Annotated in this window: 58 protein-coding genes, 1 other RNA gene and 1 pseudogene (2 of these 60 only partly in view); 28 read left to right on the top strand and 32 right to left on the bottom strand. The window is 62.8% G+C overall.

Annotation, left to right across the window (positions count from 1 at the left end; genetic code table 11):
• Nucleotides 1-1,080: the 3' portion of an FAD-dependent oxidoreductase gene (locus BLU88_RS07540; RefSeq protein WP_092011989.1), read on the top strand. The gene continues 105 nt to the left of window position 1, outside the view; only the last 1,080 of its 1,185 coding nucleotides appear in the window; its start codon lies off the left edge, out of view; it ends in the stop codon at nucleotides 1,078-1,080.
• A gap of 79 nt (nucleotides 1,081-1,159) precedes the next feature.
• On the opposite strand, the gene BLU88_RS07535 is transcribed toward BLU88_RS07540, so the two are convergent.
• The 5 genes from BLU88_RS07535 to BLU88_RS07515 all read right to left on the bottom strand — a co-directional run bounded on the left by BLU88_RS07535 (nucleotide 1,160) and on the right by BLU88_RS07515 (nucleotide 6,363).
• The gene (locus BLU88_RS07535) at nucleotides 1,160-1,600 is read right to left on the bottom strand and encodes a hypothetical protein (protein ID WP_231939669.1); all 441 of its coding nucleotides are present in this window, start codon (nucleotides 1,598-1,600) and stop codon (nucleotides 1,160-1,162) included.
• On the bottom strand, nucleotides 1,597-2,700 hold the full coding sequence (locus tag BLU88_RS07530; RefSeq protein ID WP_092011983.1) for an adenosine deaminase: 1,104 nt from the start codon (nucleotides 2,698-2,700) through the stop codon (nucleotides 1,597-1,599). The genes BLU88_RS07535 and BLU88_RS07530 overlap by 4 nt, the downstream gene beginning before the upstream one ends.
• A 35-nt stretch (nucleotides 2,701-2,735) precedes the next feature.
• Nucleotides 2,736-3,902 (bottom strand): BMP family ABC transporter substrate-binding protein, encoded by a 1,167-nt coding sequence (locus BLU88_RS07525; protein WP_092011980.1) that lies wholly within the window; start codon nucleotides 3,900-3,902, stop codon nucleotides 2,736-2,738.
• Between the two features lie 38 nt (nucleotides 3,903-3,940).
• Complete coding sequence (locus BLU88_RS07520; RefSeq protein ID WP_092017297.1) at nucleotides 3,941-5,113, bottom strand: amidohydrolase; 1,173 nt, start codon at nucleotides 5,111-5,113, stop codon at nucleotides 3,941-3,943.
• Between the two features lie 140 nt (nucleotides 5,114-5,253).
• Entirely contained in the window at nucleotides 5,254-6,363 is a 1,110-nt protein-coding gene (locus BLU88_RS07515) for a mannose-1-phosphate guanylyltransferase (RefSeq protein WP_092011977.1), read from the bottom strand.
• A 345-nt stretch (nucleotides 6,364-6,708) separates the two neighbouring features.
• On the opposite strand from BLU88_RS07515, the gene sdhC reads away from it, so the two are divergent.
• From sdhC to BLU88_RS18115, 7 genes are all read left to right on the top strand, one after another.
• Entirely contained in the window at nucleotides 6,709-7,086 is a 378-nt protein-coding gene (gene sdhC, locus BLU88_RS07510; RefSeq protein WP_092011973.1) for a succinate dehydrogenase, cytochrome b556 subunit, read from the top strand.
• Between the two features lies 1 nt (nucleotide 7,087).
• Nucleotides 7,088-7,537, top strand: coding sequence for a succinate dehydrogenase hydrophobic membrane anchor subunit (locus BLU88_RS07505; protein ID WP_092011970.1), 450 nt, complete (start codon nucleotides 7,088-7,090; stop codon nucleotides 7,535-7,537).
• 9 nt (nucleotides 7,538-7,546) lie between these two features.
• Entirely contained in the window at nucleotides 7,547-7,969 is a 423-nt protein-coding gene (locus BLU88_RS18615; protein WP_231939668.1) for an FAD-binding protein, read from the top strand.
• Nucleotides 7,876-9,306 carry an FAD-binding protein gene (locus BLU88_RS07500; RefSeq protein ID WP_231939719.1) on the top strand — a complete coding sequence of 477 codons (1,431 nt, stop codon included), beginning with the start codon at nucleotides 7,876-7,878 and terminating at the stop codon, nucleotides 9,304-9,306. Before BLU88_RS18615 ends, BLU88_RS07500 begins: the two co-directional genes overlap by 94 nt.
• Nucleotides 9,306-10,094, top strand: a complete 789-nt coding sequence (locus BLU88_RS07495; RefSeq protein WP_092011967.1) for a succinate dehydrogenase iron-sulfur subunit — start codon at nucleotides 9,306-9,308, stop codon at nucleotides 10,092-10,094. Before BLU88_RS07500 ends, BLU88_RS07495 begins: the two co-directional genes overlap by 1 nt.
• A gap of 314 nt (nucleotides 10,095-10,408) precedes the next feature.
• The gene (locus BLU88_RS07490; protein ID WP_092011964.1) at nucleotides 10,409-11,635 is read left to right on the top strand and encodes a D-alanyl-D-alanine carboxypeptidase family protein; all 1,227 of its coding nucleotides are present in this window, start codon (nucleotides 10,409-10,411) and stop codon (nucleotides 11,633-11,635) included.
• A gap of 353 nt (nucleotides 11,636-11,988) precedes the next feature.
• On the top strand, nucleotides 11,989-12,159 hold the full coding sequence (locus BLU88_RS18115) for a hypothetical protein (RefSeq protein ID WP_157689028.1): 171 nt from the start codon (nucleotides 11,989-11,991) through the stop codon (nucleotides 12,157-12,159).
• Nucleotides 12,160-12,390: 231 nt separating this feature from the next.
• Here BLU88_RS18115 and nrdF read toward each other — a convergent pair whose 3' ends face one another.
• From nrdF to nrdH, 4 genes are all read right to left on the bottom strand, one after another.
• Nucleotides 12,391-13,362: a class 1b ribonucleoside-diphosphate reductase subunit beta gene (gene nrdF, locus BLU88_RS07485; RefSeq protein ID WP_062862062.1), complete on the bottom strand. Its 972-nt coding sequence runs from the start codon at nucleotides 13,360-13,362 to the stop codon at nucleotides 12,391-12,393.
• 145 nt (nucleotides 13,363-13,507) lie between these two features.
• Nucleotides 13,508-15,634, bottom strand: a complete 2,127-nt coding sequence (gene nrdE / locus BLU88_RS07480) for a class 1b ribonucleoside-diphosphate reductase subunit alpha (RefSeq protein ID WP_092017293.1) — start codon at nucleotides 15,632-15,634, stop codon at nucleotides 13,508-13,510.
• 5 nt (nucleotides 15,635-15,639) lie between these two features.
• Entirely contained in the window at nucleotides 15,640-16,053 is a 414-nt protein-coding gene (gene nrdI / locus BLU88_RS07475; RefSeq protein WP_092017295.1) for a class Ib ribonucleoside-diphosphate reductase assembly flavoprotein NrdI, read from the bottom strand.
• A 2-nt stretch (nucleotides 16,054-16,055) separates the two neighbouring features.
• Nucleotides 16,056-16,301 carry a glutaredoxin-like protein NrdH gene (nrdH, locus tag BLU88_RS07470; RefSeq protein ID WP_025778731.1) on the bottom strand — a complete coding sequence of 82 codons (246 nt, stop codon included), beginning with the start codon at nucleotides 16,299-16,301 and terminating at the stop codon, nucleotides 16,056-16,058.
• A gap of 682 nt (nucleotides 16,302-16,983) precedes the next feature.
• Between nrdH and BLU88_RS07465 the strand changes: the two are divergent.
• The 7 genes and pseudogenes from BLU88_RS07465 (at nucleotide 16,984) to BLU88_RS07435 (ending at nucleotide 23,440) form a co-directional block, all read left to right on the top strand.
• Nucleotides 16,984-17,978 (top strand): annotated as a pseudogene (locus tag BLU88_RS07465) (AAA family ATPase).
• A gap of 12 nt (nucleotides 17,979-17,990) precedes the next feature.
• The gene (locus BLU88_RS07460) at nucleotides 17,991-18,875 is read left to right on the top strand and encodes a DUF58 domain-containing protein (protein ID WP_092011959.1); all 885 of its coding nucleotides are present in this window, start codon (nucleotides 17,991-17,993) and stop codon (nucleotides 18,873-18,875) included.
• Nucleotides 18,862-19,314 (top strand): hypothetical protein, encoded by a 453-nt coding sequence (locus BLU88_RS07455; RefSeq protein ID WP_092011956.1) that lies wholly within the window; start codon nucleotides 18,862-18,864, stop codon nucleotides 19,312-19,314. Before BLU88_RS07460 ends, BLU88_RS07455 begins: the two co-directional genes overlap by 14 nt.
• The gene (locus tag BLU88_RS07450; protein ID WP_092011953.1) at nucleotides 19,305-20,279 is read left to right on the top strand and encodes a vWA domain-containing protein; all 975 of its coding nucleotides are present in this window, start codon (nucleotides 19,305-19,307) and stop codon (nucleotides 20,277-20,279) included. The genes BLU88_RS07455 and BLU88_RS07450 overlap by 10 nt, the downstream gene beginning before the upstream one ends.
• Complete coding sequence (locus BLU88_RS07445) at nucleotides 20,276-21,448, top strand: vWA domain-containing protein (RefSeq protein WP_092011950.1); 1,173 nt, start codon at nucleotides 20,276-20,278, stop codon at nucleotides 21,446-21,448. The genes BLU88_RS07450 and BLU88_RS07445 overlap by 4 nt, the downstream gene beginning before the upstream one ends.
• Complete coding sequence (locus BLU88_RS07440) at nucleotides 21,445-22,227, top strand: tetratricopeptide repeat protein (RefSeq protein ID WP_092011947.1); 783 nt, start codon at nucleotides 21,445-21,447, stop codon at nucleotides 22,225-22,227. Before BLU88_RS07445 ends, BLU88_RS07440 begins: the two co-directional genes overlap by 4 nt.
• Before the next feature lie 70 nt (nucleotides 22,228-22,297).
• Nucleotides 22,298-23,440, top strand: a complete 1,143-nt coding sequence (locus tag BLU88_RS07435) for a histidinol-phosphate transaminase (RefSeq protein ID WP_092011944.1) — start codon at nucleotides 22,298-22,300, stop codon at nucleotides 23,438-23,440.
• 54 nt (nucleotides 23,441-23,494) lie between these two features.
• On the opposite strand, the gene BLU88_RS07430 is transcribed toward BLU88_RS07435, so the two are convergent.
• A complete protein-coding gene (locus tag BLU88_RS07430) occupies nucleotides 23,495-24,916 on the bottom strand; it encodes a PucR family transcriptional regulator (RefSeq protein ID WP_092011941.1) in 1,422 nt (473 codons plus the stop codon).
• 145 nt (nucleotides 24,917-25,061) lie between these two features.
• Here BLU88_RS07430 and speB point away from each other — a divergent pair, with 145 nt between their 5' ends.
• From speB to BLU88_RS07400, 6 genes are all read left to right on the top strand, one after another.
• Complete coding sequence (gene speB, locus BLU88_RS07425) at nucleotides 25,062-26,072, top strand: agmatinase (protein WP_092011938.1); 1,011 nt, start codon at nucleotides 25,062-25,064, stop codon at nucleotides 26,070-26,072.
• The gene (locus tag BLU88_RS07420; protein WP_092011935.1) at nucleotides 26,073-27,725 is read left to right on the top strand and encodes a thiamine pyrophosphate-binding protein; all 1,653 of its coding nucleotides are present in this window, start codon (nucleotides 26,073-26,075) and stop codon (nucleotides 27,723-27,725) included.
• Between the two features lie 24 nt (nucleotides 27,726-27,749).
• Nucleotides 27,750-29,309, top strand: a complete 1,560-nt coding sequence (locus BLU88_RS07415; protein ID WP_092011932.1) for a sodium:solute symporter — start codon at nucleotides 27,750-27,752, stop codon at nucleotides 29,307-29,309.
• 93 nt (nucleotides 29,310-29,402) lie between these two features.
• Entirely contained in the window at nucleotides 29,403-29,972 is a 570-nt protein-coding gene (locus BLU88_RS07410) for a helix-turn-helix domain-containing protein (protein WP_092011929.1), read from the top strand.
• An 8-nt stretch (nucleotides 29,973-29,980) separates the two neighbouring features.
• A complete protein-coding gene (locus tag BLU88_RS07405) occupies nucleotides 29,981-30,847 on the top strand; it encodes an IS3 family transposase (RefSeq protein ID WP_231939718.1) in 867 nt (288 codons plus the stop codon).
• A 341-nt stretch (nucleotides 30,848-31,188) separates the two neighbouring features.
• Nucleotides 31,189-32,865, top strand: coding sequence for a thiamine pyrophosphate-binding protein (locus BLU88_RS07400; protein WP_092011923.1), 1,677 nt, complete (start codon nucleotides 31,189-31,191; stop codon nucleotides 32,863-32,865).
• Here BLU88_RS07400 and BLU88_RS07395 read toward each other — a convergent pair.
• The 4 genes from BLU88_RS07395 to BLU88_RS07380 form a co-directional block, all read right to left on the bottom strand.
• Nucleotides 32,846-33,892: a DUF418 domain-containing protein gene (locus BLU88_RS07395; protein WP_167356879.1), complete on the bottom strand. Its 1,047-nt coding sequence runs from the start codon at nucleotides 33,890-33,892 to the stop codon at nucleotides 32,846-32,848. The two genes, BLU88_RS07400 and BLU88_RS07395, sit on opposite strands and share 20 nt — an antisense overlap.
• 203 nt (nucleotides 33,893-34,095) lie before the next feature.
• A complete protein-coding gene (locus BLU88_RS07390; protein WP_092011920.1) occupies nucleotides 34,096-34,734 on the bottom strand; it encodes a response regulator in 639 nt (212 codons plus the stop codon).
• Nucleotides 34,731-35,939: a sensor histidine kinase gene (locus BLU88_RS07385; RefSeq protein ID WP_092011917.1), complete on the bottom strand. Its 1,209-nt coding sequence runs from the start codon at nucleotides 35,937-35,939 to the stop codon at nucleotides 34,731-34,733. The genes BLU88_RS07390 and BLU88_RS07385 overlap by 4 nt, the downstream gene beginning before the upstream one ends.
• Before the next feature lie 31 nt (nucleotides 35,940-35,970).
• On the bottom strand, nucleotides 35,971-36,540 hold the full coding sequence (locus tag BLU88_RS07380; protein WP_092011914.1) for a hypothetical protein: 570 nt from the start codon (nucleotides 36,538-36,540) through the stop codon (nucleotides 35,971-35,973).
• A 787-nt stretch (nucleotides 36,541-37,327) separates the two neighbouring features.
• Here BLU88_RS07380 and BLU88_RS07370 point away from each other — a divergent pair.
• Complete coding sequence (locus BLU88_RS07370; RefSeq protein WP_092011908.1) at nucleotides 37,328-37,555, top strand: hypothetical protein; 228 nt, start codon at nucleotides 37,328-37,330, stop codon at nucleotides 37,553-37,555.
• Between the two features lie 2 nt (nucleotides 37,556-37,557).
• On the top strand, nucleotides 37,558-37,812 hold the full coding sequence (locus tag BLU88_RS07365) for a hypothetical protein (RefSeq protein ID WP_092011905.1): 255 nt from the start codon (nucleotides 37,558-37,560) through the stop codon (nucleotides 37,810-37,812).
• Nucleotides 37,813-38,214: 402 nt separating this feature from the next.
• Here the strand turns inward: BLU88_RS07365 and BLU88_RS07355 are convergent, their stop codons facing one another.
• From BLU88_RS07355 to BLU88_RS07275, 18 genes are all read right to left on the bottom strand, one after another.
• A complete protein-coding gene (locus tag BLU88_RS07355; RefSeq protein ID WP_231939717.1) occupies nucleotides 38,215-38,529 on the bottom strand; it encodes a type II toxin-antitoxin system PemK/MazF family toxin in 315 nt (104 codons plus the stop codon).
• 5 nt (nucleotides 38,530-38,534) lie between these two features.
• Nucleotides 38,535-38,855, bottom strand: a complete 321-nt coding sequence (locus BLU88_RS07350; protein WP_092011896.1) for a hypothetical protein — start codon at nucleotides 38,853-38,855, stop codon at nucleotides 38,535-38,537.
• Nucleotides 38,856-39,448: 593 nt separating this feature from the next.
• Complete coding sequence (locus BLU88_RS07345) at nucleotides 39,449-39,832, bottom strand: hypothetical protein (protein WP_092011893.1); 384 nt, start codon at nucleotides 39,830-39,832, stop codon at nucleotides 39,449-39,451.
• 269 nt (nucleotides 39,833-40,101) lie between these two features.
• Nucleotides 40,102-40,371 (bottom strand): hypothetical protein, encoded by a 270-nt coding sequence (locus BLU88_RS07340; RefSeq protein WP_092011890.1) that lies wholly within the window; start codon nucleotides 40,369-40,371, stop codon nucleotides 40,102-40,104.
• A 181-nt stretch (nucleotides 40,372-40,552) separates the two neighbouring features.
• Complete coding sequence (locus tag BLU88_RS07335) at nucleotides 40,553-41,413, bottom strand: hypothetical protein (protein ID WP_092011887.1); 861 nt, start codon at nucleotides 41,411-41,413, stop codon at nucleotides 40,553-40,555.
• Nucleotides 41,414-41,415: 2 nt separating this feature from the next.
• On the bottom strand, nucleotides 41,416-41,547 hold the full coding sequence (locus BLU88_RS18930) for a hypothetical protein (RefSeq protein WP_269457676.1): 132 nt from the start codon (nucleotides 41,545-41,547) through the stop codon (nucleotides 41,416-41,418).
• A gap of 680 nt (nucleotides 41,548-42,227) precedes the next feature.
• Nucleotides 42,228-42,437 (bottom strand): WhiB family transcriptional regulator, encoded by a 210-nt coding sequence (locus BLU88_RS19135; RefSeq protein WP_407922852.1) that lies wholly within the window; start codon nucleotides 42,435-42,437, stop codon nucleotides 42,228-42,230.
• 579 nt (nucleotides 42,438-43,016) lie between these two features.
• Entirely contained in the window at nucleotides 43,017-44,240 is a 1,224-nt protein-coding gene (locus BLU88_RS07325) for an AAA family ATPase (RefSeq protein ID WP_157689022.1), read from the bottom strand.
• A 62-nt stretch (nucleotides 44,241-44,302) separates the two neighbouring features.
• Entirely contained in the window at nucleotides 44,303-44,428 is a 126-nt protein-coding gene (locus BLU88_RS18925; RefSeq protein WP_269457675.1) for a hypothetical protein, read from the bottom strand.
• A gap of 348 nt (nucleotides 44,429-44,776) precedes the next feature.
• Nucleotides 44,777-44,986, bottom strand: a complete 210-nt coding sequence (locus BLU88_RS07315) for a helix-turn-helix domain-containing protein (RefSeq protein ID WP_092011875.1) — start codon at nucleotides 44,984-44,986, stop codon at nucleotides 44,777-44,779.
• A 582-nt stretch (nucleotides 44,987-45,568) separates the two neighbouring features.
• A complete protein-coding gene (locus BLU88_RS07310) occupies nucleotides 45,569-46,792 on the bottom strand; it encodes a tyrosine-type recombinase/integrase (protein ID WP_092011872.1) in 1,224 nt (407 codons plus the stop codon).
• 130 nt (nucleotides 46,793-46,922) lie between these two features.
• Nucleotides 46,923-47,300, bottom strand: a transfer-messenger RNA (tmRNA) gene (ssrA, locus tag BLU88_RS07305).
• Nucleotides 47,301-47,522: 222 nt separating this feature from the next.
• On the bottom strand, nucleotides 47,523-47,993 hold the full coding sequence (gene smpB / locus BLU88_RS07300; RefSeq protein ID WP_092011869.1) for an SsrA-binding protein SmpB: 471 nt from the start codon (nucleotides 47,991-47,993) through the stop codon (nucleotides 47,523-47,525).
• A gap of 163 nt (nucleotides 47,994-48,156) precedes the next feature.
• On the bottom strand, nucleotides 48,157-49,383 hold the full coding sequence (locus BLU88_RS07295) for a M23 family metallopeptidase (protein ID WP_092011866.1): 1,227 nt from the start codon (nucleotides 49,381-49,383) through the stop codon (nucleotides 48,157-48,159).
• A gap of 1 nt (nucleotide 49,384) precedes the next feature.
• Nucleotides 49,385-50,299: a permease-like cell division protein FtsX gene (gene ftsX, locus BLU88_RS07290; protein WP_092011863.1), complete on the bottom strand. Its 915-nt coding sequence runs from the start codon at nucleotides 50,297-50,299 to the stop codon at nucleotides 49,385-49,387.
• Nucleotides 50,296-50,985, bottom strand: a complete 690-nt coding sequence (gene ftsE / locus BLU88_RS07285) for a cell division ATP-binding protein FtsE (RefSeq protein ID WP_025780920.1) — start codon at nucleotides 50,983-50,985, stop codon at nucleotides 50,296-50,298. Before ftsE ends, ftsX begins: the two co-directional genes overlap by 4 nt.
• A gap of 194 nt (nucleotides 50,986-51,179) precedes the next feature.
• Nucleotides 51,180-52,310: a peptide chain release factor 2 gene (gene prfB, locus BLU88_RS07280; protein WP_092011860.1), complete on the bottom strand. Its 1,131-nt coding sequence runs from the start codon at nucleotides 52,308-52,310 to the stop codon at nucleotides 51,180-51,182.
• Between the two features lie 12 nt (nucleotides 52,311-52,322).
• Nucleotides 52,323-52,748, bottom strand: a complete 426-nt coding sequence (locus tag BLU88_RS07275) for a ferredoxin reductase domain-containing protein (RefSeq protein WP_157689020.1) — start codon at nucleotides 52,746-52,748, stop codon at nucleotides 52,323-52,325.
• A gap of 746 nt (nucleotides 52,749-53,494) precedes the next feature.
• On the opposite strand from BLU88_RS07275, the gene BLU88_RS07270 reads away from it, so the two are divergent.
• The 5 genes from BLU88_RS07270 to BLU88_RS07250 form a co-directional block, all read left to right on the top strand.
• On the top strand, nucleotides 53,495-54,718 hold the full coding sequence (locus BLU88_RS07270) for a CpaF family protein (protein WP_092011854.1): 1,224 nt from the start codon (nucleotides 53,495-53,497) through the stop codon (nucleotides 54,716-54,718).
• A complete protein-coding gene (locus tag BLU88_RS07265) occupies nucleotides 54,715-55,692 on the top strand; it encodes a type II secretion system F family protein (RefSeq protein WP_092011851.1) in 978 nt (325 codons plus the stop codon). Before BLU88_RS07270 ends, BLU88_RS07265 begins: the two co-directional genes overlap by 4 nt.
• A complete protein-coding gene (locus BLU88_RS07260; protein WP_092011848.1) occupies nucleotides 55,689-56,627 on the top strand; it encodes a type II secretion system F family protein in 939 nt (312 codons plus the stop codon). Before BLU88_RS07265 ends, BLU88_RS07260 begins: the two co-directional genes overlap by 4 nt.
• 101 nt (nucleotides 56,628-56,728) lie before the next feature.
• Nucleotides 56,729-57,007 (top strand): hypothetical protein, encoded by a 279-nt coding sequence (locus tag BLU88_RS07255; RefSeq protein ID WP_092011845.1) that lies wholly within the window; start codon nucleotides 56,729-56,731, stop codon nucleotides 57,005-57,007.
• Between the two features lie 43 nt (nucleotides 57,008-57,050).
• Nucleotides 57,051-57,208 carry the 5' end (the start) of a TadE/TadG family type IV pilus assembly protein gene (locus tag BLU88_RS07250; RefSeq protein ID WP_092017289.1) on the top strand. It continues 256 nt past the right edge of the window, so the window shows 158 of its 414 coding nt (coding positions 1-158); its start codon is at nucleotides 57,051-57,053; its stop codon lies beyond the right edge, outside the window.

Here is a 57,208-nt window from a genome sequence, read left to right as displayed (position 1 = left end):
AGAGCCGGAGGTTCGGGACTGTCGATCTTCGCCAACGGTCTCGCCGCGCTGGAGACCCTGGGGCTGAGCGAGGCGTTCGCTGCCGTCACCGACGCCGGCGTCGATGTATTCGCGGCAGGTCAGCGTCGCGCCGACGGGCGCTGGATCGCTCAGGTGCCCAATGAATCGGTCGGTGCGCTGCGCATTGTCGACCGTGCCGATCTCCACCGCATCCTCCTCGACGCTCTGGCCCCGGCGACGGTGCGCACCGGCTCCGAGGTGGCCGTGACCAGCACCGGTGGGAAGCTGAGAGTCGAAGCCGGGTCGGCCGGGTCCGCGGGGTCTGAGTCCTTCGACCTCATCATCGGCGCCGACGGTCTGCACAGCCGGACCCGCACCGTCGTCGACGGGGAGACGGTCGCCCCGCGGTACTCCGGGTATTCCGCGTGGCGGGGCATCACCTCGGTGCCGGTGGATCTGTCCGGTGAAGCCGGGGAATCGGTCAGGCACGGGCGCCGCTTCGGCATCGCCCCGTTGGCCGACGGCCGCGTCTACTGGTTCGCGGTGGCGAATATGCCGCAGAACGCGGTCTTCACCGATGAGAAGGCCACCGTCGAGCAGATGTTCTCCGGCTGGCACTCCCCCATCGCCGATCTCATCGCAGCCACCCCCGCCGAGGAGGTCCGCCGCACTGCGATCTCCGACCTCTCCCGCCGATTGGCCAGGTTCCATCGTGGCCGTGTCGTGCTCATCGGGGATGCCGCGCATGCGATGACACCGAACCTCGGCCAGGGCGGAGGTCAGGCGCTCGAAGACGCTGCGACCCTCACTGTCCTGCTCACGCCGGTGCTCGCGCACCGCGAGGCAGGAAACGCTGCCGAATCGTCAGCCGCGCTCGAGTCGGCCCTGCGGCGCCATGATGCGCTGCGTCGGCCGCGGACGCAGTCGATCGCGCAGAAGTCCCGCCTCATGGGTCAGGTGTTCCAGCTCGAATCGCCGCTGTTGGCGGGGCTGCGCAATGCTGTCTTCTCCGCCGTCCCGTCGAGACTCATCGCCGCACAGGCCGCGAGCGTCCAGAAATGGTCACCTCCGACAGTGTGAGGATGCGACGCCTGCCCCTGCTGGCACGTCAGTGCGAGGCCAGCTCGCCAGCGAGCAGCCTACTCAGCGGTCCGCCAGCCTAGTCGGTCAGGGCGCGGTTGTAGGCGTCGACGACGGGCGGGAGGAAGAAGCCCATGATCACGGCGATGGCGGTGACGAGGCAGGCCAGGCCCAGCAGCAGGGAACCGCCGATGACGCTGAATGCGAAGACGATGACGAGCAGCTCGAAGGCGATCGCCGCCGGACGCGCCCACCGATGAATACGCCAGGCTCCACGGGCCGCGGCGCCGACACCGGCCGCGAAGATGAGGAACATGACGGCCAGACCGATCAGCGAGGCCGCCAACGGACCCGCGGAGATCGCCGTGATGACGAACGACACCGCCGCCCCGACCAGGGCCAGCGCCTGAACGCCGAGGACGCTTGCGGGCAGCAGCATCGCCCGTGGGGTCGGAACTCCGTGCCCCTCGGGCTCCGGTGAAGCACCGGGTGCTGCCGCCCGGTCATTGCCTGAGCTCAAATGGTCACCCGGGCGAATCCGGGGATGAGGATCTCATCGAGCATGCGCTCGCGCACATCCAGCGGCAGAAAGGCGGCGGTCACGGCGTTGACCGTCGCCCATTCGAGATCGGTCTGATTCCAACCGGCCTCGTCGACGAGCAGACGCATCTCCCGCGACACGGATGTGCCGGACATGAGCCGGTTGTCCGGGTTGATGGTGACCGCGAATCCGAGGTCCTTGAGCCCCGTGATCGGATGGCTGGCGATGGTGCCGCCGATGTCGGTCTGCAGGTTGGAGCTCGGGCACAGTTCGAGCGGGATCTGCTGGTCGAGGACCCAGGCGGCGAGACTGCCGAGCTGGCCCTGACCGTCGACGATGTCCATATCCTCGACGATGCGCGCACCATGGCCCAGACGCTGAGCGTGGCAGATGGTGACTGCTTCGTGGATGGATTCCTTGCCGGCGGCCTCACCGGCATGGATCGTCACCGGCACGTATGCCTGGTGCAGGGCGTTGAAGGCGGAGAGATGCGCTGACGGCGGGAAGCCGTTCTCGGGTCCGGCGATGTCGAAGCCGACGACACCGGAATCCGCGCCCTTCTCACGATGACGGATGGCCAGTTCGGCGATCGCCAGCGCATTGTCGGCCTGCCGCATGGCCGTGATGAGCTGTCCGACGCGGATGTACTTGCCGTCGGCTGCAGCCTCGGAGACACCGGCCTCCAAACCGTCCTGGACGGCTTCGACGACGGCGTCGAGCTCGAGCCCGCCTTCGAGATGCTGTTCGGGAGCCCACCGGGCCTCGGCGTAGAACACTCCGTCGGCCACCTGATCGAGGACCCATTCCTTGGCCACACGGCGCAGATTGTCCTCGCTCTGCATGACCGCCACGGTGTGCGAGAACGTCTCGAGGTAGCGGACGAGGTCACCGGAGTTCGCGGATTCGGAGAACCACCGTCCCAGCGCCTCGGCGTCGGTGGCGGGCAGGGTGTGACCGATCGAGTCGGCCAACTCGATCATCGTCGACGGGCGCAGACCGCCGTCGAGGTGATCGTGGAGGGAGACTTTGGGCAGCTGCAGGATGGGGTCGTCCGATGCGACGCCGGCGGGTACATTCATCACCGTCTCAGCTTATCCGATGCGACGCGCGCCCCTCATCCTTTCTCCGGGTCGATCTCCCCGCTCTTGATCCGTTCCCGGAGGTCCGTGATTCCGCGCCCGGCGTCGGAGACGCGGGAGAGGAATCCGTCCTCGGCGACGATGCGCACACCTCCGTTGTCGAGAGTGCCCCAGTAGCGGCGGTCGGCGACGCGGAAGCCGCCGATCTCCTCGGGCCCGGTCTTCGGCGCGGGGGCCGCCTCGTCGGGGTTCTTGCTCTGCGGCCAATCGGGGAACATCGTGCGCAGGCCGCGGCGCACGTTCGGCTCCACGGTGGCCACGATCGTTTTGGAGAATCCGCCCGCGGTGCCGTACCAGACGACCTTCGGCAGGCTCGGTCCCTCCCCGTCAACTTCCGGGCCCTGCGTGGCCGTGGTCAGGTCGATCCGCTTCTCATCCGCCGAGGCGACCACCCCCATTGCCGCCGCCGACCCGAATGGGACGAGCACGTCGACGTCGGAGGCGAAGGATCGTTCGAAGTAGTCCTTCCCCGCATCGCGAGTATCGTCGATCGCCCGGGGCGAACCGCTCGCCGAGGCGGCCCCTCCCGTGGAGGGCCGGTACGACTCCGCCTTCGGCAGGTCCTCGTCCTTCTCCTTGTTGTACAGATCGACGCCCGCGTCGAAGGCGGCCAGGATGCGGTCGGACTGCGGGAATCCGTGCGAGACGACGGCGCCGACCTTCCCGGTCTCTGAGGCCGTGGCCGCGGTGTAGCCGGCGATGAAGGCCGGCGGCACGAGGTCGAAGTCCATGCTGAGAACGTTCTTCGGCAGGTCGTCGGTGCCGCTGGCGACCCCGAGGAACAGGTCACCGGGGTGGGCCGCGGCGAAGTCCGCGAGTTCGTCCGCTCCGCCGGGCCCGATGACCGTGGTCAGTGCACAGTCGTGTCGGTGCATCCGATCCAAAGCCGCCGAGGTGGCCGACCCACCCGAAACCCGCTGGCTCGAGGTGCCCGAGAAGACCCCGGCTCCACGGGCGAGTTCCGCCTCCTCGAGGGTGAGTGCACCGGCGGAATGGTCGTCGAAGCCGGCTGGTGCGGAGATGAGACACCCCAGCCGTTCCTCTTCGAGTGCTTCGGGGGCCGTGACGGAGCAGCCGGTCAGCACCAGGGTGCCCACCGCGGCGAAGGCGGCGAGGGAGATGCTGCGGGCGCTCGGACTCATGGCATCCAGATTATCGGCCCGGCACTGCCGTCGGGTAATCAGCGATTGCGGTCGAGGACCTTGAGCGCGGTGGCCGTGAACACTCGGGCGGCGATCTCCACAGCGCGTTCGTCGATGAGCAGATCACCCTGGTGGATGTCGTAGGTGATGCCGCCGGGCGTGCGGGTGCCCAGTCTGATGAGTGCACCCGGGCAGTGGGTGAGATACCACGCGAAGTCCTCACCGCCCATCGACTGCGGTGTCAGCTGGACGGAGTTCTCGCCGAGTTCGCCGCGCACGGCCGATTCGATAAGTGTCACCTGGTCTTCGGTGTTGACCACCGGTGGGACGCCTCGGCGGTGTTCGAGGTCGACCTCGACTCCGTAGGGTCCGGCGATGCGATCGACGAGCTCGGGCAGCACCTCGGCAACCTGGTTCCAACCGTCGACGTCGAGGCAGCGCAGGGTCCCGCGCAGAATGCCCTCGCTGGGGACGACGTTCGCGGCGTGGCCGGCGCTGATCTCGCCCCACACCAGAGAGATCGCGTGCCTCGGATCGATCAGCCGGCCCAGGGTCGAGGGCAGGTCGGTGGCGAGTTTGCCCAGCGCATAGACGAGATCTTCGGTCAAGTGCGGACGGGAGGTGTGCCCGCCATGGCCGGAGAGGCGGATGATGACGGTGTCGCCGGCTGCGGTGATGGCGCCGATGCGCGAACCGACCTTGCCGATGTCGACGTTGGGGTCGCAGTGGACGGCGTAGACCTCGGGCACGTCGTCGAGGACGCCTTGCGAGATCACGCGCAGCGCTCCGCCCGGGGTGACCTCCTCACCGGGTTGGAAGATCAGACGCACGCGTCCGCCGAGCCCGCCGGGACGTGATTCGTGGATCTTCTGCAGGGCGATGCCTGCACCGATGAGGGCGGTCAGATGGACGTCGTGGCCGCAGGCATGGGCGACGCCGGGAACGGTGGAGCGGAATTCCTCATCGATGAGGTCATCGACGGGCAGGGCGTCGATATCGGCCCGCAGTCCCACGGCCACCGGTCCTTCGCCGACCTCGCAGACGACCCCGGTTCCGTCGAGTCGCCGCGGCTCGAGACCGGCGGCTTCGAGCCGGGCGACGATCTTCTCGGTGGTCTCGAACTCCTGGAAGGACAGTTCCGGGTGGGCATGGATGTCGCGGCGGAAATCGATGAGCTCTGCACCGATCTCTGCGATTGTCGAGCTGATCACGTCGGGTCCTTCAGTGCGGGGAGGGCGGGGATGGGCGATGTCGAACATTGGAAGCAATGCTAGGCACTCGATGTCATAAATGTGCCCATTGCGACCAATTTCGACATACTTCGCGCCGTGCTTCCCTGCCTCGCCGAGGCTCAGAGAAGTTCGTCGAGTCCGCGCTCACCGGCGACGGACACTGCCTTCTTCACATCCTGAGCATGCGAGCGGGAGGTGATGAGCAGGACGTCATCGGTGTCGACGACGACGAGGTCCTCGAGTCCGACGATCGCAACAGTCCGCGGACCTTCGGAGAACACGACTCCCGAGGCATCGACTTCGAGCAGATCAGTGTTCCCGCCGATCGAGATGACTCCCCGGGGCTCCCCCGGCACCGGCTGCCGCAGTCGGGCCACCGAATCGAAGTCGCCGACGTCGTCCCAGCCGAAGTCGCCGGGGATGACGATGACTCGCCCGGCCGCGGCCGCGGGTTCTGCCACCACATAGTCGATGGCGCGCTTCTCCAGTCCGGGCCATACCGCACGCACGACGTCGTCGTGGTCGGGGGTGTCCCAGGCCTCGGCGATCCGGGCCAGTCCGGAGTAGAGGTCGGGGTCCTCCTCGGCGAGGATGTCGAGCAGGGAGGAGGCCTTTGCGATGAACATGCCCGCGTTCCAGCGGTAGTGTCCGGAGTTCACGTACTGACGGGCCGTGCTCGCCTCCGGCTTCTCCGCGAAGGCCAGTGCCCGCCTGGCAGTGGGCGCCCGGTCGAGACCGAGCAGATCACCGGTCTCGATATAGCCGTAGGCGGTGGCGGGATTGCGGGGCATGATGCCGATCGTGACGATGTCCCCGGTCTCTGCGGCCGCGACGGCCTGGTCGATGACGAGACGGAATTCGTCGACGTTCGTGATCGAATGGTCGGCGGAGAACGATCCGACGATGGCGTCGGGATCCTCGCGGGCGATGATCATGGCGGCGAGTCCGATGGCGGCGGCGGAATCCTTCGGGGAGGGTTCGGTGATGATCTGGCCGTGGGCGATATGCGGAAGCTGCTCGGCGACCTGATCGAAGTGACTCTCACCGGTGACCACCCAGACTCTGTCTTCGCCGACGATGGGCGCGACCCGGTCCCAGGTGGCCTGGATGAGGCTGCGGCCGAGGCCGAGGACATCGTGGAGGAACTTCGGCGTCGCCCGACGCGACAGCGGCCACAGTCGCGTTCCGGATCCGCCGGCGGGGATGATGGCGTGGAAGTGCGTGTTCACGATTTCAGTGTCTCAGAGTTCGGTCACACCTTCCCCGAGGTTGCCCGCCGTGTCGGATGAGCTGTACCCCAGGCTTACGGTGGGGAGATCCCCACCTCGAGTCCGCCTCGGTGATGGTCTGCCTGAGTTCCCGTGCCGTCCAGGTCAGACCGGGAGCAGAACAATTTAGAGCACACGCCTGTGATGTAAATGAAATTCCGTGAGACGGTGAATCCCAGTTTTGAGGGAATTGCCAGGGTTGCGCTGTGATCCGGGACGCCCAGCCGTGTCTCGACTGGCACGGAAGCGGTCTTCGGCGTAGTTTCTAGACGTACACACCCGAATATTCAAGATGGAGGATGCTCCGTGGCCAAAGCGTCTACGGGCACTCTGTACCGAGGAAACGAAGGAATGTGGTCCTGGGTCGCGCATCGCGTCACAGGCGTCGGAATCTTCTTCTTCCTTCTGGTCCACGTGCTCGATACTGCCCTCGTCCGCGTCTCGCCCGAGGCCTACAACGCAGTGATCGGAACCTATAAGACACCAGTCATGGCGTTCGGTGAGATCGCGCTCGTCGCCGCTATCGCATTCCATGCGTTCAACGGTCTGCGCGTCATTCTCGTCGATTTCTCGAAGAGTGGCCCGAAAAACCAGAAGAAGCTGTTCTGGGGAGTCATGATCGTGTGGCTCATCATCATGATCGCCTTCATTCCCCGCCAGCTGATGCACACCTTCGGAGGCTGACATGAGCACAACATCCATTCCGGCTCCGCGGACCGGCTACTCCCGGCACAAGTCGACGCGCTCGAAGTTCGAGATGTTCGCATGGCTGTTCATGCGCATTTCGGGTGTCGTCCTCGTCATCCTCATCTTCGGCCACCTGTTCGTGAACCTGTGGGCCGGCGACGGCGTCCAGGCCATCGACTTCGGCTTCGTCGCAGGCAAGTGGGCCAGCCCGTTCTGGCAGATCTGGGATCTGCTCATGCTGTGGCTGGCGATGCTGCACGGCACCAACGGTCTGCGCACCATCATCATGGACTACTCCGAGAAGCCCGGCACACGCATGTCCCTCCAGGTGATCCTCTACATCGCCTCGGTCATCGTCATCGTGCTCGGCACGCTCGTCATCTTCACGTTCGATCCCTGCCCGGCCGGAGCGGACCCCGCGGTCCTGGCTGAGTTCTGCAAGGCCTAAAGGAGAAACATGCAGGTACATCATTACGACGTCGTCATCGTCGGTGCCGGCGGCGCCGGCATGCGTGCGGCGATCGAGTCGGGCCAGCGTGCCCGCACCGCCGTTCTCACCAAGCTCTACCCCACCCGTTCGCACACCGGTGCCGCCCAGGGCGGAATGTGCGCCGCACTGGCGAACGTGGAAGAGGACAACTGGGAATGGCACACCTTCGACACCGTCAAGGGCGGTGACTACCTGGTCGACCAGGACGCCGCCGAGGTGATGGCCAAGGAAGCCATCGACGCCGTCCTCGACCTCGAGAAGATGGGGCTGCCGTTCAACCGCACCCCGAGGGCAAGATCGACCAGCGTCGCTTCGGCGGGCACACTCGCGACCACGGCAAGTCCGCCGTGCGCCGCTCCTGCTACGCCGCCGACCGCACCGGTCACATGATCCTCCAGACCCTGTACCAACAGTGCGTCAAACACGGCGTGGAGTTCTACAACGAGTTCTACGTCCTTGACCTCATCATGACCGAGGTCGACGGGGTCAAGCGTCCTGCCGGAGTTGTGTCCTACGAACTGGCCACCGGCGAGATCCACGTCTTCCAGGCCAAGTCGGTCGTCTTCGCCACCGGTGGTGTCGGCAAGGTCTTCAAGACCACCTCGAACGCCCACACCCTGACCGGTGACGGCATGGCTGTGGCCTACAATCGCGGCATTCCGCTGGAGGACATGGAGTTCTTCCAGTTCCACCCCACAGGCCTCGCCGGCCTGGGCATCCTCCTGTCCGAAGCTGCACGTGGTGAGGGCGGAATCCTCCGCAACTCCGAGGGTGAGCGCTTCATGGAGCGCTACGCCCCCACGATCAAGGACCTCGCCCCACGTGACATCGTGGCCCGCTCGATGGCCAACGAAGTCCGCGAAGGCCGCGGCTGCGGACCGAACAAGGACTACGTCCTGCTCGACCTCACCCACCTCGAGCCCTCGCACATCGATGAGAAGCTGCCCGACATCACCGAGTTCGCTCGCACCTACCTCGGTGTCGAGCCCTACACGGAGCCGGTGCCGGTCTTCCCGACCGCGCACTACGCGATGGGAGGCATCCCGACGAACATCAAGGCCGAGGTGCTGGCCGACAACGACAACATCATCCCCGGCCTCTACGCCGCCGGTGAGGTTGCCTGCGTGTCCGTGCACGGCTCGAACCGCCTGGGCACGAACTCGCTGCTCGACATCAACGTCTTCGGCAAGCGCGCCGGCATCGCCGCTGCTGAATACGCGAAGACCGCTGAGGTCGTCGAGCTCCCCGAGAGCCCGGAGACCGAGGTCGTCGACATGCTCGAGAAGATGCGCACCTCGGACGGCACCGAACGCATCGCCGCCATCCGCAAGGACCTGCAGGACCTCATGGATGCCAACGTCCAGGTGTTCCGCACAGATGAGACTCTGCGTGAGGCTCTCGACGAGATCGCCAAGCTGCGCGAGCGCTACAACAACGTGGGCATCCAGGACCGCGGCAAGCGCTACAACCTCGATCTGCTCGAGGCTGTCGAGCTCGGCTTCCTGCTCGAGCTCGCCGAGGTCATCTCCGTCGCCGCCATCCACCGCAAGGAATCGCGTGGAGGACACTTCCGCGAGGACTTCCCGGATCGTGACGACGAGAACTTCATGCACCACACGATGACCTACCTCGATCCCGAAGCGGAGACCGACGGCATCAAGGGCATGCGTCTTGAGACGAAGCCCGTCATCGTCACCCGTTACCAGCCGATGGAGCGTAAGTACTGATGAGCACCGATACCACCCCAGAGCCAGCGTCGAAGATCGACCTGCCTACGCACGTGTCAGGCGAAGGCGGAACTATCCCGTCCTTCGACTGCACCTTCCGGATCGCCCGTTTCGACCCCGAGGTCGACACAGAGCCGCACTGGGAGGAATACAACGTCACGATGTACGGCACCGACCGTGTGCTTGATGCTCTCCACAAGATCAAGTGGGAGATCGACGGCTCGCTGTCCTTCCGCCGGTCCTGCGCCCACGGCGTCTGCGGCTCCGATGCGATGCGCATCAACGGTCGCAACCGCCTGGCCTGCAAGACGCTGCTCAAGGACCTCGACACGTCCAAACCGATCACCGTCGAGGCGATCAAGGGCCTTCCGCTCGAGAAGGACATGATCGTCGACATGGAGCCCTTCTTCCAGTCGTACCGCGAGGTCATGCCGTTCCTCGTCACCTCGGGACACGAGCCCACGCGTGAGCGTCTGCAGTCGGCCGAACAGCGTGCGGCCTTCGACGACACCACGAAATGCATCCTCTGCGCTGCGTGCACCTCGTCGTGCCCCGTGTTCTGGACCGACGGCCAGTACTTCGGTCCGGCCGCGATCGTCAACGCGCACCGTTTCATCTTCGATTCGCGTGACGAAGGCGGAGACATGCGCCTCGAGGTCCTCAACGACAAGGAAGGCGTGTGGCGCTGCCGCACCACCTTCAACTGCACCGAGGCCTGCCCTCGTGGCATCGAGATCACCAAGGCCATCGCCGAGGTGAAGCAGGCGATCCTCCAGCGCGCGTTCTGATCGCGTCAGCCTGAGCCAGACTGCAGCGGCCCCGCACCGAGTGGTGCGGGGCCGCTTTCGTCTGTGCCGATTGCACGGAAGCGGCCGCCTCGGTGGCAGGGGTGCCGCCTCGACGACGTTCCGACCTGGTTGCGGCACACATTTCTCTCAAGTGCACAGCGAGGAACCTGAGCAGTCCGGAAGAATCTGTGCCAATCACTGACCCGACCCGGCGGGTCCGCTTCGGTGGGTGGTCGGGGTCGCCTCGGTGCTGGTTCGTCCCAGTGAGGAAAACCTGAGGACGAGCCGATGGGGGCGAAAGTAGACTGGTGCGCATGCGTTTCACCCGCTCGACCGCTTCCTCACCTCGGACTCTGCACCTGAGTGTCATCGGCATGGCTGCCGCAATGCTCATGCTCGCCGCCCAGCTCGTCCACTCCCCCGCTGCCGCGCAGGCGGTGCCTCAACCGGCGGAGTCGACGGCACCGGCGTACGTGAGTCCCGACGACCTCGGCGATGGGGCCAAGCCACCGAAGCCGACGGGCACCTCCTGGCTCGTGGGCGACCTCGACTCCGGCGAGCTGCATGTGGCGAAGAACGTCGAGAAGCGCCACGCTCCGGCGTCGACGATCAAGCTGCTCACGGCTCTGGCACTGGTCGACGAGTTCGATGACAAGAAGAAGAAGGTGACCGCCGAGTTCGAGGACATGCAAGTCGATGGGACGAAGGTCGGTCTCATGCAGACGAACAAGTACTCCATCGATCTGCTCTTCCACGCGATGCTGATGTCGAGCGCCAATGATGCGGCGAATGCTCTCGGTCGCGCAGCAGGCGGGCAGGCCAAGGCAGTGAAGCTGATGAATGAGAAGGCTGCGGAGCTGGGCATGTCGAACACGCAGGCGAAGAACACTTCGGGGCTGGATGCGAAAGGCCAGTACACGACCGCTGAGGACCTCATGAAGCTCGCGTGGGCGGTGTGCGAGGACGATTACCTGATGAAAGTCATCGGGACGGAGACGTTCAAGTTCCCGGGCGGGAAGAACCCGCAGACGAAAGAGAAATTCAAAGGCTACGAGATCCAGAACCACACGAAGATCGTCGGCCAGGTCGATGGCGGGCTGGGCCTGAAGAACGGGTTCACCCGGGCCGCGAAGGGCTCCTATGTGGCCGTGGCCGAACGCGATGGGCACCGCGTGGTCGCGACGATGCTCGGCATCGACAACAATTCCCGCCAAGTCGCCAAGGACCTGCTCGAATGGGAATTCGCCCAGAAGGACCCGAAATCGCTGCAGACCGTCCCCGTAGGGGTACAGGCCACCGCCGAGGCGGATCTCACCACCACCGGAAGCTCGAGTGATGCCGGCGGTGCCGAACCGGATTCCAGTGGAGCGGTGAGAGCTCAGGACTCAGACGAGTCGGAATCGTCGATGGCGACCCAGTCCGTCGGTGTGGCACTGGAGAATCCACTCGCGCTCGGTCTCCTGGCCGGCGGAGTCGTGCTGTTCGTCCTCACCGTGGTCCTGTGGTTGCGACTGCGAGCACGCATGCAGGGACGACGATAACCGAGCTCCAGGGTCGCCTCGGCGAGCGAGTCGGCGCAGGTGTCGGGGAGGCATTCGCGAACACAAGTCGCGATCTCTGACGTCGAATGGACAACTCGAGCATTGACGCGTTATGATTGTTTCTTGCGTTCGAAGTTGTCCGCATTCATCGAACCGATCGTTGCGTTGCTCCTGACGACAAGCTTTTGAAGTCGTAGGCCCCGATCGTGGTTCGACTTTGCAGATGAATGTTCCGGACACTGTGTCTCTTCGAATCGCAGATCCCCATGGCGATCACCCAATCGCCGTATTGAGAACCTGAAGAATAGCGTGCGTCGTTGCCTGCTATTCACAATTGAAGAAAGGAGGGAACCATGTCTGAGTTCCCACAGTGGGTCCAGCGCGGACTCGCCCACGCAGGAATGATCGATCCCCGGATCTGTCGTCAGGCTCCTGGCGAGATCACGATCGAAGATGCGACCGGCCGTATCGTGCTGTTCACCGGCACCTCGCTGCGTGAGATCACGCCGCTGGCCGCCGCCTGACCCAACATCGGTCACCATGATCTGCAGGGATCAGCACGGCCACATAGGGTCGGCCTGATCCGGACTGATTGACAGACGCCCACTTGCTGCCGGGTTTTACGCAGCGGGTGGGCGTCTGTCGTTCACGGCTGAGCCAGTCCCGGCGTCGCCTCGTCTCCGCTCATCAAGACGAAAGGCCCACCCGAGCGTATGTGCTCGAATGGGCCGTTTCGGTGTGTGTGGGACGAGGACTCAGAAGTCCCAGTCGTCGTCTTCGGTGTTCTCGGCCTTGCCGATGACGTAGGACGAACCCGATCCGGAGAAGAAGTCGTGATTCTCGTCGCTGCCGGGTGAGAGCGCCGCGAGGATCGCAGGATTGACCTTCGTGACCTCCTTGGGGAACATCGCCTCGTAGCCGAGGTTCATCAGCGCCTTGTTGGCGTTGTAGTGGAGGAACATCTTGCAGTCCTCCGACAGACCCACCGGATCGTAGATGTCGTGGGTGTAGGCGACCTCGTTCTCGTAGAGCTCGAACATGAGGTTCATGGTGTAGTCCTTGAGCTCCTGCTTGCGCTCCTCGGACTGCGACTCCAGACCCTTCTGGTACTTGTAGCCGATGTAGTAGCCGTGCACGGCCTCATCGCGGATGATCAGACGGATGAGATCCGCGGTGTTCGTGAGTTTGGCGTGCGCCGACCAGTACATGGGCAGGTAGAAGCCGGAGTAGAAGAGGAACGACTCGAGCAGCGTCGAAGCGACCTTGCGCTTGAGCGGATCGTCACCACGGTAGTAGCTGAGGATGATGTCTGCCTTGGACTGCAGGTACTTGTTCTCACGCGACCAGCGGAAGGCCTCATCGATCTCCTTCGTCGAGCACAGAGTCGAGAAGATCGAGGAGTACGACTTCGCATGCACGCTCTCCATGAACGCGATGTTCGTCAGCACTGCTTCTTCGTGCGGGGTCACCGCATCCGGGATGAGCGAGATCGCACCGACAGTGCCCTGGATCGTGTCGAGCAGCGTCAGACCGGTGAATACGCGCATCGTCAGCGTCTTCTCGTCATCGGTCAGCGTCGCCCACGACTGGATGTCGTTGCTCAGCGGGACCTTCTCCGGCAGCCAGAAGTTTCCGGTCAGGCGGTCCCAGACCTCGTCATCGATCGGATCGACGACGCGGTTCCAGTTGATGGCATCCACATGCGATGCCAGAGTCAGATTCTCCAACGCTTTCTCTCTTCCCAAAGTGCTGTTCGTCGTGAGTACGGAGTGTCTGCGCGGCAGACGAAAGTCATGTGTGCGAGGCCGACGGGTGCACGTGGCTCACACGAAGCCGGCGGACCGATTCACATCGGTCCGCCGATTCCATTGATCAGAGCATGCAGGAAACGCAGCCCTCGACCTCCGTGCCCTGCAGAGCGAGCTGCCGGAGCCGAATGTAGTAGATAGTCTTGATTCCCTTGCGCCAGGCGTAGATCTGCGCCTTGTTGATGTCACGAGTGGTGGCGGTGTCCATGAAGAACAGCGTCAGCGACAGCCCCTGGTCCACGTGCTTCGTGGCCTCGGCATACGTGTCGATGATCTTCTCGTAGCCGATCTCGTAGGCATCCTGGTAGTACTCGAGGTTCTCGTTGTCCATGAAGGGAGCAGGGTAGTACACGCGACCGACCTTGCCCTCCTTGCGGATTTCGATCTTCGAGGCCACCGGGTGGATCGACGAGGTCGAGTTATTGATGTACGAGATCGAACCGGTCGGCGGCACGGCCTGGAGGTTCTGGTTGTAGATGCCGTGCTCGGCCACTTGGGCCTTGAGCTCGCGCCAGTCGTCCTGCGTCGGGAGATGCACGCCCGCCTCGGAGAACAGTTCAGCCACACGAGCGGTGCGCGGCTGCCAGATCTCATCGGTGTATTTGTCGAAGTATTCGCCGGTGGCGTACTTCGACCGTTCGAAGCCGGCGAAGGTCTCACCGCGCTCCTTCGCGATCTCCATCGAGGCCCGCACGCAGTGGTAGGCAACGGTGTAGAAGTACATGTTCGTGAAGTCCAGGCCCTCATCGGAGCCGTAGTAGATGTGCTCCCGAGCCAGGTAGCCGTGGAGGTTCATCTGTCCCAGGCCGATGGCGTGCGACATGTCGTTGCCGCGTGCGATCGAAGGCACGGACTGGATGTTCGAGGTCTCGGCGACGGCAGTGAGTCCGCGGATCGCGGTCTCGATGGTCTGGCCGAAGTTGCTCGAGTCCATCGTCAGGGCGATGTTGAGCGAACCGAGGTTGCAGGAGATGTCCTTGCCGACGACGTCATAGCCGAGATCATCGTCGTATTTGCTGGGTTCGGAGACCTGGAGGATCTCCGAGCACAGATTGGACATGATGATCTTGCCGTCGATCGGGTTCGCCTTGTTGACGGTGTCCTCGAACATCACGTACGGGTAACCGGACTCGAACTGGATCTCTGCCAGAGTCTGGAAGAACTCACGCGCGTTGATCTTCTTCTTCTTGATCGCGGCATTGTCGACCATCTCCGTGTACTTCTCGGTGACATTGATGTCGGAGAAGGGCACACCGTAGACACGCTCAACGTCGTAGGGGCTGAAGAGGTACATGTCCTCGTTGCGCTTGGCCAGTTCGAAGGTGATGTCCGGGATCACGACGCCCAGGGACAGGGTCTTGATCCGGATCTTCTCATCGGCGTTCTCGCGCTTGGTGTCGAGGAAGTTGTAGATGTCGGGGTGGTGGGCGTGCAGGTACACGGCACCGGCACCCTGGCGGGCTCCGAGCTGGTTGGCGTAGGAGAACGAGTCTTCGAGCAGCTTCATGACGGGGATGACGCCGGAGGACTGGTTCTCGATCTTCTTGATCGGGGCGCCGGACTCGCGGATGTTCGTCAGCGCGAAGGCCACACCACCGCCGCGCTTGGACAGCTGCAGAGCGGAGTTGATGGAACGGCCGATCGACTCCATATTGTCTTCGATGCGCAGCAGGAAGCAGGAGACGAGTTCACCGCGCTGCCTCTTTCCGGCGTTGAGGAACGTCGGGGTGGCCGGCTGGAAGCGACCGGAGATGATCTCGTCAACGAGCTGGGTGGCCAGCGTCTCGTCGCCGCGCGCCAGGAAGAGAGCGACCATGACGACGCGGTCCTCGAAGCGTTCGAGGTAGCGCTTTCCATCGAAGGTCTTCAGCGTGTAGGAGGTGTAGAACTTGAAGGCGCCGAGGAAGGTCTGGAAGCGGAACTTCTGATCGTAGGCGCGCGTCGACAGCTGCTCGATGAACTCGAAGGAGTACTGCTCGAGGACCTCGGGCTCGTAGTAGTCCTTCTCGACGAGGTAGTCGAGCTTCTCCTTGAGGTTGTGGAAGAAGACGGTGTTGTTGTTCACGTGCTGCAGGAAGTACTGCCGGGCTGCCTGCTTGTCACGTTCGAACTGGATCCTGCCGTCCTCGTCGTACAGGTTCAGCATCGCGTTGAGCGCGTGGTAATCCAGATCCGTCTCTTCGCGGATGATGTCCTCTACATTGCGGTCTTCAGCGAGCTCGCGCACAGTTTGTCCAATCCTTGGTTAACAGCGTCGACATCCTCCTGAGTGCCCAGGAGTTCGACTCGATACATGAGGGGTACTTGACACTTCGCCGCGACTTTGAAGGCCGCGCGGCAGAAGTCCTCGCCGAAGTTCGTGTTTCCGGCGCCGATGACACCGATCAGATGGCGTCGGTTGTCTTCGACATTGAGGAATTTGATGACTTGTTTGGGAACGGCCCCGCGATTGCGACCGGCCCCATAGGTGGGGGTGACGAGGACGAATGGCTCGTCCACTCGCAGCGTCGGCTCCTTGGTCAACGTCGGCAGCCGCACTGCCGGGTGCCGCAGCTTCGCGACGAAGCGGTGCGTGTACTCGGAGTTGGCAGAGAAGTAGACCAGCAGCATTGTCAGGCCACGACGGACGCAGACTGTTCGCCGGTCAGGGTGGCGATCTTGTCCGGACGGAAGCCCGACCAGTGATCGTTGTCGGTGACGACGACGGGAGCCTGCATGTAGCCCATGGCCTTGACGACGTCGAGGGCGTTCTCGTCGACGCTGAGATCGACCGACTTGTACTTCAGGCCCTTGGCGTCGAGAGCACGGTAGGTGGCGTTGCACTGGACGCAAGCTGGCTTGGTGTACACGGTGATCATGACGACTCCTTCATTCTGCTGTGCAGTTCGGCATTCTGATGGCTGTGACCGTGTCCCGTCAACTGCCCGATCATGATGAAAATCACGGCGCGCAGGCTCAGGGGTGACCACTAGATGTTGTGTTCGGGTTAGACCTTACCCCTATATCCAGTGTTACACCAGTGTCATTTGAAGGTTCCACACCCTGTGTCCTCACCGTCCACAATCGTCCACAGGCTGTGAACGACACTCGTGTAGTTCCATCACCTGCGCGGACGCTGGCATCAGCGGCTTTCAGGCCGATTCTCGGTCCGTTCTCCGCAGACGTTTTCCACCTCTGTCCACAGGAAAAATTTTTGCCTGTGGGCATGTCGCGGAACCCTCGACCGACGGTTCCGAACCACAGCATGCGGTGCCGATCACGTCGAGGCGGAGGCGAGCGTCACAGCACCTCCTCCCAATCCGTCATCGGTCCCATCGACGCTACAGCCCGGTCCTGACATGAGGTGGCCCCGTCGTGAACGGAGGGTGGAGAACGGACTCAGCGGGACGCCGCGCTCAAGTGTGTCAGCACTGCAACGTTCTCGGCTGTTCCGCGTCAGTGCCAGCCAATATGCTGGAGACCACAGAGACACACCGCACTGCGAGGTCGAAAGACCGCAGCGGCACCGAGACACCAGTGACACCGAGAGACTGAGGGACCATGACGGCAACGGCACCGGCGAACACGCAGGAGATCGCACATGCGCAGACGATCCTCAAGGCCCTGGAGTCCTATCTCGACCATTTCGTCGTCGGGCAGCAGCGGCTGCGCGAATCCCTGCTCATCGGGCTCCTTTCAAGCGGTCACCTGCTGTTGGAGAGCGTGCCTGGACTGGCGAAGACCACGGCGGCTGCCGCTCTGGCCAATGCAGTGGACGGAAGGTTCTCCCGCATCCAGTGCACCCCGGATCTGCTGCCGGCCGACATCATCGGCTCGCAGATCTACAACGCGCACGAAGGCTCGTTCAACACCGTGCTCGGTCCCGTGCATGCGAACATCGTCCTCCTCGACGAGATCAACCGGTCATCGGCGAAGACCCAGTCGGCGATGCTTGAGGCCATGCAGGAGAAGCAGACGACGATCGGCGGCAAACGCTTCGAACTCCCCCGCCCCTTCCTCGTCATGGCCACTCAGAACCCGATCGAGCAGGAGGGCACCTACCAGTTGCCCGAGGCCCAGCTCGACCGGTTCATGATCAAGGATCTGCTCACCCATCCGAACCCCGGCGAAGAGGTCGAGATCCTCTCCCGTCTCGACTCCGGGGTCTTCGACAAGGACTCGGTGCCCGATCCGGCCTGCACTCTCGACGATGTCGTGACCATGCAGCGCTACGCCGGCACCGTCTACATCGATCCCGCCATCACCCGATACCTCGTCGAGCTCGTCCATGCCACCCGCAATACTACGAAGTACCTCGGCCGTTTCGCCCCGTTCATCGAATACGGGGCCAGCCCGCGTGCCTCCATCGCGTTCACGAACGCCGGCCGGGCGCTGGCAATGATCCGCGGCCGCAACTACGTCATCCCGAAGACATCAAGGACCTCGCCCACCGCGTGCTGGCACACCGCATCCAGCTCAACTTCGAAGCCGCCGCCGAGAACATCACGAGCACCCAGATCGTCGATGCCCTCCTCATGGCCGTGCCCACCCCCTGATCGGCGATACCGATGACTGTCCTGCTCAATCGCATCAAGGCGCGGATGACCATCCACGCCCACAGGCGGACCCGGCGCCTCCTCGACGGCGACTACTCCTCGGTCTTCCACGGCCACAGCCTCGACTTCGATGATCTGCGCGACTACATCCCCGGTGACGAGATCCGCGACATCGATTGGAAAGCCACGGCCCGACACACCGAGCCTCTGGTCAAACGCTATGTCGCCCACCGCCGGCACATTCTCGGCCTGGTCGTCGACACTTCCAGGAACTTCGACGCCGTCACCTCCGCCGGAGCAGACAAACGCCATCTGGCCATCCTCATGGCCGGGATGGTCGGCTACCTCGCCGTCCGCCACGCCGACGACGTCATGCTCATCCACGGACACGCCGACCACACCACCGCCTCTCCGCGGAAAGGCAGCGAAGCCCACCTCGAGCACCTCCTGCAGCAGATCCTCGCAGAATCCGGCAGCAATTCCCCCGGGTCGATCAACACCCAGCTGCAGTGGATCACCAGCCATATCAACCATCGGATGCTGTTGGTCGTCATCTCCGACCAGGCTCCCCTGGGCCCAGAGGCCGAAGCGACGATCCGACGGCTGCGCGCCCAACACGAGGTCCTGTGGATCACGATCACCGACGCGGACCTCGCAGGGCTCCCGGCCGCCTCGGCGCCCTTCGACGTCGCCCGTCCCGAACACGGACTGCCGACCTCGGTGATGACGAAGCCCGAGGTCAGACACGAGTTCGCCCTCGCCGAGGCGGCCCGCCGTCAACAGCGCATCGACCTTCTCGCCAAACTGGGGATCGCCCACATCGACATCGATCATCCGAAGTCGGCCCTCGAACGGCTGCACACCCTTCTGCTGAGGCACCGTCGTGGGCCCCGCTGAGCTCATCGGGCCGCTGGAGGTCTCACCGGCGTGGTACGTGGCAGCCTGCTTCGTGCTGCTGCTGACGCTCGGGAACTTCTTCGCCCCGCTCTTCCGTGCCGCGGCCGGGGCCACCGGATCGGCGGGACCGCGCATCCCGATACCTGTGCGCAGCACCTACTTCTCCCGCATCAGCGCGGTGGAGAAGGGATTGAGCACCGATGCCGCGGACGTGCGCGAATCGGCACAGCAGCTGGCGACGATCGTGCGCGAGTTCGCTCATGATGCGTGGGGAGTCAAAGCCGAACATCTGACGTACCGTGATGCGACCGTCGCCGGTCTCGACGACCTCGCCGACTGCCTGCTCGGCCTCTATGAAGCGGAGTTCGCCGAAACCGAACCGGCCGGTCTGCAGCCGCAGATCGCCGAAGCTCGGAAGTTGGTGGCGCGATGGTCCTGATGTTCTGGTGGCTGGCACTCATCCTGCTGGTCCTCGCCGCGGCCGCTGTGTTCTGGTTCCGCCGTCCGAAGTCGACGGAGTCCTCGCTGGCCGTGGCTCACAGCGGACGGATGACGAACCTGCCGAGCTTCCGCAGAGCCATGCGCAGACGGTTGGTGACCACGGTCGCCCTCCTCGGGGTCGTCGTTCTCACCGGGCTGTCCGCTCTGGCGGGAATCGCCCGTCCGGCCTGGGTCGAGACCGTCAACCCGGAGCGGAAGATGCGCGACGTCATGCTCTGTCTCGACGTATCCGGGTCGATGCTCGGCTACGATGCCGATCTGCTCGAGTCCTATCAGGAGCTCGTCGACCGCTTCGACGGCGAACGCATCGGCTTGACTGTGTTCAACGCCACCGCGGTCTCAGCGTTCCCACTCACCGACGACTACGGCATGGTCCAGAACTACCTCGCCGAAGCCGAGGAGGGATTCCGCACCTGGGGCGCCGAGGGCACCGACTACTCATGGTCGACCTCGCCGCCGAACATCGGCGGATCCTCACTCATCGGCGACGGGCTCGTGAGCTGCGTCGACAACTTCGACCGTCAGGACGAGGACCGATCCCGGTCGATCATCTTCGCCACGGACAATATGCTCGCCGGAGAGCCGCTGTTCGAACTCAATGAGGCCGCCGATATCGCCGTCGACGCGAAGGTCCGCGTCTACAGCCTCTCCCCGCCCTCGGTGCTGACGACCACCCAGACGAAGGAGCTGCGTTCCGTGTCCGACCGCACCGGAGGCGAACAGTTCGACATGGGCTCGGCCTCGACGATCGACCGCATCGTCGAGGAGATCCAGAGTCAGGAAGCGGCGAACACCCCAGGACGGTCGTACACGGTCGTCCACGATATGCCGGTGATTCCGCTCGGAATCGCCGTCTTCGGCCTCGCCGGTGTGTTCGTGCTGGCTTGGAGGACGAAATCATGATCTTCGATCCCGTCTTCACCTGGTTCGGCTGGGGCTTCATCGTCCTCGCCTTGCTCACTGTGTGCATCATCCCGGCCATCCGCGGCGACGGAGCACGCTGGAAGTGGTTTGCCCGCCTGGGTGTCGTCGCCCTGCTCGCGCTCGCTCTGGCACGCCCCGGCGTCCCCATCAAATCCTCGACCGAAGAGTACGAGGCACGAGCCGATGTGTACTTCGTCGTCGACGTCACGACGTCGATGGCCGCCGAGGACTTCGACGGGGACAAGACGCGCCTCGAGGGGGTCAAAGAGGACATGCTCGAGCTCGCCGATGCCTTCCCCGGCACCCGGCTGAGCATCATCACCTTCGCCTCGACCGCAGCCACCGTGATGCCGCTGACGACCGATCACGCCGCCTTCGCCTCCGCCGTCGACGTCCTCGAACCCGAGTCGTCCATGAACTCCCGGGGATCATCGATCACCGAGGCCGGTGAGGAGCTCGATAAGCGGATGACCTCGAACGATGAGGATCGCCCGGAGAACAAGAACGTCGTGTTCTACTTCGGCGACGGTGAGCAGACCGTGTCGGAATCCCCGGAATCATGGTCGTCTTTCGCCTCGCGCTTGGACAGCGGAGCCGTCTTCGGATACGGCACCGAACAGGGTGGGAAGATGCGCGACAGCCAGCCGTTCGGCTACGGGTCCGGTGTCGGAAATCCCGGCAATGCCCCGGGAATCGGCGACCCCGATGATCCCGATGACGATCAGGCACCGCCCGAATACATCCAGGACCGCGACGGCAATCCGGGGATCTCGAAGATCGACGAAGGCAACCTGCGCACGATCGCATCGGACCTCGGCGTCGACTATCACCACCGCAACGGAAAGGGCGCGATCTCCAGCGTCTACACCGCTCCGAAATATGATCAGGCTCTGGTGAAGAAGGACGGCCGGGTCACCGTCGACGAATACTATTGGGTCCCGCTCATCCTCGTCTTCGCGTGGATCGCCGTGGAACTCGTCTTCGGCGTCCGCGAATACCTTCGCCTCAAGGCGATCATCCCGAAGCGCCCTCGCCGAGGCGGCCCGCCCGGACCGTACGGTCCCGGTGGTCCAGCCGGTCCCGGTGGTCCGGTTCCCTACCAGCCAGTGCCTCAGCAGGGCATGCCCCACCAGGGAGGTCCGCGATGAACCGTGTGAAGACCCTGTGGTCACGGCTGCGCCGGATCACGAAGATCAACCTCATCCTCGGCACCGTCTTCGCTCTGCTGTTCGGCTATATCGCGATGGCCACGTACTTCGGAACCGCCTCCCAGGTCCGATACACCTCGAATGACTTCCCCGGTGCGAAGAAGGCGGCGTCGGCGTTCCTTCGGGTCAGCCCGTTCCAACGCCATATCGGCTACTTCAATCGCGGCACCGCCGAGGCGGCCGTCGGCGATTTCGATGCTGCCCAGACCGATCTCGAATCCGCATTGGAGATCGCTCCGACCTCGGCAGAATGCGCGGTGCGGATCAATCTGTCCTATGTCTATGAGAAGCAGGCAGATCAGATCGCTTCACAGGATCCCGACCAGTCGCAGGAACTCTACGACCGTTCGCTGAAGACCCTTGAGGACGCGCCCGAGGAATGCCAGCCGAAGAAGAGCGAAGAGAAGCAGAAGAGCAGCCAGGCCAAGGAGCGCGTCGAGGACAAGAAGCAGGGTGAGAAAACCAAGGAGGACGGCACCGACGACAGCGAGTCCGATGACAAAGAGTCGCAGGACCAGGATTCCGAGGACAAGAAGTCCTCGGGAGACGACGGCAAGGAGTCCGGCGAGGAGGAGAAGCCGGACGATTCCTCAGGCAAGTCCGAACGAGAGAAGAAGCGTGACGAGCTGGAGAAGCGCCGCGAGGACTCCGAACGGCACCAGCGTCAGCAGGGCCCCGGCGGCGACGGAGGCCGGTCGACTCCGGAGAAGCCCTGGTGATCGACCGAGCTGGGACCTGATCCCACCGGCGGGTGGCGGCGGCGGTGATCGCCTGTGGCATCATGAGTCCATGAACGACTCCGCCGCCTCAGATTCTGTCCCCTCTTCCGCTTCGGTATCTGGCGCCTGTGCAGCTTCGCCGAGACTGCGAGGCGCTCTGGAGACGTTCCCGCCCTATATTCCGGGCAAACCTCCTCGTCAGGTAGAGGGCCTGGAGCCATTCAAGCTCTCCTCGAATGAGAACTTTCTGCCTCCGCTTCCGGCCGTCCTCGACGCCATGGTCGCTCATGCGACGAACCCCGCCCTCTACCCCGACGATGCGGCACTGGCCCTGCGTCAGGGACTGTCCGACCGCCTCGGTGTCGGGCTGGATCAGCTCATCGTCACCACCGGTGCCAGCGAACTGCTTGTCGCTCTGACTCAGATCACTTCGGACACCACTACCGAGGCGATCTATCCGTGGCCGTCGTTCGAGATGTATCCACAGACCACCGGACTCGTCGGCTCCACCCGCCACGAGGTGCCGCTGACGGCAGACGGCCGCCACGACCTCGACGCCATGGCTGAGGCGATCACCGATCGCACAAGCTTCATCATCCTCTGCTCCCCGAACAACCCGACCGGTCCGGTGCTGCGCGATGACGAAGTCCGCACCTTCCTCGACAAGGTGCCGTCCCACGTCCTCGTCGCTCTCGACGAAGCGTACTGGGAGTTCGCCACAGCACCCGGTCGAGCCGATGGACTCAGCCTCGTTCGGGACTACCCGAACCTCGTTCTGCTCCGCACCTTCTCCAAGGCGCACGGACTCGCCGGGCTGCGCGTAGGCTACGCCGTCGCCCACCCGCCCGTCATCGAGGGCCTCCTCAAGGCCGTCATCCCCTTCGGCGTCACCGACCTCAGCCAGGCCGCCGCTCTCGAATCCCTCAAACACTGGGACGAAGTGCTCGACCGGGCAGCCCGCATCGGGCAGACTCGTGACACCTTCGCAGCTGCACTGCGGGAACAGGGCTGGGATGTGCCCGAAGCACAGGCGAACTATGTCTGGCTGCCGCTCGGGGAGAAATCGGATGCCTTCGAAGATGCATGCGTCGAACAGGCTGTGGCGGTGCGCAACCTCGGTGACGGTGTGCGCATCAGCATCGGCGAGGACGACGCCCTCGCCCGGGTGCTTGAGATCGCCGAACGCTTTCGCTTCGAACACTTCGAGAAGTAGTCAGCGAACACAGCCGCGCCGACCACCGGGCCGCACGGTCGGCGAGAGGTGCACCTAGATTTCGGCGAGCTCGAGAGCCAACGACACCGCCTGCAGCGTCTCGGCGCGGGAGAGGTCGCGGCCGAGCAGCGTTTCGATCTTCGCCAACCGCGCCCGCACCGTGTGCCGATGGATGCCCAACTGGGCGGCAATGCGCTCCCGTGTTCCAGACTCGGCGATATAGGTCCGCAGAGTCTCCAACAGCTCCTGACCGCCGCGTGCCCGGAAGAGTTCTCCGAGGACCCGATCGACGAACCGGTCGGCGGCCTCCTCATCGACCGCCGACAGCAGCGCCCTGACCTCGGAGGCCTCAGATTCGTGCTGCGTCCGCCACAGCATCCACGTGTGATGGAGCTGCCCCAAGGGCGGTCTCTTCTCCGCGAGCTCATCCAGGCCAGCGACCTCGGCGGCCGTCGTCACCAACGCATCGAGCCCCCGCTCTCGCGCGCCGATGACCCCGAGGAGCGAACCGGTGCGAGTATGCAGACTCCCGCCGACGATGTCGGAGATGAGGCGTTCGGCGAGGTCCCCGCGGACTCCCCCGAAGATGCGCATCCCCACCGTCGCCACCGGCGCCAGCCCTGTCGCCCGTGTCCACTCCCCGCGCGCTTCGTCTTCGCTCAGATCAGCCTCGAAGAGCAGCGCCCGACCAGATGGAACGGGCAGATCTGCCAGCGACATCGCCAACAGCGCCGAGGCGGTCGACAGCAGCAGGGCACGCGTCTTCGGAGATCCTGCCACCTCGGCGGGAGTGAGGATCCATCCGAGCGGACGGTCACCCCCTATCGGTACGGCCTCGACGATCCGCGAGACCGTGCGGATCAGGCGGGGCCCCGCAGTCGGTTTCGCCGATTCCTCGATGAGCGCCGAACGCACGTCGTCCTCGGCATCCTCTCCGCTCAGCGCTCTGCCGGTGGGCGAGACGAACCGGACCGGCGCCTTCAGCGTCTCCGCCAGGTCGGTCACGAGAGCCGCGGGCCCCCGTGCGGCCAACGCGGTCGCGAAACGGCGAGCGGCACTGCTCGCCCGGGTCAGCTCTCTGTTGGTCTCGGCCTCACGCATCCGGGTGAAGGCATCGACGACGGCGACGAACGGAACGGGCTCGGGGACCCCGAACAGCGCCAGACCCGCCTCTTCTGCGGCGGCGACGAGCCCCGGTGGGACCTGCTGCCACGGCAGGTCGGAGCCCAGACCGATGCCGAGTGCATGAACGCCGACGGCCTTGAGCCGCCGCACATAGTCCCTGACCGTCTCCCCGCTGAGGTCCTGACCGACCCCGATCGTCAGCAGCACCTCACCGCCGGCCAGCCATTCGTCGACCTCCGGCAGCTCAGAGGAGTGGACGATCGTGACATTCTGTTCCGCTGCGGTGGCCGAATCGACGATGACCTCGAGCGCGAGTTCTGTGCGTGACCAGATCTGTTCCAAGGTGACCATGCACCCGATTCTATCCATCTTGTATAGCGGTGGTTCCAAATAGTCCCATTTGGATATCGGTGTTGTGTGAGCCACGTCCTAGGCTGGGCAAACAGCCTCCGGCCCGTCCGGGTCGGGTCAGCCGCAACGACGAAGGAGCAAGCCAGTGACGTCTCAGCCGCTCGGCCCAGCCGACTACAGCAAGACACCCCGCTACGCAGGACCCCCGACGTTCGGACTGCTGCCGCGCATCGATGAAGTCGAAGCCGAGCGTCCCGGTGAGAAGATCGACGTCAAGGTCATCGGCATCCCCTTCGACGCCGGTGTCAGCTATCGTCCCGGCGCCCGCTTCGGACCCGCTCACATCCGCCAGTCCTCGAAGCTGCTGCGCCCCTACAACCAGGCGACGAACGTCCACCCGTTCAGCTGGCAGCAGGTCGCCGACTGCGGTGACCTCGGCGTCAATCCCTTCGACATCGAAGAGGCGATCACCACCGTCGAAGCCAACGCAGACGCCCTGCGCGCCGACGGAGCCAAGCTGCTCACTCTCGGCGGAGACCACACCCTGGCCCTGCCGAACCTGCGTTCCCTGCACAAGACGCACGGGAAGATCGCCGTCCTCCACTTCGACGCTCACCTCGATACCTGGGACACCTATTTCGGTGCCCCCTACACGCACGGCACGCCTTTCCGTCGCGCCAGCGAAGAGGGGCTGATCGATATGACCTCGTCGATGCACATCGGCATCCGCGGTCCCCTCTACGGACAGAAGGACCTCGAGGACGACGAGGTGCTCGGCTTCCAGATCATCCGCAGCGACGAATACCAATTCACCTCGGTCGCCGACGTCGTCGCCCGCATGCGCAAGCGCCTCGGCGATGCCCCGGTCTACATCTCCGTCGACATCGACGTCCTCGATCCCGCGGCCGCTCCCGGCACCGGCACCCCCGAGGCCGGCGGGATGACCAGCCGCGAGCTGCTCAATTCGATCCGTGGGCTCCAGGGCCTCAACGTCGTCGGCGGCGAGATCGTCGAGGTCGCCCCCGCCTACGACCATGCCGAGGTCACCGGACTCGCCGCCGCCCATGTCGGCTACGAGATTCTGTCCCTGTGGGCGGCGGAGAACAACGGAATCACGGCGCCCTCCGGCCCGTCCGGCAGTGCCCTGGGTATCTGAATGAGCACCGAACTCATTGTCCGCAACGGCGGTCGTGCTGTGGTGGCGACCCTCGCCGCCCACGGTGTCGATACGATCTTCGGCATCCCCGGCACACACAATCTCGAGTTCTATCGGCATCTGCCTGAGTTCGGGATCCGCGCCGTGACTCCTCGTCACGAGCAGGGAGCCGGCTACGGTGCCGACGGGTACTTCCTCGTCTCCGGCAAACCCGGGGTCGTCATCACGACCTCGGGGCCGGGGCTGACGAATGTCCTCACCGCCGCCGCAACCGCCTATGCCGAATCCCGCCCGATGCTCATCCTCTCCCCCGGTGTGCCCACCGGGTTCGAGCGCGCCGACGTCGGAATGCTGCACGAGACGAAGGACTCCTCCGGAGCGGTGGGACGTCTGCTCGTGTCCTCCCAGCGCACTCGCACCGCCGAAGGCGCCGCACAGGCCGTCGCCGAGGCGTTCGCCATGTTCGACTCGGCCCGTCCCGGGCCCGTGCACATCGAGGTTCCCCTCGACGTTCTCGAGGGAGCCTGGAACGGCAGCGTTCCGGTCCCGTTCACGGGCCGTCGCCCCGGACTCGATGACCATGTCGTGACCCGCGCCGCCGAGGCGATCGGTTCGGCGAAGCGTCCGATGGTCATCGCCGGCGGCGGTGCCAGAAGAGCCCACGCCGAGGTGGCTCGTCTCGTCGAGGCCCTCGACGCTCCCCTGGCGACGACGGCCAACGGCAAGGGCATCGTGTCCGAGACCCATCCGCTGTCGCTGGGTTCGAACGTGCGCTTCCCCAGCGTGCAGGCGGAGTCCGCGGCCGCCGATGTGCTCATCGTGCTCGGGTCCGAACTGGCCGACTCGGATCTGTGGGGCGGAGTCATCGGTGCCCAGACGCGCATCGGTGTGCGTGACGAGGCCGCCCGGCAGACCGTCATCCGCTGCGATATCGACCCCGACCAGCTGAACAAGAATCTGCCCGGAGACATCCTCGCCTGCGCGGACACCGGCGAATTCCTCACCGCGCTCATGAGCGCGCTCGAGTCCGAATCGGCCACCGCCGCCTCGGCGAAGGAATCCGGGTCCGAACGGGTCGCCCGGATCAGGGAGAGCTGGGCCACCGATTTCGACTTCGAAGCGATCGGAGCCCGGGTCACCCGGCTCGTCGAAGACGGTGCCGGATCGAACGTCGTCATCTCCGGTGACTCCTCGCAGGTCACCTACGACGGCACGGTGCACGCGCTGACGGCGAGCACGCCCGACCAGCTGCTCTACATGCCCGGATTCGCAACCCTGGGCTACGGCATTCCGGCCGCGCTCGGGGCGAAGCTCGCCGATCCTGCGCGTCCGGTCGTGTGCATCCTCGGCGACGGTGCGGCCATGTTCTCCATCCAGGAGCTCATGACCGCGGCCGAGCTGGGACTGGGCATTCCCTTCGTCGTCGTCGACAACGGCGGCTACGCGGAGATCGAAGGGCAGATGGTCGACCGCGACATCGAACCCTTCGCCGTCAGGCTCGCCCGTCCGGACTTCGCGAAGCTCGGAGCGTCCATGGGTGGGGCCGGGGTGACGATCGCCGAGGCGGACATCGATTCCGCTCTGCCTGCGGCCATCGCTGAGGCCCTCGATCGCACCGTGCCCACCGCCATTCACATCACCGTCGGTCACTGAGCCGATCCAACAGAAAGGGTCGCTGTGGACTCTTTGGTAGTCATCATCTATCTCGCCGCCATGGTGGGATTCGGAGTCTGGGGCCGCTTCAAGGCCCATAACCAGGAGGACTTCCTGGTCGCTGGGCGCCGCCTCGGAGGGCTGCTGTACACCGGCACGATGTCGGCCGTCGTCCTCGGCGGCGCGTCGACGATCGGCGGTGTGGGCCTGGGCTACACCGCCGGCCTGTCGGGAATGTGGCTCGTGTTCTCGATCGGCTTGGGCATCATCGCCCTCTCGCTGTTCTTCGCCCCGAAGATTCAGAAGCTCGAGATCTACACGGTTTCGCAGATGCTCGAACTCCGCTACGGCAAGGGCTCCCGCTTCGTCTCGGGAGCGATCATGACCGCCTACGGTCTGATGATCTCGACGACGTCAACGGTCGCCTATGCCACGGTCTTCCACGCCCTGTTCGACCTCAGTAAGGTGTGGTCGGTGCTCATCGGCGGCGGCATCGTCATCCTCTATTCGATGCTCGGCGGCATGTGGTCGATCACGCTGACGGACTTCGTGCAGTTCTTCATCCAGACGATCGGCATCTTCCTCATCATGCTGCCGCTCGTGCTCTCGAAGTCCGGAGGCATCGGTCAGCTGTTCTCCTCGCTGCCTGAGACGCACACCTCACCGGTGGGCATCGGCTGGCAGGCGATCCTCGGCTACATCCTCATCTACACCCTCGGGCTGCTCATCGGCCAGGACATCTGGCAGCGTGTGTTCACCGCGCGCAGCCCGGCTGTGGCCCGCTGGGGCGGTTTCTCCGCCGGCGTCTACTGCCTGCTCTACGCGGTCGCCGGTGCGCTCATCGGCATGGCCGCGACGAAGATCGTGCCCGGCATCGAGGTCCAGGACGATGTGTTCGTCGCCGTCGTCGATGCCTCCATGTCTCCGGTTCTCGCCGGAGTCGTGCTCGCTGCGGCTCTGGCCGCGATGATGTCGACGGCGTCGGGGTCGCTGATGGCCGCCTCGACTGTGTGCCGCCAGGACATCGTCGAGCCGATCCTCGCCCGCAAGGACACCGTGTCTGATGCGGGCGGCGGCACGGAAAGCGGAGCAGCCGGCGGTGGCGCGGTCGGCGCGGCGACGGGTGGATCGGCCGCCTCGGCGAGTGCGTCCGGCGTTGCGGGCTCCGGTTCCGGTGCGCGGTCGACGCTCGTACGGTCGCTGGTGCGCGAGACCGGTGACGAAGTGCGCGACTCGCGCATCTATCTCATCGTTCTCGGTGTCGTGACGCTCGTGCTCGCGATGATCATGCCCAGCGTCGTCGAGGCCCTCACGGTGGCCTACAACCTGCTGGTGGCCGGCCTGTTCATCCCGATCCTCGGCGGTCTCGTGTTCAAACGCGGCACGATCGTCGGTGTGATGGCCGGCATGATCCTCGGTGCCGTGACCACCATCGTCGTCATGATCGTCTCAGGCATCTATGCCGAGTCGGCCATCTACCTGGGACTCATCGCCTCGCTGGTCGGTTACCTCGTCGGGTCCCTCGTGTCGAAACCGACCTCGCCCGAGGTCATGGCCGCATGGAAGGACCGCCTCAACCGCTAATTGCTACCTGACGGCGGCCCAGCAACCTCGCGCTGGAGTGGTCCCCGAAAGTTGGACTGTGATCAACACAAACCAACTTGAAGGGACTACTCCATGCGCAAGGACTGTCTGATCACCAACGTCCAAGCCCGTGCCGCGATCGAACTGTTCGACCACGGCTACGGATACGCTGCGACAGCCACGAAGCTCGACGTCCACAAACCCACACTCAAACTCCTCCACGACCGGTGGTTAGTGCGTGGAACAATATCGTTCATGGAACCCCACCAGCCCCGGCGCATACCAGCAGAGCAGAAGATCGCGACCGCGAAGCGATACCTCGACGGTGAACACAAAGTCGAACTCGCCAAGGAACTCGGCCTGGCATCATCGCGACCGATCCTCGACTGGGTCAAGGAATACCGAGACAAGGGCGAGGACGCTTTCACCCCACGCAAAGCATCGGGGAAGGGCAAAACAGCTCGCATGCGCGCGATCGATCACGGGCAGGACCCGGATGCCGACCCGGCACCGTCGAAGCCGGATGTGATGGCGAAGAAGACTCGGGTCGAGGACATCAGCCTGGCCGAGTACCGGCAGCTACAAGACCGGCTGCTGCGGGCGGAAGCGGAGAACGCGTACTTAAAAAAACTGAAGGCCTTGAGGCAGAACGGGCAGCTGTAAAAGCACGCATTGTTGCCAGTCTCAAGGCGGACTACCCACTGTCACTGCTGCTGAGCATTGCGGGGTTGGCGCGGTCGACGTTTTTCTATCACCAGAAACGCTTCGGTCAGAGACCTGACCCGTATGTGCAGGTGAGGGCCCGGATCCGGGAGATCTTCACCGACAGCAACGAACGCTACGGGCACCGCAAGATTATGACTGTCTTGGTCAAAGAGGGCCTGTCGATTGCGAAGAAGACCGTGCTGCGGTTGATGCAGGACATGGGGATCAAGACCAAGGTGCGCCGGAAGCGGTACAACTCCCACCGCGGCACGGTCGGCCGTGTGGCTGGCAATGTCCTCAACCGGGACTTCACTGCTGAGGAACCGAATGAGAAATGGGTCTCTGACGTCACGGAATTCGCTGTGGCGGATCAGAAACTGTATCTGTCACCGGTCATTGATCTCTTCGATACCAGTGTGGTGTCGTACTCGATGTCGACGTCACCGAACACGGCGTTGACGAACGAGTCACTGATCAGGGCATGCCAGGGGCTTCGGCCGGGTCAGGCACCGTTGGTGCACACGGACCAGGGGTTTCAGTACCAGCACGTGTCGTGGGCGGCGATCTTGGCCGAGTATGGTGCCACACCGTCGATGTCGCGGAAGGGAAATTGTTGGGATAACGCGGTCGCGGAGAACTTCTTCGGGCAATTGAAGTCTGAAATGTTCTATCTGCAGAAGTTCGACACTGTCGAGGACCTCAAGACCGCGATCGATGAGTACATTCACTGGTATAACTTTGAGAGGATCTCGACACGACTTGGCGGTCTTGCTCCGATGGAGTATCGGACCAAGACCGCCAATGCCACAGAGGCCGTAACCGCTCTATGCTGACCCCACAGCAGTCCAACTATTGGGGACCACTCCAGCGCGAGGTTGCTGGGCCGCCGTCAGGTAGTTTTGGTGAGGTGATCTGCGCACAGGCCCCACTCGACTTGGTGGCTCAGGCCACAGTCACCTATATTCGAAGAGTCAGGCTGAGCCGCTCTCAGCACCGCCGTTCACCGGCGAAGAGGGCGAGCGCACATCAGCCGGTGCTCGAAAAAGGGGCACGAAGCCGCCGGGCCGGCAGTCGATTGGACCGCAGGGTCCGATCGGGTCGCAGAAGGCCGAGTCAGCGTGTGAGACATATATGGGATCTCTCTTTTCCATATCTCATTCGTGAAAGGCCAGCCATGGCTCATACCTCCGCGCACGTCGCGCACACACTTGCCGCCCACATCGACGAGGTCTTCGGCCTCATGGGCAACGGCAACGCCTACTTCCTCGACGCCCTGCTGCGTGAGACCTCGGCAACGTACACCGCCGTCCGGCATGAAGCCGGCGCCGTCGTCGCCGCCGATGCTCACTTCCGCACCTCCGGGCGGATCGCCGCAGCCACCACAACCTATGGTGCCGGGTTCACGAATACGCTCACCGCACTCGCCGAGGCGGCTCAGGCCAGGGTTCCCCTCGTCCTCGTCGTCGGAGATGAACCCACCTCAGGTCCGCGACCGTGGGATGTCGATCAGATCGCGATGGCATCGGCGGTGGGAGTGCGCACCTACACCGTCGGTCGTGTCGATGCCGCCGCTGCGACGGTGACGGCCATCGAGCATGCGCTGACCTACCGGGTACCCGTCGTCCTGGCTATCCCCTACGATGTCGCCACCCTGGAGATCGGTGAGATTCCGGCCGTTCCCGGTCCCAGCCGCCCGGCGCCGATGGCTCCGACCGGCGAGTTCGCCCATGCTGCTCTCGATCGCCTCGCGGCCGATCTTGCCGCAGCCGAACGTCCTCTGCTGCTCGCCGGCCGCGGTGCCTGGCTGGCCGGAGCCGAAACCGAACTCGGTGAACTCGTCGAGATCACGGGTGCGCTGACGGTGACGACCGCATTGGGACGCAACATCTTCCCGGCCGCCGAACACGACCTTGGAGTCGCCGGCGGATTCGGTGCCCCGGCTGCGATGGAACGGGTCCGCGAAGCAGATGTGGCCGTGGTCTTCGGTGCCTCCCTCAACCAGTTCACCATGCGCTTCGGCGAGCTCTTCCATCCCTCGACGACGGTGTGGCAGATCGACACCGACGACCGTGCCACGAATGCTCGCATCAGCGGCTTCGTCCGAGCCGATGCGAAACTTGCTGCCGCTGAACTCAACGCCCGGCTCACGGCGGGCGACATCGCCGGTGCAGGGCATCCGGACGGGCCGACCACTCGCTGGCACGATTCCGTCGGCACCGCTGCCGATCGTGCCTACGTCGTCGGGTCGGAGCTCGCCGAGGATGGCCGACTCGATCCGCGTGCGGCGGCGAGCCGCCTCGGGGAAATTCTGCCCGAGGATCGGGTCGTCGTCTCCGACGGCGGACATTTCATCGCCTGGGCGAACATGTTCTGGGAGCCCAGCGCACCGGACCGTCTGGCGATGGTCGGCACCGCCTTCCAATCGATCGGGCTCGGCTGGCACAGCGTCGCCGGAGCAGCCCGCGCGAACCCGGGCTCAGCCATCGTGCTGACCACGGGAGACGGCGGCGGAGCGATGGCGCTGTCCGACCTCGACACCGCGATCAGGGTGGCCGGCGGTCGCGGCATCGCCGTGGTCTTCAACGACGCGGCCTACGGTGCCGAGGTCAACCTGTACGGGCTCAAGGGTCTGGAGAAGTCGCCGATGCTCATCGACGAGATCGACTTCGCGGCGCTGGCGACGGCCGCCGGCGGGCACGGAGTCGCCGTGCGGTCCCTGTCCGATCTGGCCGTCGTCGACGAGTGGAAGGCCCGCCCGGTCGACGATCGGCCCTTCCTGCTCCTCGATCTGCGGATCTCCGGCGAGGTCATCGCGCCGTACCAGGAAGAGGTCATTCGCGTGAACTCGTGAGTGCATTCGGCTGGTCTCGACGCTGGTCCCGTCGTGCCGACCGACCCCAGGTGACCAGTCGCCACAGCTTCTCCAGCGGACCCTGCCCGAAGCGGCGAAGCCACATGGTCGAGACGATGAGCTGGACGACGATGGTTCCAAGACAGATGAGGAGACCGGCGAGGTACCCGCCGTATTCATCGAACCGCGCGAGGTCGGGCGCGACCAGCCGCACGACCACGAGAATGACGGTCGCGCCGAGGTAGTTGCTCAGCGCCATCCGACCCAGCGGTGCGAACACGGACTTCAGGACCGCCTCGGCGGGGGTGCGCAGGAGCAGCAGAAGGACGACGATATAGGTCAGCGCCATGGTCAGACCCAGCCCGGCATTGATCCACCCGTTGATCTGGCGAGTCAAGTAGTCCGTGCCGGCGAAACCGGCGATCGTGATCGCCAGAGCGATGGCACCTGCGATCGCCACGCGCCCCGGATGCCTGAGCACCGCGCGGATGAATCCGCTGCCGCCGATGGCGAAGCCGAGCAGGAACAGGCCGGGAATGAGGGTCAGCCCTCCCCCGGCAGCCACTCCGGCGACGAGCAGAATGACTCCGAGGACCGCTGTGATGCCGTTTCTCCACCGATCGGCGATCCATGTGACCGGGAGCAGGACGACGATCCCGGCAAGAGCATACGGCAACAGGGCCTCGCCGGGTTGGAGGAGCTGATGCAGGCCACCGAGGACTCCGAGGAAAGCGAATCTGCGCAGCAGCGCCAATCGCGGTCGGGGGCTGCGGTCGCGGGCGGTCAGCCACATGAGCCCGAATCCGATTCCGAAGAGGAACGAGAAGATCGGGAAGAACCGGTTCTGCACGAAGTCTTCGTAGAAGCGGTAGAAGCCGAGGGCCCCACCTTCGACGCCGAGGTCGAAGATGGGTGGCAGGTTGACCAGCAGAATCCCGCACAGGGCGAAACCGCGGATGACGTCGAGTGCGGCGATGCGGGTCCGGTCCTTGGGAGGCGATGAGGTGTGAGTCTGTGTTTCTGTCATGACTTCAATCCTTCCTCGGACCAGAACGGCACACATCGGCCGTGCGACCGAGAACTGACCAACCAGGTCGGCCATTCGGCCGACCCTGACCGGTCGAGTGAGTTGAACGCGCACCTGAGGAGGGCGAGCGCGGGGTGGGCGCACCTGAGGTGGGAGAGGGCGGAGCGGGAGACGAGTGCGAAGCTGGAGACGAGTGCGCAGGCTCAGTCGCGGGAGTGCATGACCCCCGATTCCCACATTCGGGCGGCGATCTCGACTCTGTTGCGGGCATCGAGTCGCGTCTGAATGCTGCCCAGGTGAGTCTTGACTGTGCCGAGTGAGATGAAGAGTTCGGCACAGATCTCCTGGTTCGTGCGCCCCACGGCCACGAGCTTCGCGATCTCGGTCTCCCGGTCGCTGAGGCGGTCGACATGCGCGGTCTCGGGCCGAGGTGCGGCGGTGCGTCTTCTGAGCAGGTCGAGAGTCAGCGTTGGTGAGATGAGCGCATCCCCGTTCGCTGCCGCCCTGACACCGGCGAGCAGAAGGTCGGCTCCGGCGTCCTTGAGCAAGAATCCGCTGGCTCCCCCGGCGAGAGCCGCATCGACATAGTCGTCATCGTCGAACGTCGTGACCATGATGACCTGCGAATACGGAGTCAACCTCGGCAGCGCGGCCAAACCGTCGAGGCGCGGCATCCGGATATCGAGAAGGACCACATCGGGCTGTTCGCGTCTGACCAGATCGATCGCGTCGACGCCGTCGGCGGCTTGTCCGATGACACTGATATCGGGCTCGGCGTCGAGGATGAGCGAGAATCCCATTCGCACCATCTCCTGGTCGTCGACGACGGCGACTCTGATCATCGGTTCTCCCCTGTTCGATAGCTGACCTGCGGGTTGAGCGGCAGTCGCGCGACCACGCTCCACCCTCCCCCGTGTTCGGGTCCCGCCGAGACCCTCCCGCCGAGGTGGCCCGCCCTCACCCGCAGACTGTTCAGTCCCGTACCGCTTCCGGCGCCGATTCCGCCTGACCCGGGACCGTTGGCCACGGTCATGATCAGGGTGGTGGGACCGTCGGAGCCGACGCAGTTCTCGGTGCCGTCCGGAGCGGTCAGGTCGGTGGGTTCGGACGTGACGGTGACCGTCACCGGGGCATCGGCGCCGGCGTGGCGGCGCACGTTGGTCAGGGATTCGACGAGCACACGGTCGAGGACGGGCCAGACCGGGGCGGCCACCTCGGCGGGGGTGTCGATCGTGATCGTCGCGGACTCACCGAACGCCGCGATCCGGTCGTGCAGGGCTTGCGGGCCGGTGGCGACCGGGGTGCGGGAAGCCGCCGCCGAGCTGGGGTCGGAGGTCGCACTGGCGGCTCTCACCGGCGCAACATCGGCGCGGGTGTCGCTGCGGGCGTCGGAGACGAGGCGACGGATCTCCTCGAGCGCGCGGGTCCCCGATTCCTCGATCTTGGTCAGGGCTGTCGTCCTCAGATCCGGGTTGTCGCTGCGCCCGGCGGCTTGGGCGAGGACGACGATCCCGGTCACCTCGTGAGCGATGAGGTCGTGGAGTTCAGTGGCGATTCGACGTCGTTCTGCCTCGGCGGCGGTGGCCTGCCTCTCGATCAAGGTGCGATCGTTCGACCGCAGCATCAGTCCGATCGCAATCGCGGCGATGACGAGACCCAACACCATGAGTGCGAAGGTCGCACCGTCGGCCATGACCAGGGGGCAGACGACGTTCGCGACCGCGAGGACGACGATGGACAGGATGCTCAGCCGGCCCGAGGCGGCTCTGGCGAGCATCGCCAACGCAGCCAAGCTCAACCACACGGTTGTCAGGCTCAACGTGGCGGCGACGGCGGCCAGAGCGAGGCCGACGAGCAGACCGAGGACGGCCCACTCCGGTCGTGCGGACCGGACTGGGCGCAGTTGGGCCCGAATGAGGATGGGCAGGCCGAGGGCAACGGCGATGATATTGCCGAGGATCAACAGCCACCCGCTGCCGATGAGCAGTTCGAGTGCGAAGGTCAGCGGGATCGGGACCAGCCACAGCCAGGTGAGGAGTCGTCTCATTTGCTCACAGTCTAGTCAGCCCTGTTGTGGTTCAGCGGCAGTTCGGGTCCGCGTATTCGATCTCGACGATGACTCCGTCGTCGCCGGCGCTGACGGCGCGCACCTCGGCGGTTCGGGGCAGAGTGAAACGGGCGTGCTGCCGTCCGTTCGCGAGCACGTCGAGGCGGGTGCCGTCGTCGCTGGGATCGGTGCGGGCGGAGAAGGTCACTTCTTCGCCGTCGATCTCGGCCACCTCGGTGTAGGAATCGTCGGCATTCTTCACCGGTCGGACCGTGCCGGATGGGTAGTCGAAAGTGATGAACCGAGTGAGCCTGTCGGCGTGGCCATCGACGAGGTGGTGGACGAGAACCTGGTCCTTGTTCGTTCCTTTCGCGGGTTCGAGGTCGACGTAGGTGAGGTCGGCGGTGTGCTGTGCGGCGTAGACCAGGTAGGGGCGGCCGTGGACGTCCACCCTGTCGGGGGTGATTGCGCAGCTGTCCAGGTATTCGGCGACATCGGCCTCGAGTGAGGCTTTCGCACGCTGTTCGGCGACAATGAGTCCGCCGACGAGGGCGATGAGGATGATGACGATGGTGCCGAGGGCGATAAGTGCCTTCTTCATAGGTGATGGGCGTCCTTGTCGGATCGAAGTGGGCAGTCACCGTGCGCGGTCGCTGGTTCGCGGCCGGCGGGTGGCTGCTGTCTGACGTCTTCGATCTTTCCGGTTTCGCGTCGGCCGGACCTCGGCCGAATGGCTGATCGTGCTCGGCCGAGTGGCCGGAAGAGTGATGACCCCGTGAGCGTGACTCGGGGTGAGCTTCTCTCAGGCAGGCGTTGCCAGCCGTCGCTGCGGAAGGTCAGCCGTCCGCGGACTGGGCAGCACGGTTGGCAGTCGTCCAGACTCTGATTAAGAGGCCGAGGATGATCAGCCTCCCCGAGACCGCGGCAACATTGGATCGGAACTGTCCGGCCGCCTCGGCGAGGGTGTTCGCCGGTATATCGACGGTGCTGATCCGAGAGTTTTCGGACAGCGAAAAGCCCCGGATCCTTGCGGACTCCGGGGCTGTGACACGTGGAGATGGCGGGAATATCCATTGTTCGCCGCTCACCTGGGAGAACGTTTCATCACTGATTTTCGGGACTAGCAGGAGACTAGTTGGTCTCGTGCGGGTGGTTCTTCATCAGCGTTGCACCCAAACCAAGTCTGAGGCTCAAAGGAACACAATCCACCTAGGGGCCGGGTGGAGGTCTCCCAATGGCTACGGGCGGCTCAGGACATGACTCACAGCTTCCCAACACAGGGAGGTTGCGAGTCATCCCCGAAGTAGAGATATCGGGTGTTCTGCGGTTGCTCGGGTTTTGGGAGGAGGGTTCACACTTCAGCCTTTAGTCCGATTGGAAAAATGACAATGACCACCACACTCGAATCAAAAGCCGACGAACTGCTCATGTACAGCCGTGAAGTCGAACGCCTTTATTCACAGCTCACCTATCTTGCTGGGGGTATTGCCTCGGCAGCGGCGGATGGTGACACTGACAGCAGCGTGTTCGAATCCCTGGTGTACATGTACAAGGCCACACGGGACCAGCACGCCACAGCAAAACAGGCATACAACAACGCACTCAATGGAGAGTAATCATGGATGAATCAGTGAGAGAGCAAGTAGCGAAGTTCATGGGCAACATTCGCGCCTGCATGAAAGATCACGGGGTGACCGTTCCCGAACTGGCCACCCTGTGCGGGGTGCCTCAGCACGATCTGCGCCTACAGCTCATGAGCGGGCACCTCGACCTCAATGTCTGCGCCGCGCTCCTGCATCGCACAGGGCAGGACCAGCGTGCCTTCGGTGTGGATGCGGACTTTGTGCCGACCGGCGAACTGCATGTGGTGTGAATGCGCGAGATAGATGGTCATAGCCTAGACCTCACTGCCCCTGGTAGTGAGGTCTTCGCTACGCTCGTCTACCAGCCGCGCTCACACAAGTTCCATGCCGCCCGGAAAGCCTTACAGACTCTAGGCGCGTCATACAGGCCCGAACTCCGTGCATGGCGGCTCACGGTCAACGATGACACGATCAAACCCCTACAACGCCTCTACGCACGTTCGAGCATGGCTCTCTACGCGGTCGAGGACGGGGACGAACTCACAGCGGAGACATTCGAGTGATACGAATAGGTGGGTTCTCGGACCCCAGCTATCACATTTGCGACACCTGAGTGTCTGTGCCAAATGACACAGACCCGTGAATCACGAAAAACCGGGGCACTCCACAAAGGGCACCCCGGCATAAATCGATCAGTATCCAAGCGCGGCAAGCAAATGTGATTCAAGCGGCTTCATCACAGCCGAACTCACTGCACCCACCGCACTCTGCTCCACCAGATCGTCCTCCCAAATCTCCGTGAGAGTGTCACACATGATCCAGCCATGAATACATTCATTTGGTGGCACTTCAAACGCGGTAGGCAGCTGAGCATTCTTATTGGTAGTGGTCACGCGCACGGCCAGTACAGAATCGAACCCACGGTTCCTGGCATTATGCGACACGACCACCCACAATTTCGGCCCGGCTTCGCTGACAGTGGCCCTCCAAACCTCACCGCGCAGCATCTTCGTCACAGCAGGTCCGAACCACCACGATTGCGGCCCTTAAGGCGGGCGCGTCTCTGCTGGGACTCTTCCCGCTCTTCCTGTCCGATCCGGCGATAGACCTCTTCTAGCGCACGTTCCTTCACAGCCCTCATCCCTTCTTCAAAAATCGCATGGACCAGAGCAGCCTCTGATGACTCCGGGGTGAGGTTCCCCGGCAGTTCTGCCAGGTGTTCTGGGCTGTTTTCTACAGCCTTCAAATCCGTCATGTCCCGCTCAGTGAGCGACACCGAAAGACGCTTCGCTTGCCTACGGCTCGGGTTCATCCTGACCTTCGTATCATTCATGCCTCAAGTATTGCATCACTGGATGCATCATTCAATGCATCACGCCATGATCGTCGATTGCAAGGCCCGCAACTGGGCTTCACGTTTTCGATCACATGACTACCGCCACGGGACACAGGAACAGGGAAGTGATCAAGCTCGGACCACTCGCCTCCGCAGTGGAAACAAACATCCCCATATTGGGTGATCAGGTCATCGCGGGTAAACGCCTCCATGACCGGCACGAACCCGAACGCCACGGCCCTCTGACGATAGGTTCGCTCCCAAAAGACGCTAGGGTCCAGGCCTCGATAGTAGGCAGCGGCGCGAGCGGAAATGTGCTCACGGTTCTTAGCGAGATATTCGGCCCTATGCTCGACCTCCCACGCTCTATTCCTTGCATTGACGCACTGCTTACAGTCGGGCCGCTTGCCGCTACTGGCGCGGCTGTTCTTGTGAAATTCGTCGAGCGGCTTAGTCTCACCGCACTTAGTGCATGTCTTCACTACCCCTCCATTTGGGTACAGAAATGCCCCAGGACCAGCCATAAAAGACCAGCCCTGGGGCCACCTACATATTCAGTTAGTTAGTGCCCCTACGGGGCACACAGAGGCTCACAGGAACTGCTGCTGAGGCTTCTGCCAGCGGACCAGAGACTTAAGACCATCCTGCACGCCCTGTAGTTCAGTCTTCACCCGATCAAGCTCCCGGCCAGCATCCTCAGTCCACTCCTGAGAGTAAGAATTCGCGGCCTCAATGAACGACTTAACCGCCTCGAACTCACGTGTTTCGATAACAGCTTTCGTGCTCGAAACGTTCACACGCGCGTCATCATTTACGCGGTTCTCAACTTCAGAACGAACGCGCCTTTGCTCAAACGAATTGAGCTTACGTCCGAACACAATCGTCACGCGAGCGTTCCCGCCACCCTCGAATTCACGTAGAGACTCCTCGGTCAAATCGACAGTTGCGCCGACAATCCTAAAAGGCTTCATCATCTATTCCTCAATATTCAATACTCGACACCGCCCAAACACGGTAAAGCAATAGTAGTCCACTACACTGACATAACCCACCCGGCATACGGCGCGCGCGTGTAGTTAATGATTTCCAGAGGCACCCCAGGAACGGCGCGGATCAGATATGCCACAACACCCGAAACGCGTCAGCATCACGAGCGATCGGTTGCCCATCCTCATTGAACCCAACCACGAGTTCAGCGAACTCATCCGCTGACAGGTGAGCGAACGATTTCTGGAATTGCTCCTTATCCATCCGCAACCTCGCCCATGATCGTCCGGAACATTGCAGCCTTATCCTCACCCGGCGACAACTCACCACGAATCGGGACAAGTTTAGCAGCCTCAGCCGCGAGAGCTTCCAAAGCACGAATATCATCACGTAGTTCCTTGATCCGGCCCGGAAGCTTCTCCACAACGTGCGCCGGAGTCATATCATCGTCAAAAAGTTGAGTGAGCCGGTCAAGCATGGCTCTTGCCAATTCCAGGTCATCGGCCTGGTGTTCTCTAGCACTCATAGTGCCTCCAATAATGTTCTCAGGGTTCTTTAAGGTCCTTGGTTTGCCGTAGAGAGATCGCTATGCCGGGTGGGGCGACTGTGACCCCACCCCGGGACCGGGCGGTGCCCTATCAGGTGCGTCGGGGCTGAGAGAGTGAAACAAAACTCTCTCAGCCCGACACGGTTTCGCTTACGTGTTGTCAGTACCCGAACGATGCACGCTTGTTGTCGATCACATCTTTCACATATGCGTTCCGTATCACTGAACCATTTCTGTTGGCTTCACCTCGTGTGCCGAAACGGAATGTGACACCTTCGTAGTCGCCTCGTGCAATGCCGATGATTGTGTCATCAATGTTGCTTTGTGCATCACGTCCAAGCTGTCGAACTGTCAGTGTTCCCTTGATATCGTTGGGGTTCGCGGTTGGGTCTGCCTCTGTTGGTGTTCGGTACACTTGTTCCTTCACAATCTCGGGCAGCTCAATGATTGGGAGTATCTGTGTGAGGTGTGATGGTGCGCCTGTGTTGGCTCCTGCGTGTGTGTGGATTGATGCATATGTTCCGAGGCGTGCGAGGATACCCCGGGCTGTGGTGAGGTGGACCCCTGCGTCTAGGGCGACGGCTGCCTCAGCGTCGAGGGGGGTAGTTGCGTCGAGGTGGGTGGCTGCTTCGATGAGTGCCCGGGTGTCCTTCTCGAACGCTTCCCGGGTGTCCTCTACCCCCTGGTCTACGAGGTTGCCGATGGTGGTGTTGCCTGCTGTGCGTTCGGCTCTGAGGAATGCGTCTTTGAGTGCTTCGGCTGCTTGTGCTGCCTGTAGTTCTTTGATCGCATCTGCCACGAGTTTCTTAGGGTTGTCGGTTTCGTAGGCGGCGTATGCGAGTCGTAGGGCCACATCGTCGGCTGAAGGTGCTGCGAGGATGAGGTCTCTCGTGTCTTTGTATGTGGTGGGTTGTTTGAGTCCCAGCATCGAGTACAGGGTGTCGAGGTTGCGTTGCTGGCTGCGGGGGTCGTGGGGTGCACGGTAGGTGTACAGGTTGTTGTGGCTGGTGTTGATGCTCATGGTCAGTTGTCCTCTGCTTCGGTTTCGGTGGTGAAGAATTGGTCGGTTATGTTGTCGGTTTTAATGTTGTCTTCGAACCATTCTGCGAATAGTTCGGCTGCGGCTTTATGGTCATTTTGGTTATCGTCGGTCACGGTTTGCCTCCACGGTGTCGGCAATGAGAGTTGCAACCCTGATTGCTTCAGGATTCGTCATGGTTAGTGGGTATTTGTCCCAGTACAGCACTACTCCGGTTGTGCCGTCTGCGAGGTTCGCTGGCTGTGCTATGGCCTGTTTTGCTAGCACACGATTTCGGTCATGGAAATGATCAGCTTCGGTGAACATTCAGTCTTCTTTCTTCGTGATGGATTTGCTGATAATGTCTTTCAGTGCGACGCACTCGGATAGTCGCCGTGACGCGTAATCGGCGACTGAGTAGAGAGCGTCTTCGAGTTCTTCGCGTGTCATATCGTGTGGGGGTTTGTTTACCCTGACTCCCCACGAGATTTCATGCTGCCGGTCACTCATTTGTTTTCCTCTCGGTTGCTGCGATGAATAGTGCATCGACTTTGTTTTCGAGTCTGATTAGTTGGCTGTTCTGTTCGCGCAAAAGTCCGCGCATTTCTGTGAGGGCGACTAGTTGGAGTCGGACTAGGTTTGCTACGGGGTCATCGGTCATTTGTGTTTTCCTGTTCTGTTAGATCTGCTAATGCGTTGATTAGGTTTGGCACTTCGGAGAGATTCACCCGCATCCATGCGAGTTGTCCTCGGGTTATGGCTATGTATGGTTTGCCGTCTTGTCCTCGGTTTAGGCGCACATGGAGTTTGGGCGTGCTCATGGTTTGCCTTTCGAGAAGTCGTGGCCTCCCCAGATTCCGAATGACTCATTATTGGTCTGGGCGAAGTCCCTGCAAGCGGCCTTGGCTGGGCAGTCCCCACAAAGGCGGATTGCGGTTTGTTTGTCTGCTGCGCGGCTGCTAAGCCATTCGTTACGGCCTGCGCATGGTGTGGTTTCTCCTGCTGCGAAGTAGTTCTGTAGGTGCATCCATGTCTTCATTGAGGCGGCGGGGAGGCCCATGAACGCTAAAGACAGGCCTTCGTCTTCACCGGGATTGTGGAGTAGGCGTGATCCTTTGATGTAGTCGCTCAAGTTCTTCCCATTCTTCTCGTGTGGTTCGGTAAGCGTGTTTGAGTGCGTGCAGGAGGGTTAGGAGGTTTTGACGGCGTTGTTCTTAGGTCATGGCCTCTCCGTTTCGCAGTTAGGGTGTGTGGTGCTGTTCTTGACGGGGATTAGTGGCCATTTGCAGATAGCGCATAGGTAGCCGGTGATCGGCCATTTATGACCGTCCATATCGGTGACTCTCTTAGTCTCGTTAACTTTCACCATGTCATTAACACATGACGAATCTAACGAAACTAACGAGACTGGGTTAGGCATCGTGCAGCACCTCCGTCATTTCGCCAATAAGACGTTCGGCTTCATCGGCAGCTAAGACAATCACGGACCGTCCATGACGAATTACAAGGCCGTTAGAGTCATCCGCCATTACAGCCGGTTGCACAGTGGTTCTATCGGCCATGCGCCGGTTGTATCCGTACTGATCTAGTTGTTCCGTAAAGATGCTCATTTGTGGGTCTCGCATTTCTCGCAAAGTTCGGAGCCTTCGAAGTGGTATGCATCTCCGCAGTTGCCACACCAGGCGTTTAGTGAGAGCTCAGTTTCGTTAGTCTCGTTAGTTTCGTTACTAGTTAACGAGATGGAAGAGTTAACGAAACTAGGGTCAGCATGAAACTTCCAACCACCACCAGCGCGATCCTCAAGGGAAGAATCACCGGCAATCTTCTTGCCATTCCTGATAGCGGTGTCACCGAACCCCATTGCCTTTAGGTGCCGGTCAAGATCAGCCACAGGCATAACGTTGATGCCGCGCGACTCCATGAGCCGCTTAATCTCTTCGGCAACTTCCTCAGCCTTTGACGGCTTCTTGTTTGCCTGCCTCTGCTGCTCTTCCCATGAAGCAATCTCTGCGTGGATGGTCTGCCCAACATCGGACGGGTACAGGAGTTGCGCTGTAGTGCCCTGGTCCTCTTCCGTTCTTGGCCGTACTTGCACGACGTTCTTGGTGTACTTCACGGCGTTAGAGATTCCCGTGTTGTTGGCCTTGTCCGGCCCCACATAGATGTTGTCGAAGTCCTCTTCCGGGCGATCTGCGAACAGCGTCATTCGGGCTTTCTGCCGGAGTACAGCAGTCGCGCCCATGCGGTCACGGGTGGATGCGCCCTGAATGCGATTCGTGTGGGTCAACAGCATCACGGCGGTCCCGAAGTTCGTTGCGAATCGCTTCCACGGTGCGAGAGCTGCGCGTGCCTGCTGCCCGTCTTTGACCTGTATGCCACCGTCCACGGTGTCGAGCCAAGCGTCTACCACGAGCAATGCGGGTGCCTGCTCGAGTTCGCGCACACCATCGGCGAGGTTCTGCATGGGCACGCCGCCCTGATTTCGTGCGAACGTGGGTGCGCCCGTGCCGTCCTCTTCGGGACCGAACCACAGAATGTTCTCTAGATCTGCCCCGGCGAGCTTCAAGCGTTCTTCTACTTCTCCGCGCCCGTCCTCGGAGACGATCACGACAACTGTTGCCGGTGCACGCTTCGGGATGCGCATTTCCGGGAGGGGTCGGCCTGTTGTGACTGCTGCTGCGACTCTCACCCATAGGAGTGATTTACCGATGCCCTCGGGGCCGACGAGGACGGTGATTTCCGCCTTTGGAATCCAGCCGATGCCCAACCATTGGGGATGCTTGGCCGGGGGAAGCTCGCTTGTGCGCCGGAGTTTCAGAGTTTCTTCCAATTGGAGTCCTTTGTGAATAGCCCTAAATGGGTCTGAAAATTGAATTGGCCGAGAGTGGCCGGTTACCGCTGCGGGCGGTTCTTCGCTTCGTCGAACCGTTGGTAATGGGTGCGGCGTGCTTCTACCGCGTTGAGGCCGGTAATGACTTCCTTGATGAAGTCACGGCGGCGGGCCTGGTCATCGTCCACCACCGGCCCCGTTCATCCCGAGGTCATGGAGAATCGCGTTCGTGACGATTCGACGTGCAGCCACCTTTGACTTGCCGCACGTTCCGCACTCGTCCCGCTTGCAGTCACGTCGGTGCAGTGCGATCCGCACAGTCGGGTCCGAGGTTGTGTGACCAGAACGTCGCGTGCGCGGGTCGATACCGGACTGCAAGCCGGGGGCAGGGACAGACCACTGCTCAGTGGCGGTCTGCTGCTCATAGTCTCTGAGTGCCTGTTTCAGCATCTTCTGCCGACGGCCACGGGAGACACCTCGTAGAGCGACTTCTGCGTCCACTTGACCCTTGATGCGCTCGAACGTCTCGTGGTCGATCACAGGCCACCCCCGTAGGCGGGGATGCGGGTGTACAGGGCCGCGAAGTCGGCTTCGTGGATGCGCACCTGCCTGCCAAGCTTGTAGGCGGGGAGGGTGCCGTCTGCGATCCAGCGGCGGACGGTGTTCTCGTGTACTTCGCCGCGTTTGGCGCAATCCGAGATTGAAAGTGCGGGGATGGTGGTGGTACTGTTGTGACGTGTAGACATTGATTCACCTCTCTGTCTGCTATTGCGCTACGGGTGCAAGAAGGAGACCGCAGCGCGACAAATACATAACGACAGGACCGTCTACCTCGACTCGCCAAAGTATGGGTAGGCGGTTCTGCTTGTTCCCGGCTTGATCTGGTCACCCCGGCATGAGCAACCATAGTGATTGGTGGTGGAGTTTCACCAACCTCACTCGGAGGCGGTCACTAGCAGTTGTTCACGGGTATAATTTTACGGGCATTTCAAGTGATATACCAGCGTAGTTACTCGTCGTGGTTTGCATTTATCCGGCTTATCCACAGGTTAGGGATAAATCATCCACCCATTTGTTGTTGCATTAATTCCGGTGCCGTAAGGTCTTTTCCGGCGCGTCGTGCAATTCCGGCTTTTCGAGGCCGCCCCTGCAATGCGTGTTATCCACAGGGAAACACCATATGTAACAATATGATTACAGTGGCTCAAGTCTCAGCATTTGGACGTCGTTTGTAATTACGCCACACTTATATATGCTAATTATTGTGTGGTAGCGGTCGAAAATCGGGATACTTCGTTCCCTTAACCACCCACCAGCAGACAGAAATGTCAACCGCCAATTTGCCCTGACAGCTTCCCAGCCAACATAGCCAGACGATCACGGGTAGCGTGCTGATACTTCGCCACGACCTCGGAAGACGAATGACCAGCGTAACGCTTCAATTCCTCCAACGTCGCCCCGGCCTGCCCGATGTGAGTTAGTGCGGTATGCCTTAACCCGTGGAAAGTGAAATTGTCCAACGCGTCTTTGGGGTTCTCGGCGTTCCACTCGTCACGGGCACGGTTAAACGCATTCCGCAAAGAATTGGGGTGAGTCCACTCCCCTCCCAGTCGAGGGAACAGTAGTGAGTCTTTGACGTTCGGGATGGTCTGCAAGTGCGATTCGATTTCATCGTTCAACGCAGCCGGGACAGGTACCGTGCGATAACCGGCCTCAGACTTGGGTGCAGTCTCATATAGGCCTTTCCCACGGGCTTGCACCTGCTTGGAGATGCGTAACCAGTAGAACCCGTCCCCGCGAGTGAGGTCGGCACGCTGTAAAGCTAGCAACTCCCCCAGCCTTACCGCAGCCCACGCAGAGAGAAGAATCGCCAGCCTGTATTTGCCGCTGTGCGAGGCTAGGAACTCGATCTGCTCCACGGTTGCCACCGGCTCACTCTCACGGCGTTCTGGGCGGTGTTTCGTGGCTCCTGAGACTTGTACTGGTGAGGTCTCGATGTATGGGGTGAATGCGGAGCTGAGGCCATTTGCCTTACCGGCTGCGTAGTTGAACAGTGACGAAATGGTGAGGTACACGGAGCGGGACACGCCCTGCCCCTTGGCTTTGAGTAGTCCTGCATGCCAGTCCTCAACCTGTGTAACGGTTATATCCGTTATCGGCTGCTGCCCGAACCTCGGTGCGATATGGGTGCGGTACCGGGACTGATATGTGTATATGGTGCCCTGAGCTTTGCCGGTCGATTTGAGGAACTTCCAGAACTGTTCCGCAACGTGATCGACAGTGACCATGGCGCGGTCACGTTTCTGCTGTTCCTCTTTGGCCTTGGCTTTGCGGACGCTCATGGGGACGAACACGCCACGCGCGATTTCAGACTGTGCGATTGAGCGTGCGGCCTTCGCGTCGGTGATGGTCTGGAATTGGCCGATGGACTGTTGTTTGCCCTGGAAGTAGACGCGGGCGCGGTATTCGCCGCCTGGTGTGAGGTTGATTCCGGGTGGGAGCTTCTTCGCTTTGGTCCGGGAATCTCCACTAGAACTAGATTTGTTCGCCATGAGACTAGTATAGGACTAGTCCTGTGCTAATCTATGGGTAGTCCTGGTCATTCGTGATCGGAACGGAAAACCCTCACGATCCGCTTAAACAAGCGGAAGGCCCCGGATTCACTGGGAACCCGAGGCCTTAGCGTGGAGATGGCGGGAATCGAACCCGCGTCCGTCGGCAGATTGTCAGGACTTCTCCGGGCGCAGTTCGTGAAGTAGTGTCTTAGGTTCTGGCTATCGCACGAACACGTAAGCCAACGAACGGAGTTGAGTGAAAGTCCCTCAGGCACCCCCAACATGTACCTGAAGCAGTGGCCTCTTAAGCGACGCCAGGAACTAGAGCAGAGGCAACTCTAGGCTGACGGATTCGCAGCTCGCGCTCTATCAGGCAGCGAGGGCGAAATCGGTGCGGTTGTTAGACTTAGCACCTATTGTTTTGCAGAGGACATTAACGAGATGACTCTGCATTCTCGGCCCGCTTCTCCCGACGCAGTGTCCAACGTCGAAACCGATCATCCCCATATTCTGTTACCAAACCTGATCAGCTGTTTCATCCGCCGAGGCGGCTGCTGGCGCCGATCAGATACTCCAGCATACTCGTAGAACACACACCGAGCCAATTGCATTCCCTGGACTCCGCGAACCTGCGACCGCACATACGCGGATGCGGTCGGGCCGCCTCGGCGAGGGAGGTGAGGGACGGTGGCGGCGACGGGGTCAGAGCCCCGTCGCCGGCCGGCCCTTACATGAACTGCTTGGACTTCATGGCGCGTTCGGCTTCGCGTTTGTCCTGCGCTTCGCGCAGGGCCTGACGCTTATCCCATTCGCGCTTGCCCTTGGCCAGGGCGATCTCGACCTTCACGCGTGAGCCGTCGAAGTACAGCTCCAGCGGGACCAGGGTCCGGCCGGATTCCTTGACTTTCTGCGAGATCTTGAGGATCTCCTCGCGGTGAAGGAGCAACTTCCGACGGCGACGGGCCGAGTGATTCGTCCACGTTCCCTGCAGGTATTCGGGAATGTAGACGTTCTCCAGCCAGGCCTCATTCTGGAAGATGAGGGCGAAGCCGTCGGTGAGGGAGGCTCGACCTTCGCGCAGGGATTTCACCTCGGTGCCGGTGAGTACGAGTCCGGCCTCCCACGTGTCTTCGATGTGATAGTCGTGGCGTGCCTTGCGATTCCTCGCAATGACTTTCTTGCCTGTGTCCTTCGGCATGACCGGCCTCCTCTCTGCTCCCGATCACCTGTGCGCGCGTTTGCGGGCACAGCTGTCAATTCTATCTCATCGGCGCACTTCCGCACGCCGGCCCCCTCCCCGAACTACCTGACGGGGGCCCAGCAACCTTGCGCAAGGTTGCTGGGCCCCCGTCAGGTAGCAATTAGAAGATGAAGGGTTTGGGGTCGACGTAGCCGCCGTTCTCCATGATCTCGAAATGCAGGTGGCAGCCGGTCGAAGCGCCCGTCGTGCCGGAGTACGAGATGATGTCGCCCTTCTTGACCCGCTGTCCGTCGTGGACCTTGAGCTTCGTGTTGTGGTTGTAGGTCGACGCGATCGATTTGCCCTTGATCTTGCCGTGGGAGATGACGACGCGGTTGCCGTAGCCGCCGGTCCAACCGGAAGTGACGACGATGCCGTCGCCGGCCGCACGGATCGGGGTTCCGCAGGGGACGCCGAAGTCCATTCCGGAATGCAGCTTCCTGGCGCCGGTGATCGGGTGGATCCGGTAGCCGAAGGGAGACGTCGTCGGGTATCCCTTGGCCGGATTGGCAAGGACGCCGTCACCGAAGACGAACTTGCCCTTCTTCTCCTGCTCCTTCTCCCACTCCCGGACCTTCTTTGCCAATCGATCCTGCTCGGCCTTCTCGTCGGCCAGCTGCTTCTCGGTCTTGTCCTTGTTGTCGGAGATCGTCTTCTCCGCATCGTCCTTCGCGGAGATGAGGTCGTTGAGGCTGTCGGCCTTCTTCTTCGCGTCGACCTGCGCGGCCTCCTTGGCCACCACCGCCTCGGCGGCCTCGTCTTTGAGATCGGAGATCTTATCGGTCACGCCCGATAGCCGCTCTTCGTTGTTCTTATTCAACGCCCGCTGTTCGGAGAGTTTGTCGATCGTGCGCTGCTGAGACCGCACAGCGGAGTCCACGCGGCCGATGCCGCCGTCGGCACTCGTGCCCTCGGCCATCTGCAGAAGCATCGCCAGATCGGAGGTGATGCCCGAGTTCTGGTAGGCCTGTCGCCCGATGCGCGCGGCCGAGGTCTTGTGCTTGTCGATCTCCTCCGTGCCGGACTTGATCGTGTCCTTGAGATCTTTCTGGGCGTTCTCCGCCGAGGTCAGGCGCGCAGCCATGTCCTCGTCCTTCTCGATCGCCTTCGCCAGCGCATCATCGGCGGCCTGCGATGCGGCTTCGGCATCCGGCAGCTTCTCCTGAGCGGCGTCGCGTTCGGCGATGACGCGGGCGAGATCCTCGTCGAGGCCTTCGAACTCCTGCTGGAGTTCCTTCACCCGTTCGTCGACCGCGCTTTTGTCGTCGCGCGGATCGGCCACCACGGAGGTGGCCGGCATGAGGACCGCCAGTGCGGCCGCCGTGAGAACGAGTCCGAGGCGCTTCATCTCAGACCTTCGTGTACTTGTTCAATGTGATCAGCGAGGATGCTCCGGCCATGAGCACACCGATGATGATGAGCACAGGGGTGATGAGGAGGACGTCCCATCCGGAGATGAGGCTGAATCCGGTGGCCTGCGACTGCAGCCAGCCGCTGATGCCGAAGTGGACGAGCACCCCCAGGACCCCGGCGGACAGGGTCGCACCGATGGCGGAGGCGATGACGCCCTCGAGCAGGAACGGCATCTGAATGAAGGTGTTCGATGCGCCGACCAGTCTCATGATGCCGGTCTCCCGGCGTCTCGAGAACGCGGAGAGTCTGATGGTGGTGGCGATGAGCAGCATCGCGCACAGCAGCATGATGCCGGCGATCGCGATCGCCGCGATGGTCGCGATGTTGAGCACCCCGAACAGGCGGTCGAGCAGCTGATTCTGGTCGACGACCTCTTCCACTCCGGGAGTCGACGAGAACGTCTCCTTGATGATGTCGTACTTCTCGGCGTCCTTGAGTTTGACCCGGAAGGACTCGTTCATCTCATCCTTGGGCACGGTGCCCTCGAGGCTGGTGCCCTTGAACTGCTCCTGGAAGTGCTCGTAGGCCTCGGTCTTGTCTTCGAAGTAGACCTTGTCGACGTAGGGAGCGAGCTCGGAGCTTTCGAGGTCGGCCCGGATCTGATCCTTCTGGTCGCCAGTGACCTCGCCGTCGACGCAGTTCGTCGCCTCAGAATCCGGCGGGCACAGGAACACGGAGACCTGCACGCGGTCGTACCAGAAGTCCTTCATCTGTCCGACCTGCATCTGCAGCAGGATCGCGGCACCGACGAAGAGCAGGGACACGAAGGTCACGAGCACGACGGAGATGACCATGGAGAAGTTCCGGCGGAGACCCGACCAGACTTCGGAGAGGATGAAACCGGCCCTCATGAGGCGACTCCGTAGGTGCCTTCTTCGACGTCGCGGACGATTTCGCCTTCGCGCAGTTCGATGACTCTCCGACGCATCCGGTTGACGATCTCTCCGTCGTGGGTGGCCATGAGCACCGTGGTGCCGTTGCGGTTGATCTTCTCGAGAACGTTCATGATGTCAGCGCTCGTCGCCGGGTCGAGGTTGCCCGTCGGCTCGTCGGCGAGCAGGATTCCGGGTTTGTTGACCACGGCGCGGGCGATGGCCACACGCTGCTGCTCACCACCGGAGAGCTCACTGGGGTACCGCTTCTCCTTGCCGGCCAAACCCACGGTCTCGAGGACGTCGGGGACGAGAGTCGACATGGCCGCGCGGGACTTTCCGATCACCTGGAGGGCGAATGCCACATTGGCGAACACCGTCTTGTTCGGCAGCAGACGGAAGTCCTGGAACACGGTTCCGATCCCCCGCCGCAGGTAGGGCACCTTCCAGCTGGGCATCTTCACCACGGATTTCCCGGCGATGTGGATGCGTCCGGCGCTGGGGACCTCTTCACGCAGAATGAGTCGGATGACCGTGGACTTTCCCGAACCGGAGGCTCCCACGAGGAACACGAATTCCCCGCGGTCAGCCTCGAACGAGATGTCGTCGAGTGCTTTGCGGGAACGTGTGTCGTAGGACTTCGAAACGGAGTCGAATCTGATCAAGTCGGTCTTCAATCATGTTGCGGGTGGCTCGGCCGATTCCACTGTACGTAACACTTCCGTGATGTTCGCGGAGGCGGCCAGGCGTGTGTTGCGATCAGATGAAGTTCACAGTCGCCTCGGTGACGGTCGATCCCTCACCGAGGCGGCACCGCTCAGTTCCCGGTTCTGCCCGGGCCCCAGACCGGCCCGAGGGGTCAGGCTCCGGCTTCGGCCTCTTCGGCCATCTCCTGTTCCTTGCGCCAGCGGATGCCGGCTTCGATGAGTCCGTCGAGGTCGCCGTCGAACACGGCCGAGGGGTTGTTGACCTCGTAACCGGTGCGCAGATCCTTGACCATCTGGTACGGGTGCGTGACGTAGGAGCGCATCTGGTCGCCCCAGCTGGCCTTGATGTCGCCGGCCAGCTCCTTCTTCTGTGCGGCCTCTTCCTGGCGCTTGAGGTCGAGGAGTCGCGACTGGAGGACGCGCATCGCGGCCTCACGGTTCTGGATCTGGGACTTCTCGTTCTGCATGCTCACGACCACGCCGGTGGGGATGTGCGTGATGCGCACGGCCGAGTCCGTCGTGTTCACCGACTGTCCGCCGGGCCCGGAGGACCGGTAGACGTCGATGCGCAGATCGTTCTCATCGACCTCGACGTGGTCGGTCGATTCAATGAGCGGGACCACTTCGACGGCGGCGAACGAGGTCTGGCGACGCCCCTGGTTGTCGAAGGGGCTGATGCGCACGAGGCGGTGGGTTCCGGCCTCGACCGACAGCGTGCCGTAGGCATAGGGCGCATCGATCTGGATGGTCGCGGACTTGATGCCCGCACCTTCGGCATAGGAGGTGTCGAGTTCCTGGACCTTGTAGCCGCGGTTCTCCGCCCACCGGACGTACATGCGGGTGAGCATCTGCGCCCAGTCGGTCGCGTCATCGCCGCCGGCGCCCGAGCGCACGGTCACGACGGCGGAGCGCTCATCATATTCGTGGCTGAGCAGCGTTGAGATCTCGAGTTCGGCCAGCTGATCGTGCAGCTTCTTGATGTCGCGGTCGGCCTCTTCGAGCGAGTCCGCGTCGCCTTCGTCCTGGGACATCTCGACGAGCAGTTCGGCATCGTCGATGCGCTGCCCGAACTTCTCGAGCTTCTCCAGGGTGCCCTGCTTGTGCGAGAGCTTGGCCGAGGTCTTCTGCGCCGAATCAGGGTCGTCCCAGAACGTCGGCGACGATGCCTGCTCCGTGAGCTCGGCAACCTCGTCGCGCAGATTGTCCAGATCGGACACGTCGAGAATCGCTTTGTACGTCTGGCGGAGGTTGGCGATTTCAGAAGAGTAATCAGTGGAGGCCATAATGATCCGATTCTAGTGCATGCCCCCGCCCCGCCCAGAACCGACGGATGCGCGCCGAGGCGGGACCACCTCGGCGAGGTCGATGAAGCCTTCGTGGTCGGTTTCGTTCGCCGTCCGCGCACCGAGCTGCTCGTACCAGTGGTGCATCCGGGCGCTCGGCAGCTGGGCGACGAGGATCGGGGTGCAGCCGATGCCCGCAGAGACGAGCAGCAACGGGGTCTCGGCATCTTCGACGACGAGGTCGCCGTAGGGCAGGGAGGCGCGGATCATATCGCCTTCGAAGACTTTGCCGTGGATGAAGTTCGATACCTCACCTGCGGGGACGCCCGCCAAGGCGTGGCCCGGTCCGGCCTTGATCGTCACGGTCCAGGAGTCGTTCGAACTCGTCCGGGTGAGGCTGTACTGGCGAATCTTCCACGCCCCGTCAGACAGCTGCACCCGGGTGGGGATGTACTGCCCGGGAAGGGCCTGCTGCAGCGGACCGCCGTCGGGGCGAGCGAGGACGAGGCTGACGTTGTGCGGTGATTCCTGCCGTCAGCAGGTGACGACCAGGTCGGACCAGGCATCGACGACTTCGGGGGTGGCCGCGGTTGAACAGATCGCGCAGCAGGTCGGGGCGGGCGGTGAACATCCGCTCATAGAAGATCGGCGTGATGTCGCCGATAGCGGATCCGATGACCGGGAGTGCGCCCCTGATGACAGTGAGAGCGGTTTGGGAGATCACATCTGCTCCTCATGCGACAGTACGCCGACCACTCGGCATAATTCTACTAGTTGTAGAATACGAGATTCTTCGCACCGCTCCCAGCGCGCGCGGGCGAACACACAGCCACGACAACCCGGGTCTCACCTGAATCGACGGGAGCCCCTCGCCTGATGGTGCCGACGCAGAGCTCTTCGTCGGCAGCAAAAAGCGCCGCCAGCGGGAGATCTGATTCATCCCGCCGGCGGCGCGGCTCATATCGCGTCATACGAAGACTGGTGAGGAAAATATAGACCGACTCCCACCCCTACGCAAGGCGAAGAATCAACCCAACGACAAACATGAAACTACACGGTGAGCATTTGCAGAATAAATTCTCGGTTATCCACAGATTTCGGAATTCACTAGATTCTTCATTCGACTACAGATAGGTTAAACAGCAAACCACACTGTCAATTGAATGATCGGGCAAGGGTTCAGAGTGGAAGCCACCGAAGTCATCACCAGCGAGGTTCACAAACGGATCAGAGATCTCGATGTGGATCCCCGCGCCGATATTCAGCGCTCTCGCGAGCTCATTCGCACCGTCATCGCCGAATACGATGAGCGCAGCCTCGTCGCCGATCTCCCCCTGCTCGAGGACAAAGAGGCGACATTCCGCTACATCGATAATCAGCTGTCGGGATTCGGTGCTCTGCAGGACTACTTCGATGATCCGCACGTCGAAGAGATCTGGGTCAATTCGCCGAGCGAAGTCTTCATCGCCGTCGACGGGATCCATCAGCTGACGACGACGAAGCTGAGCTCCGGTGAACTCGATGACCTCATCGAACGGATGCTGCGGACCTCTGGCCGCCGCGTCGACTTGTCCCAGCCATTTGTCGACGCCATCCTGCCCGACGGGTCCCGGCTGCATGTGGTCCTGCCCGATATCACTCGCACCCATCCGGCCGTGAATATCCGCAAGTTCATCGCCAGGCCGCGCAATCTCGCCAATCTTGTCGCTCAGGGGTCGCTGACTGCAGGTGCCGCCGAGTTCCTCGACGCGGCCGTGGCATGCGGGGCCAACATCCTCGTCTCCGGGGCCACACAGGCGGGCAAGACGACGATGCTCAACGCCTTGGCCGGTTCGATTCCGGCCCGCGAACGCACGATCTCCTGCGAAGAGGTCTTCGAACTCAATCTGCCCAGCCGCGACTGGGTGCCCATGCAGTGCCGACAGCCCTCCCTCGAAGGCACAGGCGAAGTCACCCTCCGTGCCCTCGTCAAGGAGGCGCTGCGGATGCGGCCGACGCGCATCATCGTCGGCGAAGTCAGAGAGGCCGAAAGCCTCGATCTCCTCGTCGCCTTGAATTCAGGCCTGCCCGGGATGGGCACCATCCACGCGAACTCCGCCCGCGCAGCGATCACGAAGATCTGCACTCTGCCTCTGCTTGCCGGGGCGAACATCTCCTCGTCGTTCGTCGTGCCCACCGTCGCCGTCAGCCTCGACGTCGTCGTTCATCTGCGGCGTGATCCGTCCGGGGTGCGGCGGGTCGATGAGATCTGCGCGGTGCCGGGAGGAGTCGAAGGCGACGTCGTCGAACTCGATACGATCTTCCATTCGCCACGAGGACAGCTCATCCGCGGTCAGGGGTTCGGCCACCTCGGCGAGCGATTTGCGGCCATCGGCCGCGATCTTCACACCGTTCTGGAGGCGGCGTGAGCTATTCACAGTCCGCTCTGCTCATCGGTGCCTGCCTCGGTGCGGGGCTCTTCCTCATCTGGATGTCGATGTGGCAGCGACCGCAGGGCAAGCGGACCCAGTCGCGGTGGGTGCGCGAACTCGATGACATGCTCACCGGAGCCGGATTCCCTCGACTGCGTCCGGCTCACCTGTTGCTCATTTCGGTCGCGGCGTTCTGTGTGGTTGCGGTCGTGTCGACGGTGTTCACCGGTTCGTGGGCGATCGCGCTGTGCTTCGGGATCTTCGCCTCCTGGTTGCCGCATCGGGCGCTTCAGCATCGGGCGCGCAGCAGGCAGGTGATGCGGCGGGAGCTGTGGCCCGAAACTCTCGACCATCTCAATTCCGGAGTCCGTGCAGGTCTGTCCCTGCCCGAGGCGCTGAGTTCTCTGGCCCACCGCGGACCCGAACCGCTGCGACCGCTGTTTGAAGTCTTCGCCGAGGAATATCGGGCCAGCGGTTCCTTCGCCTTGGCGCTGGAGCGGTTCAGGCAGGTCAGCGCCGACCCGGTGGCCGACCGCATCGTCGTCGCGCTCAGCGTCACCCGGCAGGTCGGCGGCAGCGATCTGGGCACCATGCTGCGGACCTTGGCCCAGTTCGTCCGCGATGATGCCCGCACCCGCAATGAGCTCTCCGCCCGGCAGCAATGGACGGTCAACGGCGCCCGGCTGGCCGTCGCCGCACCGTGGGTGGTGCTCGCATTCCTGTCGACCCGACCCGAAACTGCGGTCGCGTACAACTCGCGAACCGGGCTGATTCTCTTGGCGGCGGGATTCGTCGTCTCTCTGCTGGCGTATCAGGCGATGAAGCGCATCGGCAGACTCCCGTCCGAACCCCGGGTCATCGAGGGCTCCTCGCTCAGCGCCGTCCACCGTCGCTTCGCAGGCGGTGCCGGCGGCTCGGGCGTCGGATTCACCGTCGACAATGATGACGTTGCGGACGGGCGGGCGGCGTGAACCTCCTCGGCGAACCCCTGTCGATCCTGGCCCTCGGACTCTTCAACGGCATCGCTCTGTGTGTCTTCGTCCTCTCCCTCCCGCCGCTGCGCAGACCGACTCTGTCCTCGCGGATCGCGCCCTATCTGCGGGATCAGGAATCCCTCGTCGATATCTATGCCCCGCCGACCCCGCGCACCGAAGGATTCTGGGGACTCGTGAAGTCATGGCTGGTCAGCTCGACTCTGTGGGTGACCTCGCGCATCACCACGGATGCGACTCTGCGGCTGCGCATCGACCGCCTCGGCGGCAATGCCACGATCGAACGCTTCCGCATCAACCAAGTGCTGAGCATCCTCGTCGGGATGATCGTTGCCAGCGGCCTGGCCGGTGTCCTGTCAGCACAGCGCGGTTTCTCCCCCATTGTCACTCTCATCCTCGTCATCAGCGGCGGCATCGCCGGGCATGTCTTCAACGACTGGCGACTCAGCCAAGCCATCGCCCGCCACGAATCTCGTGTGCTCGCCGAATTCCCCACCGTTGCCGAACTCCTCGCACTGTCCATCACCGCCGGCGAGGGAATCGTGGAGGCCCTAGAACGAGTGTGCCGCACCTGCTCCGGCGATCTCATCGACGAACTCCGCGCAGCCCTGGCCACCACCCGCACCGGCACGCCGTTGGTCGAAGCGCTCGACGCGATGGCCACACGAATCGCCATCCCCGAGATCGTCCAGTTCGTCGACGGCCTCGCGGTGTCGATGACCCGCGGCACCCCACTGGCCGAAGTGCTCCGCGCTCAAGCCGCTGACGTGCGCGAACAGTCCCGACGGCGGCTGCTCGAACTGTCCGGAAAGAAGGAGATCGGGATGCTGATCCCGGTCGTCGTCTTCGTGCTTCCCGTCACCGTGATCTTCGCCGTCTTCCCCTCCCTGACCGTCCTCGACCTCAGTCCGTAACGACCAGTCCCGCACCACCGACCAGCTCTGACCACACGACCACGCCCCGCACCACCGACCACGCGGATCGAACACTCGACCTCGCCCAAGAAGGAGACACGATGTTCCGCCAGTTCACCTACCGCCTCGTCCCGCTCATGCTCGGACTCATCCCCGGTCCTCCTCCGCGAGGAGGAACCACCGTCACCGAGGCGGCCGACCAGGGCATCGACCCGACCCTCACTGACGATGTCGACCGGCCCGATCGAGGGGACGTTCCCGGTTGGGTCCTCATCACCCTGATGACCGCGGGACTGGTGGTCGCGCTGTGGGCGCTGGCTGGCGAAGCCTTCACCTCGATGTTCCAAGACGCGATGAACAAGGTCCGCGGTGCCGGGTGAGTGCACGGTGACCAGAGACGATGAGACGGAACCGGGAGGACGAATGGCCTCGGCACCGGTGACAGGGGCAGGCGAGCGCAGCGATTCCGGATCCGCCGTCGCCGAATTCGCGCTCGTCGCCTCGCTGCTGGCCCTCATCCTGGCCGGAGCCCTGCAGATCGGTCTCGTCATCCATGTCCGCAACACCGTCATCGATTCCGC

Source organism: Brevibacterium siliguriense (assembly GCF_900105315.1).
Lineage (GTDB): Bacteria > Actinomycetota > Actinomycetes > Actinomycetales > Brevibacteriaceae > Brevibacterium > Brevibacterium siliguriense.
The sequence above is the reverse complement of the archived record's forward strand: the minus strand, read 5'-3'. Positions and strand labels throughout refer to the sequence as shown.

Coding starts and splice junctions, on each gene's coding strand:
- BLU88_RS07340 (WP_092011890.1), bottom strand. CDS start 40,371: ATGAGTGCTAGAGAACACCAGGCCGATGACCTGGAATTGGCAAGAGCC.
- BLU88_RS07315 (WP_092011875.1), bottom strand. CDS start 44,986: ATGTCTACACGTCACAACAGTACCACCACCATCCCCGCACTTTCAATC.
- BLU88_RS07370 (WP_092011908.1), top strand. CDS start 37,328: ATGACCACCACACTCGAATCAAAAGCCGACGAACTGCTCATGTACAGC.
- BLU88_RS07365 (WP_092011905.1), top strand. CDS start 37,558: ATGGATGAATCAGTGAGAGAGCAAGTAGCGAAGTTCATGGGCAACATT.
- BLU88_RS07335 (WP_092011887.1), bottom strand. CDS start 41,413: ATGAGCATCAACACCAGCCACAACAACCTGTACACCTACCGTGCACCC.
- BLU88_RS07390 (WP_092011920.1), bottom strand. CDS start 34,734: ATGATCAGAGTCGCCGTCGTCGACGACCAGGAGATGGTGCGAATGGGA.
- BLU88_RS07490 (WP_092011964.1), top strand. CDS start 10,409: ATGCGTTTCACCCGCTCGACCGCTTCCTCACCTCGGACTCTGCACCTG.
- BLU88_RS18615 (WP_231939668.1), top strand. CDS start 7,547: ATGCAGGTACATCATTACGACGTCGTCATCGTCGGTGCCGGCGGCGCC.
- BLU88_RS07295 (WP_092011866.1), bottom strand. CDS start 49,383: ATGAAGCGCCTCGGACTCGTTCTCACGGCGGCCGCACTGGCGGTCCTC.
- BLU88_RS07450 (WP_092011953.1), top strand. CDS start 19,305: ATGGTCCTGATGTTCTGGTGGCTGGCACTCATCCTGCTGGTCCTCGCC.
- BLU88_RS07530 (WP_092011983.1), bottom strand. CDS start 2,700: ATGAATGTACCCGCCGGCGTCGCATCGGACGACCCCATCCTGCAGCTG.
- BLU88_RS07460 (WP_092011959.1), top strand. CDS start 17,991: ATGACTGTCCTGCTCAATCGCATCAAGGCGCGGATGACCATCCACGCC.
- BLU88_RS07435 (WP_092011944.1), top strand. CDS start 22,298: ATGAACGACTCCGCCGCCTCAGATTCTGTCCCCTCTTCCGCTTCGGTA.
- BLU88_RS07355 (WP_231939717.1), bottom strand. CDS start 38,529: ATGCTGCGCGGTGAGGTTTGGAGGGCCACTGTCAGCGAAGCCGGGCCG.
- BLU88_RS07410 (WP_092011929.1), top strand. CDS start 29,403: ATGCGCAAGGACTGTCTGATCACCAACGTCCAAGCCCGTGCCGCGATC.
- BLU88_RS19135 (WP_407922852.1), bottom strand. CDS start 42,437: ATGCACCTACAGAACTACTTCGCAGCAGGAGAAACCACACCATGCGCA.
- BLU88_RS07395 (WP_167356879.1), bottom strand. CDS start 33,892: ATGACAGAAACACAGACTCACACCTCATCGCCTCCCAAGGACCGGACC.
- BLU88_RS07525 (WP_092011980.1), bottom strand. CDS start 3,902: ATGAGTCCGAGCGCCCGCAGCATCTCCCTCGCCGCCTTCGCCGCGGTG.
- BLU88_RS07255 (WP_092011845.1), top strand. CDS start 56,729: ATGTTCCGCCAGTTCACCTACCGCCTCGTCCCGCTCATGCTCGGACTC.
- nrdI (WP_092017295.1), bottom strand. CDS start 16,053: ATGCTGCTGGTCTACTTCTCTGCCAACTCCGAGTACACGCACCGCTTC.
- BLU88_RS07505 (WP_092011970.1), top strand. CDS start 7,088: ATGAGCACAACATCCATTCCGGCTCCGCGGACCGGCTACTCCCGGCAC.
- BLU88_RS07420 (WP_092011935.1), top strand. CDS start 26,073: ATGAGCACCGAACTCATTGTCCGCAACGGCGGTCGTGCTGTGGTGGCG.
- BLU88_RS07385 (WP_092011917.1), bottom strand. CDS start 35,939: ATGAGACGACTCCTCACCTGGCTGTGGCTGGTCCCGATCCCGCTGACC.
- BLU88_RS07430 (WP_092011941.1), bottom strand. CDS start 24,916: ATGGTCACCTTGGAACAGATCTGGTCACGCACAGAACTCGCGCTCGAG.
- BLU88_RS07400 (WP_092011923.1), top strand. CDS start 31,189: ATGGCTCATACCTCCGCGCACGTCGCGCACACACTTGCCGCCCACATC.
- BLU88_RS07440 (WP_092011947.1), top strand. CDS start 21,445: ATGAACCGTGTGAAGACCCTGTGGTCACGGCTGCGCCGGATCACGAAG.
- BLU88_RS18115 (WP_157689028.1), top strand. CDS start 11,989: ATGTCTGAGTTCCCACAGTGGGTCCAGCGCGGACTCGCCCACGCAGGA.
- ftsX (WP_092011863.1), bottom strand. CDS start 50,299: ATGAGGGCCGGTTTCATCCTCTCCGAAGTCTGGTCGGGTCTCCGCCGG.
- prfB (WP_092011860.1), bottom strand. CDS start 52,310: ATGGCCTCCACTGATTACTCTTCTGAAATCGCCAACCTCCGCCAGACG.
- BLU88_RS07350 (WP_092011896.1), bottom strand. CDS start 38,855: ATGAATGATACGAAGGTCAGGATGAACCCGAGCCGTAGGCAAGCGAAG.
- BLU88_RS07345 (WP_092011893.1), bottom strand. CDS start 39,832: ATGATGAAGCCTTTTAGGATTGTCGGCGCAACTGTCGATTTGACCGAG.
- smpB (WP_092011869.1), bottom strand. CDS start 47,993: ATGCCGAAGGACACAGGCAAGAAAGTCATTGCGAGGAATCGCAAGGCA.
- BLU88_RS07380 (WP_092011914.1), bottom strand. CDS start 36,540: ATGAAGAAGGCACTTATCGCCCTCGGCACCATCGTCATCATCCTCATC.
- BLU88_RS07445 (WP_092011950.1), top strand. CDS start 20,276: ATGATCTTCGATCCCGTCTTCACCTGGTTCGGCTGGGGCTTCATCGTC.
- nrdH (WP_025778731.1), bottom strand. CDS start 16,301: ATGATCACCGTGTACACCAAGCCAGCTTGCGTCCAGTGCAACGCCACC.
- BLU88_RS07310 (WP_092011872.1), bottom strand. CDS start 46,792: ATGGCGAACAAATCTAGTTCTAGTGGAGATTCCCGGACCAAAGCGAAG.
- BLU88_RS07495 (WP_092011967.1), top strand. CDS start 9,306: ATGAGCACCGATACCACCCCAGAGCCAGCGTCGAAGATCGACCTGCCT.